This is a genomic window from Nocardiopsis synnemataformans (genome assembly GCF_965343085.1).
GTDB lineage: Bacteria > Actinomycetota > Actinomycetes > Streptosporangiales > Streptosporangiaceae > Nocardiopsis > Nocardiopsis alborubida.
Map to the genome: position 1 here is coordinate 171,757 of NZ_CBDRFA010000002.1, position 56,463 is coordinate 228,219.

At 72.6% G+C, this 56,463-nt stretch carries 50 protein-coding genes and 1 riboswitch (1 of these 51 only partly in view); of the genes, 18 read left to right on the top strand and 32 right to left on the bottom strand.

Annotated features, from left to right (window positions below; genetic code table 11):
* The 4 genes from yajC to ruvC form a co-directional block, all read right to left on the bottom strand.
* Positions 1-236, bottom strand: partial view of a preprotein translocase subunit YajC gene (gene yajC, locus ACSIH6_RS01815; RefSeq protein ID WP_435105863.1) — the 5' portion only. Its footprint begins 130 nt before the window's first position; 236 of the gene's 366 nt are visible here — the first part of the coding sequence; it begins with the start codon at positions 234-236; its stop codon lies beyond the left edge, outside the window.
* Positions 237-556: 320 nt separating this feature from the next.
* Positions 557-1,708: a Holliday junction branch migration DNA helicase RuvB gene (gene ruvB, locus ACSIH6_RS01820; RefSeq protein ID WP_435105865.1), complete on the bottom strand. Its 1,152-nt coding sequence runs from the start codon at positions 1,706-1,708 to the stop codon at positions 557-559.
* A 17-nt stretch (positions 1,709-1,725) separates the two neighbouring features.
* A complete protein-coding gene (gene ruvA / locus ACSIH6_RS01825; protein ID WP_435105867.1) occupies positions 1,726-2,346 on the bottom strand; it encodes a Holliday junction branch migration protein RuvA in 621 nt (206 codons plus the stop codon).
* Between the two features lie 50 nt (positions 2,347-2,396).
* Complete coding sequence (gene ruvC / locus ACSIH6_RS01830) at positions 2,397-2,945, bottom strand: crossover junction endodeoxyribonuclease RuvC (RefSeq protein ID WP_435105992.1); 549 nt, start codon at positions 2,943-2,945, stop codon at positions 2,397-2,399.
* A gap of 309 nt (positions 2,946-3,254) precedes the next feature.
* Here ruvC and ACSIH6_RS01835 point away from each other — a divergent pair, with 309 nt between their 5' ends.
* From ACSIH6_RS01835 to ACSIH6_RS01855, 5 genes are all read left to right on the top strand, one after another.
* Complete coding sequence (locus ACSIH6_RS01835; RefSeq protein WP_435105869.1) at positions 3,255-4,046, top strand: NUDIX hydrolase; 792 nt, start codon at positions 3,255-3,257, stop codon at positions 4,044-4,046.
* Positions 4,047-4,063: 17 nt separating this feature from the next.
* Positions 4,064-5,158, top strand: coding sequence for a molecular chaperone DnaJ (locus tag ACSIH6_RS01840; protein ID WP_435105871.1), 1,095 nt, complete (start codon positions 4,064-4,066; stop codon positions 5,156-5,158).
* Between the two features lie 81 nt (positions 5,159-5,239).
* Complete coding sequence (locus ACSIH6_RS01845) at positions 5,240-6,235, top strand: hypothetical protein (RefSeq protein ID WP_435105873.1); 996 nt, start codon at positions 5,240-5,242, stop codon at positions 6,233-6,235.
* Positions 6,232-7,809 (top strand): adenylosuccinate synthetase, encoded by a 1,578-nt coding sequence (locus tag ACSIH6_RS01850; protein ID WP_435105875.1) that lies wholly within the window; start codon positions 6,232-6,234, stop codon positions 7,807-7,809. Before ACSIH6_RS01845 ends, ACSIH6_RS01850 begins: the two co-directional genes overlap by 4 nt.
* A 130-nt stretch (positions 7,810-7,939) precedes the next feature.
* Complete coding sequence (locus tag ACSIH6_RS01855) at positions 7,940-8,365, top strand: PPOX class F420-dependent oxidoreductase (protein WP_435105877.1); 426 nt, start codon at positions 7,940-7,942, stop codon at positions 8,363-8,365.
* A 22-nt stretch (positions 8,366-8,387) separates the two neighbouring features.
* On the opposite strand, the gene ACSIH6_RS01860 is transcribed toward ACSIH6_RS01855, so the two are convergent.
* Positions 8,388-9,260 carry a LysR family transcriptional regulator gene (locus ACSIH6_RS01860; RefSeq protein WP_435105880.1) on the bottom strand — a complete coding sequence of 291 codons (873 nt, stop codon included), beginning with the start codon at positions 9,258-9,260 and terminating at the stop codon, positions 8,388-8,390.
* A gap of 84 nt (positions 9,261-9,344) precedes the next feature.
* On the opposite strand from ACSIH6_RS01860, the gene ACSIH6_RS01865 reads away from it, so the two are divergent.
* From ACSIH6_RS01865 to ACSIH6_RS01880, 4 genes are all read left to right on the top strand, one after another.
* On the top strand, positions 9,345-10,241 hold the full coding sequence (locus ACSIH6_RS01865) for an alpha/beta fold hydrolase (protein ID WP_435105882.1): 897 nt from the start codon (positions 9,345-9,347) through the stop codon (positions 10,239-10,241).
* A 210-nt stretch (positions 10,242-10,451) separates the two neighbouring features.
* Positions 10,452-11,510: a tartrate dehydrogenase gene (locus tag ACSIH6_RS01870; RefSeq protein ID WP_435105884.1), complete on the top strand. Its 1,059-nt coding sequence runs from the start codon at positions 10,452-10,454 to the stop codon at positions 11,508-11,510.
* A 142-nt stretch (positions 11,511-11,652) separates the two neighbouring features.
* Positions 11,653-12,915: an NAD(P)/FAD-dependent oxidoreductase gene (locus tag ACSIH6_RS01875; protein WP_435105886.1), complete on the top strand. Its 1,263-nt coding sequence runs from the start codon at positions 11,653-11,655 to the stop codon at positions 12,913-12,915.
* Between the two features lie 124 nt (positions 12,916-13,039).
* Positions 13,040-13,912 (top strand): alpha/beta fold hydrolase, encoded by an 873-nt coding sequence (locus tag ACSIH6_RS01880; RefSeq protein WP_435105889.1) that lies wholly within the window; start codon positions 13,040-13,042, stop codon positions 13,910-13,912.
* 157 nt (positions 13,913-14,069) lie between these two features.
* Here the strand turns inward: ACSIH6_RS01880 and ACSIH6_RS01885 are convergent, their stop codons facing one another.
* The gene (locus ACSIH6_RS01885) at positions 14,070-14,438 is read right to left on the bottom strand and encodes a hypothetical protein (RefSeq protein ID WP_435105891.1); all 369 of its coding nucleotides are present in this window, start codon (positions 14,436-14,438) and stop codon (positions 14,070-14,072) included.
* A gap of 224 nt (positions 14,439-14,662) precedes the next feature.
* Between ACSIH6_RS01885 and ACSIH6_RS01890 the strand changes: the two genes are divergently transcribed.
* Together ACSIH6_RS01890 and ACSIH6_RS01895 are read left to right on the top strand one after the other, a co-directional pair.
* A complete protein-coding gene (locus ACSIH6_RS01890) occupies positions 14,663-15,523 on the top strand; it encodes a helix-turn-helix domain-containing protein (protein WP_435105894.1) in 861 nt (286 codons plus the stop codon).
* Positions 15,516-15,725 (top strand): DUF397 domain-containing protein, encoded by a 210-nt coding sequence (locus tag ACSIH6_RS01895; protein ID WP_435105896.1) that lies wholly within the window; start codon positions 15,516-15,518, stop codon positions 15,723-15,725. Before ACSIH6_RS01890 ends, ACSIH6_RS01895 begins: the two co-directional genes overlap by 8 nt.
* Positions 15,726-15,788: 63 nt before the next feature.
* Here ACSIH6_RS01895 and ACSIH6_RS01900 read toward each other — a convergent pair whose 3' ends face one another.
* The 9 genes from ACSIH6_RS01900 to ACSIH6_RS01940 all read right to left on the bottom strand — a co-directional run bounded on the left by ACSIH6_RS01900 (position 15,789) and on the right by ACSIH6_RS01940 (position 24,619).
* On the bottom strand, positions 15,789-16,538 hold the full coding sequence (locus ACSIH6_RS01900) for a YebC/PmpR family DNA-binding transcriptional regulator (RefSeq protein WP_435105898.1): 750 nt from the start codon (positions 16,536-16,538) through the stop codon (positions 15,789-15,791).
* A 10-nt stretch (positions 16,539-16,548) separates the two neighbouring features.
* Positions 16,549-17,889: an RNA-guided endonuclease IscB gene (gene iscB / locus ACSIH6_RS01905; protein WP_435105900.1), complete on the bottom strand. Its 1,341-nt coding sequence runs from the start codon at positions 17,887-17,889 to the stop codon at positions 16,549-16,551.
* A gap of 333 nt (positions 17,890-18,222) precedes the next feature.
* Positions 18,223-18,834: a pyridoxal 5'-phosphate synthase glutaminase subunit PdxT gene (pdxT, locus tag ACSIH6_RS01910; RefSeq protein ID WP_435105902.1), complete on the bottom strand. Its 612-nt coding sequence runs from the start codon at positions 18,832-18,834 to the stop codon at positions 18,223-18,225.
* Between the two features lie 112 nt (positions 18,835-18,946).
* Positions 18,947-19,858 carry a pyridoxal 5'-phosphate synthase lyase subunit PdxS gene (gene pdxS, locus ACSIH6_RS01915; RefSeq protein ID WP_435105904.1) on the bottom strand — a complete coding sequence of 304 codons (912 nt, stop codon included), beginning with the start codon at positions 19,856-19,858 and terminating at the stop codon, positions 18,947-18,949.
* A 182-nt stretch (positions 19,859-20,040) separates the two neighbouring features.
* Complete coding sequence (locus ACSIH6_RS01920; protein ID WP_435105906.1) at positions 20,041-20,544, bottom strand: hypothetical protein; 504 nt, start codon at positions 20,542-20,544, stop codon at positions 20,041-20,043.
* Between the two features lie 271 nt (positions 20,545-20,815).
* Positions 20,816-22,015 carry a glycosyltransferase family 4 protein gene (locus ACSIH6_RS01925; RefSeq protein ID WP_435105908.1) on the bottom strand — a complete coding sequence of 400 codons (1,200 nt, stop codon included), beginning with the start codon at positions 22,013-22,015 and terminating at the stop codon, positions 20,816-20,818.
* Positions 22,012-23,079, bottom strand: a complete 1,068-nt coding sequence (locus ACSIH6_RS01930; protein WP_435105911.1) for a phosphatidylinositol mannoside acyltransferase — start codon at positions 23,077-23,079, stop codon at positions 22,012-22,014. The genes ACSIH6_RS01925 and ACSIH6_RS01930 overlap by 4 nt, the downstream gene beginning before the upstream one ends.
* A gap of 40 nt (positions 23,080-23,119) precedes the next feature.
* The gene (gene pgsA, locus ACSIH6_RS01935) at positions 23,120-23,749 is read right to left on the bottom strand and encodes a phosphatidylinositol phosphate synthase (RefSeq protein ID WP_435105994.1); all 630 of its coding nucleotides are present in this window, start codon (positions 23,747-23,749) and stop codon (positions 23,120-23,122) included.
* A 294-nt stretch (positions 23,750-24,043) separates the two neighbouring features.
* Positions 24,044-24,619 carry an HIT family protein gene (locus ACSIH6_RS01940; protein WP_435105913.1) on the bottom strand — a complete coding sequence of 192 codons (576 nt, stop codon included), beginning with the start codon at positions 24,617-24,619 and terminating at the stop codon, positions 24,044-24,046.
* A 473-nt stretch (positions 24,620-25,092) separates the two neighbouring features.
* Here ACSIH6_RS01940 and ACSIH6_RS01945 point away from each other — a divergent pair, with 473 nt between their 5' ends.
* Positions 25,093-25,548: a GNAT family N-acetyltransferase gene (locus ACSIH6_RS01945; protein ID WP_435105915.1), complete on the top strand. Its 456-nt coding sequence runs from the start codon at positions 25,093-25,095 to the stop codon at positions 25,546-25,548.
* A gap of 9 nt (positions 25,549-25,557) precedes the next feature.
* Here ACSIH6_RS01945 and ACSIH6_RS01950 read toward each other — a convergent pair whose 3' ends face one another.
* The 5 genes from ACSIH6_RS01950 to ACSIH6_RS01970 form a co-directional block, all read right to left on the bottom strand.
* On the bottom strand, positions 25,558-27,198 hold the full coding sequence (locus ACSIH6_RS01950) for a DUF885 domain-containing protein (RefSeq protein WP_435105996.1): 1,641 nt from the start codon (positions 27,196-27,198) through the stop codon (positions 25,558-25,560).
* Between the two features lie 121 nt (positions 27,199-27,319).
* Positions 27,320-27,913 (bottom strand): GTP-binding protein, encoded by a 594-nt coding sequence (locus tag ACSIH6_RS01955; RefSeq protein ID WP_017565656.1) that lies wholly within the window; start codon positions 27,911-27,913, stop codon positions 27,320-27,322.
* Positions 27,914-27,947: 34 nt separating this feature from the next.
* On the bottom strand, positions 27,948-28,364 hold the full coding sequence (locus tag ACSIH6_RS01960) for a DUF742 domain-containing protein (RefSeq protein WP_223839293.1): 417 nt from the start codon (positions 28,362-28,364) through the stop codon (positions 27,948-27,950).
* 98 nt (positions 28,365-28,462) lie between these two features.
* Entirely contained in the window at positions 28,463-28,864 is a 402-nt protein-coding gene (locus tag ACSIH6_RS01965) for a roadblock/LC7 domain-containing protein (RefSeq protein ID WP_017565654.1), read from the bottom strand.
* Between the two features lie 232 nt (positions 28,865-29,096).
* Positions 29,097-32,327: a sensor histidine kinase gene (locus ACSIH6_RS01970; RefSeq protein WP_435105918.1), complete on the bottom strand. Its 3,231-nt coding sequence runs from the start codon at positions 32,325-32,327 to the stop codon at positions 29,097-29,099.
* Positions 32,328-32,916: 589 nt separating this feature from the next.
* Between ACSIH6_RS01970 and ACSIH6_RS01975 the strand changes: the two genes are divergently transcribed.
* Entirely contained in the window at positions 32,917-34,227 is a 1,311-nt protein-coding gene (locus tag ACSIH6_RS01975) for a D-alanyl-D-alanine carboxypeptidase family protein (RefSeq protein WP_435105921.1), read from the top strand.
* A gap of 168 nt (positions 34,228-34,395) precedes the next feature.
* On the opposite strand, the gene ACSIH6_RS01980 is transcribed toward ACSIH6_RS01975, so the two are convergent.
* The 7 genes from ACSIH6_RS01980 to ACSIH6_RS02010 all read right to left on the bottom strand — a co-directional run bounded on the left by ACSIH6_RS01980 (position 34,396) and on the right by ACSIH6_RS02010 (position 41,012).
* The gene (locus ACSIH6_RS01980; RefSeq protein ID WP_435105923.1) at positions 34,396-35,061 is read right to left on the bottom strand and encodes a hypothetical protein; all 666 of its coding nucleotides are present in this window, start codon (positions 35,059-35,061) and stop codon (positions 34,396-34,398) included.
* A 43-nt stretch (positions 35,062-35,104) separates the two neighbouring features.
* Entirely contained in the window at positions 35,105-35,323 is a 219-nt protein-coding gene (locus ACSIH6_RS01985; RefSeq protein WP_017565651.1) for a hypothetical protein, read from the bottom strand.
* A gap of 144 nt (positions 35,324-35,467) precedes the next feature.
* Positions 35,468-36,502, bottom strand: a complete 1,035-nt coding sequence (locus ACSIH6_RS01990; RefSeq protein ID WP_435105925.1) for a LacI family DNA-binding transcriptional regulator — start codon at positions 36,500-36,502, stop codon at positions 35,468-35,470.
* Between the two features lie 250 nt (positions 36,503-36,752).
* Complete coding sequence (locus ACSIH6_RS01995) at positions 36,753-38,150, bottom strand: GH1 family beta-glucosidase (protein ID WP_435105928.1); 1,398 nt, start codon at positions 38,148-38,150, stop codon at positions 36,753-36,755.
* Between the two features lie 233 nt (positions 38,151-38,383).
* Positions 38,384-39,247: a MetQ/NlpA family ABC transporter substrate-binding protein gene (locus ACSIH6_RS02000; protein ID WP_435105930.1), complete on the bottom strand. Its 864-nt coding sequence runs from the start codon at positions 39,245-39,247 to the stop codon at positions 38,384-38,386.
* A 71-nt stretch (positions 39,248-39,318) separates the two neighbouring features.
* On the bottom strand, positions 39,319-40,059 hold the full coding sequence (locus ACSIH6_RS02005; RefSeq protein WP_435105932.1) for a methionine ABC transporter permease: 741 nt from the start codon (positions 40,057-40,059) through the stop codon (positions 39,319-39,321).
* A complete protein-coding gene (locus tag ACSIH6_RS02010; protein ID WP_435105998.1) occupies positions 40,056-41,012 on the bottom strand; it encodes a methionine ABC transporter ATP-binding protein in 957 nt (318 codons plus the stop codon). Before ACSIH6_RS02010 ends, ACSIH6_RS02005 begins: the two co-directional genes overlap by 4 nt.
* A gap of 657 nt (positions 41,013-41,669) precedes the next feature.
* On the opposite strand from ACSIH6_RS02010, the gene ACSIH6_RS02015 reads away from it, so the two are divergent.
* Together ACSIH6_RS02015 and ACSIH6_RS02020 are read left to right on the top strand one after the other, a co-directional pair.
* The gene (locus ACSIH6_RS02015) at positions 41,670-42,719 is read left to right on the top strand and encodes a coiled-coil domain-containing protein (protein WP_435105936.1); all 1,050 of its coding nucleotides are present in this window, start codon (positions 41,670-41,672) and stop codon (positions 42,717-42,719) included.
* 452 nt (positions 42,720-43,171) lie between these two features.
* The gene (locus tag ACSIH6_RS02020) at positions 43,172-44,188 is read left to right on the top strand and encodes a DUF3558 domain-containing protein (protein ID WP_435105938.1); all 1,017 of its coding nucleotides are present in this window, start codon (positions 43,172-43,174) and stop codon (positions 44,186-44,188) included.
* A 73-nt stretch (positions 44,189-44,261) separates the two neighbouring features.
* Here ACSIH6_RS02020 and metE read toward each other — a convergent pair whose 3' ends face one another.
* Positions 44,262-46,568, bottom strand: a complete 2,307-nt coding sequence (metE, locus tag ACSIH6_RS02025) for a 5-methyltetrahydropteroyltriglutamate--homocysteine S-methyltransferase (RefSeq protein WP_435105941.1) — start codon at positions 46,566-46,568, stop codon at positions 44,262-44,264.
* Between the two features lie 165 nt (positions 46,569-46,733).
* Positions 46,734-46,894: riboswitch (cobalamin riboswitch) on the bottom strand.
* Positions 46,895-47,164: 270 nt separating this feature from the next.
* On the opposite strand from metE, the gene ACSIH6_RS02030 reads away from it, so the two are divergent.
* Positions 47,165-48,745, top strand: a complete 1,581-nt coding sequence (locus tag ACSIH6_RS02030; protein WP_435106000.1) for a polysaccharide deacetylase family protein — start codon at positions 47,165-47,167, stop codon at positions 48,743-48,745.
* Positions 48,746-49,057: 312 nt separating this feature from the next.
* Positions 49,058-50,617: a polysaccharide deacetylase family protein gene (locus tag ACSIH6_RS02035; protein ID WP_435105943.1), complete on the top strand. Its 1,560-nt coding sequence runs from the start codon at positions 49,058-49,060 to the stop codon at positions 50,615-50,617.
* Positions 50,618-50,758: 141 nt separating this feature from the next.
* Here ACSIH6_RS02035 and ACSIH6_RS02040 read toward each other — a convergent pair whose 3' ends face one another.
* From ACSIH6_RS02040 to ACSIH6_RS02050, 3 genes are all read right to left on the bottom strand, one after another.
* Positions 50,759-51,928 (bottom strand): quinone-dependent dihydroorotate dehydrogenase, encoded by a 1,170-nt coding sequence (locus tag ACSIH6_RS02040; protein ID WP_435105945.1) that lies wholly within the window; start codon positions 51,926-51,928, stop codon positions 50,759-50,761.
* Positions 51,925-52,851, bottom strand: coding sequence for a proteasome assembly chaperone family protein (locus ACSIH6_RS02045; protein WP_435105947.1), 927 nt, complete (start codon positions 52,849-52,851; stop codon positions 51,925-51,927). The genes ACSIH6_RS02040 and ACSIH6_RS02045 overlap by 4 nt, the downstream gene beginning before the upstream one ends.
* 331 nt (positions 52,852-53,182) lie before the next feature.
* A complete protein-coding gene (locus tag ACSIH6_RS02050; RefSeq protein ID WP_435105949.1) occupies positions 53,183-54,934 on the bottom strand; it encodes an ABC-ATPase domain-containing protein in 1,752 nt (583 codons plus the stop codon).
* 164 nt (positions 54,935-55,098) lie between these two features.
* On the opposite strand from ACSIH6_RS02050, the gene ACSIH6_RS02055 reads away from it, so the two are divergent.
* Positions 55,099-55,239: a hypothetical protein gene (locus ACSIH6_RS02055; RefSeq protein ID WP_435105951.1), complete on the top strand. Its 141-nt coding sequence runs from the start codon at positions 55,099-55,101 to the stop codon at positions 55,237-55,239.
* Between the two features lie 403 nt (positions 55,240-55,642).
* Here ACSIH6_RS02055 and ACSIH6_RS02060 read toward each other — a convergent pair whose 3' ends face one another.
* Complete coding sequence (locus ACSIH6_RS02060) at positions 55,643-56,434, bottom strand: PhzF family phenazine biosynthesis protein (RefSeq protein WP_435105953.1); 792 nt, start codon at positions 56,432-56,434, stop codon at positions 55,643-55,645.
* Positions 56,435-56,463: the final 29 nt, after the last annotated feature.

Consider the following 56,463-nt stretch of genomic DNA (forward strand, 5'->3'; position numbering starts at 1 on the left):
AGCAGGACGTCCTGCTCGTGGATCTCGACGACGGTGGCGAAGATACCGGCCTTGGTCATCACCTCGACACCGGGGACCAGGGCGCTGTGCATCTGCGTCTCCTGCTGGCGGCGCTTCTGGGCCGGGCGCCAGAACAGCAGCCAGAACACCACGAGGATCAGCAGGAACGGGAACAGCATGCCGAGGAGTCCGCCCGTGGGCTCTCCTTCGGCAGCGAGGTGGTAAAGGCCCTGCACGGGGGCGTCCTTCCTGACGTTTCGTCGTGTGGCCGACGGCTGTCGGATCGGACACCGCGACGGCCACCTTCTTCGCATCGGCACGAACCGCGTGGTCCGGACCTGTCCGGCACGTACAACGCGCCAGAGGGCCAACTCGTTCCACCGGTGTCGAACGACACGTACGGAGTCTTGCCCCGTATCGGCTGTTTCGTCCCAGCTTACGTGGCGTGGGTCACCGGTATCCCACCGGATGAGATCGGAGTGTTAACGGTTCGTCCCCGATCCGCGCGGCCGGAACCCATTGTGCCCGGATCGGGGCCCGGTGTCAGACGCAACGGTCAGGGACTCGCCGTGCCGTTGTTACCTGGGGTGCCCGCGGGAGCGGAGTTGCCCGTGGTGCCGCCGCCGTTGGCCGCCGCAGCGCCGAAGGCCGCGTCCGGCGGCGGGGTGAGCCCCATGTGCGCCCAGGCCTGCGGGGTGGCCACCCGGCCGCGCGGGGTGCGGGCCAGGAAGCCGGAGCGGACCAGGAAGGGCTCGGCGACGGTCTCCACCGTCTCGGCCTCCTCCCCCACCGACACCGCCAGCGTGGACAGGCCGACCGGGCCGCCGCGGAACCGTCTCATGAGCACGTCGAGAATGGCGCGGTCCAGCCGGTCCATGCCCAGTTCGTCCACCTCGTAGAGTTCGAGGGCGGCGCGGGCGGTGGCCAGCGACAGCTGTCCGTCCCCGCGCACCTCGGCGTAGTCGCGCACGCGGCGCAGCAGCCGGTTGGCGATCCGGGGGGTGCCGCGCGAGCGTCCGGCGATCTCCACCGCGGCGTCCGCGTCCAGGGGCGCGCCGAGCAGGCCCGCCGAGCGCTGGAGGATCAGCTCCAGCTCCTCGGGGGTGTAGAAGTCCATGTGCGCGGTGAACCCGAAGCGGTCGCGCAGGGGCGCGGGCAGCATTCCCGCCCGGGTGGTGGCCCCGACCAGCGTGAACGGCGCGATGTCCAGCGGGATGGCGGTGGCACCGGGCCCCTTGCCGACCACGACGTCGACCCGGAAGTCCTCCATCGCGACGTAGAGCATCTCCTCGGCGGGACGGGCCATGCGGTGGATCTCGTCCAGGAAGAGCACCTCGCCCTCCTGGAGGGTGGAGAGCACGGCGGCCAGGTCCCCGGAGCGCTCGATGGCCGGGCCCGAGGTGATGCGCAGCGGGGCCCCCATCTCGGCGGCGATGATCATGGCCAGGGTGGTCTTGCCCAGGCCCGGGCCGCCGGACATCAGGATGTGGTCGGGCGCCCGGTTGCGCCGCTTGGCGCTGTGCAGCACCAGGGAGAGCTGCTCGCGCACGCGTTCCTGGCCGACGAACTCGTCCAGGGCGCGGGGGCGCAGGGCGCCCTCGATCTGGCGCTCGTCCGTGCCCGCGTCGGGCGAGACCGCGTCGCGCTCGTAGGGCGGGGGCCCGCCGGGGGCCGAGCCGCTGGGGTCTTCCTCGTGGAAGTCGTACACGGGGGTTCTCCCTGTTCCTAGGCGCGGCTGAGCCTGCGCAGGGCGCTGCGCAGCAGGACGGCGACGTCGTCGGTGTGCTCGGCCTCGGTCGCCACGGCGGAGGCGGCGGCCTCGGCGTCCTTGGCCGACCAGCCGAGGTTGACCAGGCCGGAGACCACCTGTCCGCGCCAGGCGCCGTGGGGTTCGCTCCCGGACGCGGCGGCCTCGGCCCCGGGCAGGGTGCCGTCGGTGAGCACGGGCGCGTCGAGCTTGCCCCGCAGTTCCAGGACGATGCGCTGGGCCCCCTTCTTGCCGACGCCGGGCACGCGGGTGAGGGCGGTGGTGTCCTCGGTGGACACGGCGTGGCGCAGGCTGGAGGGGCTGTGGACCGAGAGCATGGCCAGGGCCAGGCGGGGGCCGACCCCGGAGGCGGTCTGGAGCTGCTCGAACAGGTGCTTCTCGTCGTCGTCGGCGAACCCGAACAGGGTCAGGGACTCCTCGCGCACGACGAGGCTGGTGGCCACGGTCCCGGTCTCGCCCACGTGCAGGCGCGAGAGCGCGGAGGGCGTGCACTGCACGGTCATGCCGACCCCGCCGACGTCGATGACGGCGGTGCCCGCGCCGCGTGCGGCCACCCGGCCGGTGAGGAACGCGATCATCTGGTGTGGGCACCGGGGAGGGTGCCCCTCTCCTTCCTGGGGGCGGGGCGCTAGCGGCCGCGGGTGCGGCGGGCCAGTTCCACCTTGCGGGCGAAGTCCTGCTGGGCCTGGGCGACGCGGGCCTGGGCCCCGCCGCGCCAGATGTGGCAGATGGCCAGGGCGACGGCGTCGGCCGCGTCGGCGGGCTTGGGGGGCCCGTCGAGTCCGAGGATACGCGCCACCATGGTGCCGACCTGCGCCTTGTCGGCGCGGCCGTTGCCGGTGATGGCGGCCTTGGCCTCGCTGGGGGTGTGCATGGCCACGGGCAGGCCGCGGCGGGCGGCGCAGACCAGGGCGATGCCGCTGGCCTGGGCGGTGCCCATGACGGTGCTGAGGTTGTGCTGGGCGAAGACGCGCTCGACGGCGACGGCGTCGGGCTGGTAGCGGTCCAGCCACTCCTCGATGCCGCGCTCGATGCCCACGAGCCGGTGGGGCAGGTCGGTGTCGGAGCTGGTGCGCACGGCGTCGGCGCCGAGCAGGGTGAGCGGTCGGCCGATGGCGCCGTCGACGGCGGCGACACCGCACCGGGTCAGCCCGGGGTCGATCCCCAACACGCGCACGCGCCTCACCCTCATCTTCTCGAACGTCCGTTCGTACACATGCTAGCGGCGGGTACCGACCTGCGCCTCCGGACCGCCCGGGCGTGTCCACTCCCGAAGGCGCCGATCCGGACCGGAACCCGCCACGGCACGGCCGCGGACGTGGGCCACCCTGTCGCGAGCGTAGTCGTCCGACTGGGCGCGACCACACGGCTTCGACCCGCACCCCGTCTTCGCGTTCCGGAGGAAAGGGATGGACGGGACACCAAACGCGTGCTAAGTTGCTCTCAGTTCGAGAAATACTCAACTTGAGAACAACTGGAGGCGCACGTGGCCGACCCGCGGCACGAGGAGGGCGAGAGCCGGTTCCTCGCCGACTACGACCCGCACGCGTTCGCCCCGGCCGCGGTCACCGTCGACGTCGTCGCCCTCACCATCCGGTCGGGCGCGCCGCACGTACTGCTGACGCGGCGCGCCGCGCACCCCCAGCGCGGCTGGTGGGCGCTGCCGGGCGGGTTCGTCCGGGCCCAGGACGGACCGGACGGCCCCGCCGACCCCGACCTGCCCGACGCCGCCCTGCGCGTGCTCTCGGAGAAGACCCTGCTGCCCACCGAGCTGCACCTGGAGCAGCTGGGCACCTACGGCGCCCGGGACCGGGACCCGCGCATGCGCGTCTTCTCGGTCGCCTACGTCCTGCTGGCCCCCGACCTGCCCGACCCGCATACCGGCCGGGACATCGAGGAGGCCGCCTGGATCCCCTGGCGCGACCTCGGCCACGGCGACGGCGCCCGCGCCGGACTCGACCTGGCCTTCGACCACGGCCACGTCCTGGCCGACGCCGTCGAGCGCGCCCGCTCCAAGCTGGAGTACACCCCGCTGGCCACGGCCTTCCTGCCGCCCTCCTTCACCATCACGGCGCTGCGCGAGGTGTACGAGGCCGTGTGGGGCCAGTCCCTGCACGCGGCCAACTTCCACCGCAAGATCCTCGCCGCCCCCGGGTTCGTGGAGGACACCGGGGAACTCGCCGAACGCGGCGGCACGGGCGGCGGACGGCGCGCACGGCTCTACCGGGCGGGCGGCGCCGCCCTGCTGCACCCTCCCCTGCTGCGGAGCACGCAGTGACCCCCGAGAGGAGTCCGATGACGGCCACCGGCCCCGCCTTCGAGGACGCCGAACGCCAGGTCGCCCTGGCGGCCGATCCCGTGGAGCTGTTCGGCCCGCTGCCCGAGGGCGGCGGCGTGCCCCCGGCCGCCACGGCCCGCCACCGCGGGCTCGCCCGCGCGCTGCACCCCGACACGGCGCCGCCAGGAAGCGGCACCGTCCCCTTCGCCCGGCTCTCCGAACTGTGGGACCTGTACCGGGCGATGGCCGCGGGCGACCTGCGCTTCGACGACCTCACCCTGGCCACCGGCGCGCACGCCTACCGGGTCGGCCGGGAGCGGCTGGCCCGGGGCGACGTGGCCGACCTGTACCCGGTGCGCTACCGGGCCCCGGAGTGGCGCGGCGCGGTGCTCAAGCTGCCCCGCGCCCCGCGCGACAACGACCTGCTGGAGGCCGAGGCGACCGCGCTGCGCCGCGTCCGGGAGCACGGCCACGAGCGCTACCGGGCCTTCGTCCCCGAACTGGTGGAGTCCTTCAAGTACCGCGACGCCGCCACGGGCGTGGAGCGGCGGGCCAACGTCCTGGGGCGGCTGCGCGGCTTCCACACCCTGGCCGAGGTACGCCGCGCCCATCCCGACGGCGTCGACCCGCGCGACGCGGCGTGGATGTGGCGACGGCTGCTGGTCGCCGTCGGCAACGCCGCACGGGCGGGGGTGGTGCACGGCGCGGTCGTGCCCGAGCACGTGATGATCCACCCGGCCGAGCACGGCCTGGTCCTGGTCGACTGGTGCTACTCGGTGACGGCGCACGCCCCGCGCACCGCGCCGCACGTCCCGGCGATGGTGCCCGGCCGCGAGGACCTCTACCCGCCCGAGGTGGCCGCACGCCGCCCCGCGTTGGCCCAGACCGACATCCACATGGCGACCCGGTGCGTGGAGTACGTGACCGCGGGCCGCCTGCCCCGGCAGCTGCGGGCCTTCGCGCGCGGCTGCACCCTACCCGCTCCCGAACGGAGGCCCCACGACGAGTTCGCCCTGCTCGGCGAGCTCGACGAGGCGCTGGAGCGCCTCTACGGGCCGCGCCGATTCCGCCCCTTCGCCATGCCGGACCCGGCACCGGCCGCCGAAGCCTGACCCTCCCCCTCAAACCCCGCCTCCGACCCCATCAGCCACACCCGGCCCTCCCGGGCCATCTAACAACTTACGGAGAACCCCATGGGAAGCAGCAACTGGTCCACCGACGCCTACCACGCGCGTCAGGCCTACAACTCCTCCGTAGGCTCCAGCAGCTTCGGCTACACCGACGACGTGCTCGCCTCGACCCCGCGCAGTTCCTGGCGGGTCCACGACAGCCTCGACCCCCGCGGGGTGGGCGTGCGCGAGAGCCGCGACTCCGCCGAGCACCCCGAGTCGCTGGCCATCTCGGTGCTCTTCGACGTCACCGGGTCCATGCGCAACGTGCCGCGCGTGTTGCAGACCAAGCTGCCCGACCTGTTCGGCCTGCTGCTGCGCAAGGGGTACGTGCGGGACCCGCAGATCCTCTTCGGCGCGATCGGCGACGCCACGTGCGACCGGGCCCCGCTCCAGGTCGGCCAGTTCGAGTCCGGCAACGAACTGGAGGACGACCTGGGCAACATTCTGTTGGAGGGCGGCGGTGGCGGCCAGGTGACGGAGTCCTACGAGCTGGCCATGTACTTCATGGCCCGCCACACCTCCATGGACTGCCTGGAGAAGCGCGGGCGGCGCGGCCACCTCTTCGTCATCGGCGACGAGATGGCCTACGGGGCGGTCAAGGCGCGGGAGGTGCGCGAGGTAATCGGCGACGACGTCACCGAGGACATCCCGTTCCCGCGGATCCTGGCCGAGCTGCGGCGCAGCTTCGAGGTGTACTTCATCATGCCGACCGGCAGTGGGCACTTCCACAACGACAAGGTTCGCGGCTTCTGGGACACCCACCTGGGCCAGAACGTCATCTACCTGGACGACCTCGACGCGGTGTCGGAGACCATCGCGGTCACCGTCGGGCTCGCCGAGGAGACCATCGACCTGGAGAGGGGCCTGGCCGACCTGGCCGAGGCGGGCTCGGACGCGGGCGAGGCGGTGGGTCGGGCGCTGCGGACGCTGTCCGCGAGCCGAGGCCCCGTGGTCGTGGCCGACACCCCGGGCGGGCTCGGCGGCCCGGCCGACGCGGGCGGGGTGGACCGGCTGTGACCGGCGCGACCACCCCGTGGGCCGACGGGAACGCCGTCGTCGTCGACCTGGGGTTCGGTGACGCGGGCAAGGGCGTGACGGTCGACCTGCTGTGCGCGCGGCGGCGCTTCGGCGCCGTCGTGCGCGCCAACGGGGGCGCCCAGGCCGCGCACAACGTGGTGACCCCCGACGACCGCCACCACACGTTCGCCCAGTTCGGCGCGGGCACGCTGGCCCCCGGCGGCCCGGTGCCCACGCACCTGTCGCGGCTGATGGTGGTGGACCCCTTCGCCCTGGCCGCCGAGGCCGGGCACCTGGCCTCGCTCGGCGTGCCCGACCCGTTCGCGCTGGTCACCGTGGACCGCCGTGCGCTGATCAGCACGCCGTGGCACCGGGCGGCCAACCAGACGCGGGAGCGGGCGCGGGGCGAGGCCCGGCACGGCTCCTGCGGGATGGGGGTGGGCGAGGCCGTGGCCTACGCCCTGGCCCGCCCCGAGGACGCGCCGACCGCCGGCGACTGCGCGCGGCCGGACGTGCTGCGCCGCAAGCTGCGCCGCCTGGCCGACCACCTGCACGCGGTGCGCCGCGCTCTGGAGTCCCCGGTCCCCGCGGGAGCCGCACCGGGCGCCACGGACGCGGCAGCCATCGCGGGAAGTCCTCCGGACGCGACGGGTCCGGGGATCGCTGCGAAAACCGCGCCCGGCGCCACGAGCGCGGGAACCCGGTTCGGGGACACGGCGGCCGGGCCCGGGGCGGCGGCCTCCGGCGCGGCGACAGAACCCGGCGCGGCCCCGAACCTCCCCGCCGGGACCCGGTCCGAGCCCGACCCCGACGTCGAGGAGTGCGTCGAGGCCTACCTCGCCTTCGCGCGGCGGGTGCGGCTGGTGGACGAGGACCACCTGCCCCGGCTGCTCGCCCGCTCTCCCGTGGTGTTCGAGGGGGCGCAGGGAGTGCTGCTGGACGAGTGGCACGGCTTCCACCCATACACCACCTGGTCCACGACGACCACCGCGAACCCGCTCGCGCTCCTGGCCGAGGCCGGACGCCCCGGCGACGCCCGCCGTATCGGTGTGGTGCGCACCTACACCACCCGGCACGGCGCGGGCCCGCTCGTGGCCGAGGACCCGGAACTGGGCGCGGTGCTGACCGAGGCGCACAACGGCGCGCACCCGTGGCAGGGGGCGTTCCGGGTCGGGCACTTCGACGCGGTCGCGCACCGGTACGCGCTCGCCGCCACCGGCGGGGTGGACGCGCTGGTGGTCACGCACGCCGACGCCCCCGCACGGGCGGGCGGGAGGCTGCGCTGGTGCACGGGCTACACCGCGCCGGACGGATCCGCCCTGGAACCGGTTCCGGCACCGGCCCCGGCGCCCACCCGTCCGGGCGCCGCGCTGACGGGCGCGGCGATGGCGGACGCCGCGGTGCGCCTGGACCGGCAGGAACGGCTGGCCCGCGCCCTGCTGGCGGCGCGGCCCGTGCTCGCCCCCGCACCCGACTCCCCCGCCGAGGCCGTCGGCGAGGAGCTGGGGCTGGCCCTGGAGGCGGTGTTCTCGGGCCCGACCCGCGCCGACGCCCACGTCCCGTCGCGGGCCTGACCGCCCCTTCCCGACGGGACCGGTTCCGACGGGCGGCGGACACCCGTGTCGCACGGACCGTACCGACACGCGGGCGGCCCGGCGCCGTGTCCCCCTGGAGGGTTGGCGGCCCGCGCACTAGCGTGGAGCCGTGACTTCTCTCTCCGACCCCCGGGTCCGCGACTTCCTGCTCCAGGGCACCCGTACCGGGATGCTCGCCTACACCGCCTCGGACGGACGGCCGCTGGCGGCGCCGGTGTGGTTCGTCGTCGAGGACGGCGACATCGTCTTCAACACCGGGGCCTCCACCGCGAAGGGCCGGTCCATCGCGCGCGACCCCAGGGTGGCGCTCACCGTGGACCTGCCCGAGCCGCCGTACGCCTTCGTACAGGTGCAGGGCGAGGCCGTCGTCTCCGAGGACCCCGACGAGCTGGTGCGCACCGCGACCGCGATCGCCCGCCGGTACGTGGGGCCCGAGCGGGCCGAGGAGTTCGGGCGGCGCAACGGCGTCCCCGGCGAACTCGCGGTGCGGCTGCGCCCGGCCAGGGTGGTCTCCGCCTTCGACATGACCGGCTGAGCACCTGCCCGGCCGACCCCGCTCAGCCCACCGCGTGGGCCACGAACGCCTCCGCCGCCGCGGTGAGCGGTCCCCTCCTGCTGATCAGGGACACGTGCAGGTGGCCGGTGGGCTCCAGGTCCAGCACCAGCGCCCCGGCCCGCTCGGCCAGGTCCCGCCAGGCGTCGGTGACCACCGCGATCCCGGCCCCGCCCAGAACCAGCGGCAGGAGGGACACCCGGTGCTCGCTCTCCACGGCGACCCGGGCGTCCAGGCCGTCCGCGACCAGTTCGTCGACGAACCGGCGCATGCCCGAGCCGTGCTGCCCCACGATCAGGCGCTGGCCCTCCAGCCGCTCGGCGCGCACGGCCTCCCCCGCGGCGAAGGGCCCGTCGGGCGGGGCGAGCAGCACGAAGCTCTGGCACACCAGCGGATGGGCGCGCACCCCCGCTCCCGCGAACGGCCCGGAGGTGGCCACCACACCGAGCTCGCAGGCGCCGGTGCGCACCATCTCGACGGCGTCGCGCGTGGTCAGCGCGCTCCGGACCGACACCGACACCTCCGGGTGGCGCCGGGTGAAGCCCGCCACCAGGCCGGTCAGCGGCTCGATCGCCTGGGTGGGCAGCACGGCCACGTCCACCCGGCCTCCACGCAGCTCCCGGACCGACTCGACCGCCGAGCGGGCCAGGTCCAGGGCGCGCACCGCCTCGCGGGCGGGCTCGATCAGCGCGCGGCCCGCCTCGGTCAGCACCACGCGGCGGCCGATGCGGTGGAAGAGGTCGCTGCCCAGGTCGCGTTCCAGGGCCCGGACCGCCTGCGACAGGGACGGCTGGGACAGGTACAGGGCCGAGGCCGCACGGTTCACCCCGCCGTGGTCGACCACGGCCAGGAAGTACTCCAGCTGCCGGACGTCCACCGCTTCTCCTTATAGGCCGGTCCTATCAACGATATCGGCAACCGGTCTTGGACGCCCGCGCCCCCGGCCTGCTGGGATCCACCTATGAGCGACCTCCTTCCCTCCAGGTTTGCCCGCCGCACCGTGGACGCCGAGGGCGTGCGCGTCAACGTCCGCGTGGGCGGGGACGGCCCGCCGCTCCTGCTGCTGCACGGCTACCCGCAGACGCACCTGATCTGGCACCGCGTCGCACCGCTCCTGGCGGACCGGTTCACGGTGGTCATGACCGACCTGCGCGGCTACGGGGACAGCGACAAGCCCGCCTCCGACGAGCGGCACGCCCCCTACGCCAAGCGGGCCATGGCGCGGGACCAGTACCTCGTCATGCGCGAACTGGGTTTCGACTCCTTCGCCGTGGCGGGTCACGACCGCGGCGGCCGGGTCGGCCACCGCCTCGCCCTGGACCACCCGGAGGCGGTGACGGCGCTGTGCGCGCTGGACATCGTGCCGACCCGGTACGCCTTCGAGCACGCCGACGCCGAGTTCGCCCTCGGGTACCACCACTGGTTCTTCCTGGCTGCGGGCAACGGCATCCCCGAGCACCTCATCGGGCAGGACCCGGACTTCTGGGTCCGCACCCGGATGAACGCACGCCACCACGGCGGCGCCCCCTTCGCGCCCGCCGCCGTGGACGAGTACGTGCGCTGCTTCCGCGACCCGGCCGCCGTCCACGCCTCGTGCGAGGACTACCGGGCGGCGGCCTCCATCGACCTGGAGCACGACCGGGCCGACGCCGGGCGCCGCCTGGAGTGCCCGGTCCTGCTGCTGTGGGGACGGCACAGCTTCGTGGGCCGCCACTACGACGTGCCGGACGCCTGGAGCGGGTACGCCCGGGACGTGCGGGGCCACGCGCTGGACTGCGACCACTACGTGCCCGAGGAGGCGCCCGAGGCCACGGCACGGCACCTGCGCGCGTTCCTGGGCGGGGGTTCCGCGACCTGAGCACGGACCCCCGGTACTGGATTCGTTCCCCTCGTCCCGAACGCGGGGTTCGCGCTCCCTGAGTGCGTTCCCCGCGTCCCACCCGATACACCCGATGCGCCCGATGCACCCGCCCAGCGCCCCGCCCCTTCCCGGCCGGGCTCCGGGCCCTCCCCCCGTCGGCCCCGAACCTCCCCGAACGCCCCGAACATCCCTTGGAAGGACACCGCCATGAAGCACTACCGCGTCGCCACGATCCCCGGTGACGGCATCGGCAAGGAGGTCCTGCCTCCCGCCCGGGCCGTCCTGGACCGGATCGGCGCCCACCACGCGTTCTCCTTCTCCTACGACGAGTTCGACTGGTCCTGCGCGCGCTACCTGGCCGAGGGCGCCATGATGCCCGACGACGGCCTGGACCGGATCCGCCACCACGACGCCGTCCTGCTGGGCGCCGTGGGCTGGCCCGGCGTCCCCGACCACGTGTCGCTGTGGGGGCTGCTCATCCCCATCCGCCGCGGCTTCCACCAGTACGTCAACCTGCGGCCGATCAGCGTCCTGGAGGGGGTGCCCAGCCCGGTCGCGCGGGCGCTGCCCGGCGAGGTCGACTTCGTGGTCGTGCGCGAGAACAACGAGGGCGAGTACTCGCGCGTGGGCGGCCGGATCCACGAGGGCACCCCGTACGAGGCGGCCCTCCAGGAGTCGGTGTTCACCCGCAGGGGCGTGGAGCGGGTGCTCGACCACGCCTTCACCCTGGCCGGACGGCGCGGCGGGAGGCTGACCTCGGCCACCAAGTCCAACGGCATCGTGCACACCATGCCGTTCTGGGACGAACTGGTGGCCGAGCGCGCGGCGCACCACCCGGAGGTGGCCTGGGAGCAGGAGCACATCGACGCCCTGGCCGCCAAGATCGTCCTGGACCCGGCGCGGTTCGACGTCATCGTGGGCTCGAACCTGTTCGGCGACATCCTCAGCGACCTGGCCGCCGCCGTGGCGGGCGGTATCGGCGTGGCGCCGTCGGCCAACCTCAACCCCGAGCGCGAGTACCCGTCGATGTTCGAGCCCGTGCACGGTTCGGCGCCCGACATCGCGGGCAAGGGGCTGGCCAACCCGTTGGGGGCCATCTGGTCGGCGTCGATGATGCTCGACCACCTGGGCCACCCCGAGGCGGGCGCGCAGGTCATGGACGCGGTCCGCGCCGTACTGGCCTCCTCCCCCGTGCGCACGGCCGACCTGGGCGGCAGCGCGGGCACGGACGAGTTCACCGCCGAGGTGCTCTCCCGCCTGCCCTGACCCGGGCGCGGACCCCGCCACCCCCTTTGTCTGACGGACACAGGAAATCCACTTCTGCTTGTCGCTTCCCGACAAGGCCTTCACCTCGGAAAGCGAGCATGGTGGGAACCGACAGACGCGGTGAACAGGGGGAACCGGAGCGATGGCGGACGTGGGGCGTGTCGGCGGGGTCCAGCACGTGCTGGTCGTGGGCGCGGGGGTGGTCGGCCTGTCGACGGCCTGGTTCCTCCAGGAGCACGGCGTCCGCGTCACCGTCGTGGACCGGGACGGGGTCTGCTCCGGAGCCTCCTGGGGCAACGCCGGATGGCTCTCACCGGGCCTGGCCATCCCCCTCAACGAGCCGGGCGTGCTGCGCTACGGCCTGCGCTCCCTGCTCGACCGCGACGCGCCCCTGTCGGTCCCGCTGTCGCCCTCGCCGGACCTGTGGCTGTTCCTGGCCCGCTTCGCCGCGCACTGCCGCTGGGACTCGTGGGAGAGGGCCGTACGCGCCAACCTCGCCCTCAACACCGGGGCCCTGGACGCCTTCGACACCCTGGCCAAGGGCGGCGTGGAGACCACGGAGGCCTCCGGGCCCATCACCGCCCTCTTCCGCTCCCCGCGTTCGGCCGTCGCGCTCCTGCGCGAGCTGGACCGGATCGCGGCCTCGGGGCTGGACGTCGACCACGCCGCCCTCACCGGAGCGGCGGTCCGTGAGGTCCTCCCCCACGCCTCGGGGGCCGTGGGGGCGGCGGTGCGCCTGGACGGACAGCGCCACGTCGACCCCGGCACCCTCGTCCACAACCTGGCGGCCTCGGTGCGCGAGCGCGGCGGGCGGGTTCAGCGCACCGGGTTCGAGGCGGTCGGCGTCGGCCGGGAGGACGGCGCGGTCGTCACCGTCTCCGGCGACGGCGAACGGATCCGCTCCGACGCGGTCGCGGTGTGCACGGGCGCCTGGTTCGACCGGCTGGCCGCCCAACACGGCGTACGCGCCCGGGTCCGCGCCGGGCGGGGCTACTCCTTCACCGTCCCCACCGACGAGCCGGTGCCCGGCCCCGTCTACCTGCCGGAGGCCCGCGTGGCGTGCACCCCCTACCAGGGGGCGCTGCGGGTCGCGGGGACCATGGAGTTCCGGGGCCCCGACGACGCGCTCGACCCGCGACGGGTCGAGGCCATCGAGCGCTCGGCCAGCCCCTACCTCAAGGGGGTGCGCTGGCAGGAGCGCACCGACACCTGGGTGGGGCCCAGGCCGGTCACCTCCGACGGTGTGCCCCTGGTGGGGGCCACCCGCACCCCCGGCGTCTACGTCGCGGGCGGCCACGGCATGTGGGGGCTCACGCACGGCCCGGTCACCGGTGGCCTCCTGGCCGAGCAGATCGCGACCGGCGTCCGCCCGCGCGCGCTGGAGGCGCTCGACCCGCTGCGCTGAGACCCCCTGCTTCCGGCACCGGTGTCCCCGAGGGGGCACCGGTCCTCCCGTGCGCGGGAAACACCCGCGCCCTTTCCGACGTCCCCGTTCCCACCGGGACGTCCCCGCCCTGAGAAGGTGAACGATGTCCACGCTGTCCCTCACCCGGGTCTACCGGTCCGACGCCGGTGAGATCGCGGTGCGCTCCTGGTGCGAGCGGACACTGGGCGGGGCCCGTGACCTGCGCTCGCCGGGGGCGGTGACCGCCGCCGGACGCGCGACCCGGGTGCACGTCCTGCCGGGCGGGCCGGGGACTCCCGTCCTGCTGCTGTCCGGAGCCCTCCTCGGGTCGGCGAACCTGGTCGCGACCGCGCGGGTGCTCCGCGCCGACCGGACCGTGCTCCTGGCCGACCTGCCCGGACACCCGGGCACGAGCGACTCCCGGCGCCCCCTGCCCGGACGGGCGGACGCCTACGGCGCCTGGCTGGACGCGCTGTTACCCCAGGTCACCTCCGAACCGGTGATCCTTCTCGGGCACTCGACGGGTGCCGCGGCCGCCCTGGCGGCGATGCCCTCCCCGCTGGTGGCGGGGCTCGTGCTGGTCGGTCCGGCGGGCCTGGCCGCCCCCGTCATGGACGGCGAGAGGCTGCGCGCCACGTTCTCCTGGCGGCTCTCACCGGGCGAGCGGACCAGCTCGCGACTCCTGGGCCTGCTCAGCGGGCCCGTCGCCGCGGGCAGCACCACCCACCCGCTCACGGAGTGGGCGACCCTGGTCGGACGCCACTGCCGCCCCAGCCCGGTGCCAGGCATACTGCGGGGCGAGGACTTCCGGGACTGGTCGGGCACACCCGTCACGGTGGCCACCGGAGCCCACGACCGCGTCTTCACCCCCGCGCTGCTGCGCGGTGCGGTGCGCAGGCTGCTGGGCACCGACGTGCGCACGATCGCGAGCGCGGGCCACCTCGCACTCCACGAGGCGCCCGCGCGCGTTCGCGACCTGCTGCGGGAGGTCGCCTGACCGGAGGATCAGCCGATCTCGGCCAGAACCGGCCAGAACCGGCTGCGATGGCCCTGACCAACGGAACACATGCTTCCGGGCCCGCCGCCCAGCACACCGGTGCCCCTCCGTCCCGGCCGGATGGAGGGGCACCGGTGTGCTGGGCGGCGCGGAATCCTCACCCGTGTGCGCCCCGGGGTTCCGTATCCAGCACGCGTACCAGGAAACCGGCCAGTGCCAGGGCCTTGGTGCCCGCGTCGAGTTCGCCGTCACCGCTGACGCTCCACTCGACGCTGCGGTCCTCCTGGACGTCGACCTCCAGCGTCAGCCGCCCGCCCGGCCTCCGGGCTTCGAGGTGGGCGGGGTCGTCCACGTCGGGACCCTCCACCTCCATCCCGACGGCGCGCAGGAGCGAGGCGACGGTGTCCACGTAGCGGTCGAGCTGCTCCTCGCTGAACAGTTCGGGGACCTCGTCGTCCACAGAGGTGTCGACGTCGTCCCAGCCGTAGGGGACAATCGGGGCAGGGAGTACGTGGGCTTCGTTCATGCGGGGTTCCTCTCCTGAAGGCACCGCCTGGGGCGTTACCGAGCGCCAACTTGATGTACGCCCCAGGCGGTGGTCTTACGGCCGAGGCGGTCACGTTCGCGCCCCGGTTTTCTGATTCCCCGTGAGCTACCTCTCACCTTCTGTTATCATCACAGAAAGCGAGGACACATACAAGGGCGAAGACGAATTCGCGTGAGAAGATCTCTAACAGGCAGGAGAGTGCCATGGCGACCGATCGAGGCGTAACCTTGCGTGCGCAGTGGCTCGGACAGATCCTCAGGGAGATGCGCGAAAGGAAGGGGCTCGCGCTCAGGGAGGTGGCCGAGTACCTCCAGCGCAACCTCGCTACCGTCGGACGCTGTGAACAGGGCATCTACCCCATCCGTCGTGTGGACGCCGCCGCGATGATGGACCTCTATGGAGTCAACGACAAGAAGCAGCGTGAAGCCGTCCTGGAGTTGGCGGGCGAGGTCTGGAAGACAGGGTGGTGGGAGCAGTACTCGGGGGACAACGTCTGGAGTTCCACGATCGACCGCGCCTGGTTGGAGAACCGCTCTCACGAGATGCGCGCCTTCGCCACGGTCACTGTCCCGGGGCTGCTCCAAACCGAGGAGTACGCTCGTGCTCTGATGCTCGTCGCCAACCGAGGCTCCACGAAGCGGGAGATCGAACGCTGGGTCAACCTGCGAATGGACCGACAGCGGGTTCTTGAACGCGCTGAACCCCTGCACCTGTCGGTGGTCATCGACGAGGCAGTCCTACGGCGTCAGGTGGGCGGCCCCAAGGTGATGGCCGAACAGTTGAGACATCTGTCTTCCATGGCGGCCTCCGCGAACATCGACATCCGTGTGCTGCCGTTCACTGCGGGAGCACACGCCAGTCCGGACGGTCCCTTCACCCTCCTCAAGATGACCGATCCCTTTCCAGAGGTCGCTCACGTCGAGAGCCCTGCCGGTTCCATCTACCTGGAAACCGAGTCGGTGGACCAACTGGTCGACACCTACGATTGGCTACACGGGTACAGCCTCAACGACGGGGACACAGCCGAGTTCCTCGTGGCTTTGGAGAGGACCTTCGATGAGTGAGACTAAGGCGGCTTTCGCCCTTCCGGTCGCCTGGCACATCAGCACCTACAGCGCCGAGGGCAGTGGGCAGTGTGTCGAAGCAGGCCCCTTCACCGACGGGTCCGCGGCCTACGCGGTACGCGACTCCGTCAACCGCGACCACGGACACCTCGCCTTCGACACCGCTGAATGGGCGGCGTTCGTGGGCGGCGTCACCGGCTAGAACCCCGAAACGCCTGTGGCCGCGGCCCCGAGAGGCGCGGCCACAGGCGTCGGTTCCGAAGGGTCAGCCGATCTCCGCCATGACCTCGTCGGGGATGTCGGCGTTGGTGAAGACGTTCTGCACGTCGTCGGAGTCCTCCAGCGCGTCCACCACCCGCATGACCTTCTTGGCGGTCTCGGCGTCGACCGGGACCTCCATGGTCGGCAGGAAGCTGGACTCTGCGGAGTCGTACTCGATGCCCGCCTCCTGGAGCGCGGTGCGCACGGCGACCAGGTCGGTGGCCTCGCAGACGATCTCGTAGACGTCGCCCAGGTCCTCGACCTCCTCGGCACCGGCGTCCAGCACCGCCAGGGTCACGTCGTCCTCGGTGGTGCCCTCCTTGGACACGATGACGACGCCCTTGCGGTTGAAGAGGTAGGACACCGAACCGGCGTCGGCCATGTTGCCGCCGTTGCGGGTCACGGCCACGCGCACCTCGGAGGCGGCGCGGTTGCGGTTGTCGGTCAGGCACTCCACCAGCATGGCGACGCCACCGGCGGCGTAGCCCTCGTACATGATGGTCTGCCACTCGGCGCCGCCCGCCTCCTCACCGGAGCCGCGCTTGCGTGCGCGCTCGATGTTGTCGAGCGGTACGGAGCTCTTGCGCGCCTTCTGGATGGCGTCGTAGAGCGTCGGGTTCCCGTCGGGGTCCCCACCACCGGTACGCGCGGCCACCTCGATGTTCTTGATCAGCTTGGCGAAGAGCTTGCCGCGCTTGGCATCGATGACGGCTTTCTTGTGCTTGGTGGTGGCCCACTTGGAGTGGCCGCTCATGAATGTCCTTTCACCTGATTCTTGACTGTGGAAGCATCGGCCTTCGGACCGGGGTGGAAATCCCCGTCTCCTTCATGACTGTGTAGGCATAGCCGTCAGCCCGCTGCAGAAGACGAACGTACCTGCGACTGATACCAGCCTGTCGCCCGTAAGCAGTGCTGATGTCGAAGCTGCCTTGGGCCCGGACCAGGACACGACCTGTGTGGGTACCCTGCCGTTTACCAAAGGGAACAACAGCACGGACAAGATCGCCAGTGGTAAAGCCGAAGTACCGCTTGGTCCGGGAACGTCGTAGCCGAGGAAACCCGTACCTGTCCGGAGTGGTCCTGGCGTAGGTACCGCGCCCGGTGCAGCCGACAGCCAGGACCATGCTGACGGTTTCGGTGATCGTCTCAAGCTTGCCAACGGCGAGGGCGTCCAGAGTATGGGACTTGGGCAACTGATTGCGGGTGCGATTCCACTTCGTCCTGCCACCCGACGCGACATGAACCGGCAGGCGCTCTTCGAGGGCCCGCCACAGTGCCCACCGGGTGGCGTTCACCGCCGCGGCGTCGCGCAGGGGTGCCTTGGCACGGGCCCTGATCCATGACAGGGTCTTCGGCTCCTTCACGAACTCCTCGATGGGGCGACTGTTCTTGTCCTGGTTACAGGACACACAGGCCACCACCAGGTTGGCCACTCGATCGGAGCCACCCTTGGAACGGGGGTGAACATGGTCGATGTTCAACGGCACACCGATCACTCCGCAGTAGACACAAGCGCGGTTGAACTTGGACAGTAGATACTCGCGAACCTCGAACCCGTGCAATGTGCCCTGCTGGTACTCGACTCCCTCCAACGGTCGTCCCACCGCAAGGGAGTGGGTGTCGAACGCCACCCGCTCCAGGTGCACCGCCCGTACCGGCACCCAACGCCGCAACCGCTCCATCCATGACACGGTGGCGTCCACACGATGCCGCAGCGAGGGAGCCAACCATCCTTTCGACCGGGCGCGATTGTTGAAGCGGGGCGCACGGTAGCGCAGGTTTCTGGAACGGCGCCCCCGGCGGTAGTTGGAGCGCTGCAGCATCTTCTTACGGATGTTCGGGCCACGATGGTCCAGCCGGATGCCGTACCGTCCCCGCCGTTGGCCGCCTTGTTCAGTGAATACGGCAATACCTGTGTGCTGGGATCCGGGGTCAATACCAACCTCTACCCCATTCACCTGCGATTCGGGGGCGGCCCGGTCCTTCAACCGGATAACAAAGGGAGCGTAACGGTGTACAACCGCCCGGCCCTTGTCCAAGAGCTTGCGTGCCCGGGCCGGAGGGCAGGGCTGCAAGGGCGTGCCGTACTTGTCGATGACGAACACGTACGGCTGGATGGTATGGGCCTCACGGCCCTTCTCCCCGACCCGTGAGGGTACGGGGGTGACGCCGGAACCGCCAGGTGAAGCGGTATCGGTCTCCCCTCGACCATGTTCCGTACCGGGTACCACACGCAGAGTGTGGTCTCCGCGCCCCGTTTCGTTCCCGATCCGAGGATTGTCTGCTGACGCGGATTCCAGAGCGGGCCGCTGAGGAAGCACGGTCCGGTGGGTCTTCCGTCCTGCACGAAACGTAGCCATCAAGGTCACCTCCCTGTAGGCGACGGCTGGGTCTGGTAACGGCGGCTTTCAATCCGAGTGGCTAAAAGTCCGGCCCTTTCAGGACCGAGCTCCCGTTACGAGGTCGACGAAGAGGCGGTGGACGCGCGTGTCGCCGGTCAGTTCGGGATGGAAGGACGTGGCCATCAGGCCGCCCTGCCGTACGGCGACGATCCTACCGGCCTCGTCGGGACCGGGGACTGCGCCGAGCACCTCGACCCCGGGCCCGACCGACTCCACCCAGGGCGCGCGGATGAACACCGCGTCGAAGGGGTCGCCCCCCAGGCCGTCGATGTCCACGGCGGCCTCGAAGGACTCGGTCTGGCGCCCGAACGCGTTGCGGCGCACCGTCATGTCGATCCCGCCGACGGTCTGCTGGTCGGCGGTCCCGCCCAGGATGCGGTCGGCGAGCATGATCATCCCGGCGCACGTGCCGTAGGCGGGCATCCCCGCGGCGATCCGCTTGCGCAGCGGTTCCATCAGGCCGTAGCGGACGGCCAGCTTGGACATGGTGGTGGATTCCCCACCGGGGACGACCAGCCCGTCCAGGGTGTCGAGCTGGTCGGGGGAGAGCACCTTGACGGTGTGCGCGTCCAGGGCCTGGAGCGCGCGCAGGTGTTCGGCGACGTCGCCCTGGAGGGCGAGGACGCCGATGGTGGGTCTGGCGGTCAAGTACGGCCTCACTCGTGGACGTAGGCTCGTGTTCTCCTGCAAGCGGGCGGCGGGGCCGGTCGCGGCCCCGCCGCCCGCGCGACGGCCGCGGCGGGCGCCCGTCAGGCGGCGGCTACCAGCCGCGACCGGCGTAGCGCTGGGAGTCGGACAGGTCTTCCAGGTTGATGCCGACCATGGCTTCGCCCAGACCGCGGGACACGCGCGCGATGACCGCGGGGTCCTCGTAGTGCAGGGTGGCCTGCACGATGGCGTCGGCGCGCCTGGCCGGGTCACCGGACTTGAAGATGCCCGAGCCCACGAACACGCTCTCGGCGCCGAGCTGGCGCATGAGCGCGGCGTCGGCCGGGGTGGCCACGCCTCCGGCGGAGAACAGCGGGACCGGGAGCTTGCCCAGCGCCGCCACCTCCTTGACGACCTCGTAGGGGGCGCGCAGCTCCTTGGCGGCGCCGAACAGCTCGGCCTCGTCCAGGGTGCCCAGGCGCCGGATCTCGCCGCGGATGGAGCGCATGTGGCGGGTGGCCTCGACGACGTTGCCGGTACCGGCCTCGCCCTTGGAGCGGATCATCGCCGCGCCCTCGGCGATGCGGCGCAGCGCCTCGCCCAGGTTGGTCGCCCCGCACACGAACGGGACGGTGAAGGCCCACTTGTCGATGTGGTAGGCCTCGTCGGCCGGGGTGAGGACCTCGGACTCGTCGATGAAGTCGACGCCGAGCGACTCCAGGACCTGGGCCTCGACGAAGTGGCCGATGCGGACCTTGGCCATGACCGGAATGGAGACGGCCTCGACGATGCCGTCGATCATGTCGGGGTCGGACATGCGGGCGACGCCGCCGTCCCTGCGGATGTCGGCGGGGACGCGCTCCAGCGCCATGACCGCGACGGCACCGGCGTCCTCGGCGATCCTGGCCTGCTCGGGCGTGACGACGTCCATGATGACGCCGTTCTTGAGCTGCTCGGCCATGCCGCGCTTGACACGCTCGGTACCGACGGCGTTGTCGGAGGTGTTCGATGCGTTGTTGGCCACGGTGGTGGACTCCCGTTGTCTCGGTTCTGCTGAGGGCTGCCTTCGGGCAGCGGAGTCGGCGGCCCCACGCGGCGGTACGCGGACACCGTCGGCGCCGCGCACCCTGGTCGACCAGCCCCTCATCCTACTTCCACCCCCTTTCGAGGGTTTTGGCCAGATCGGTGTTTTCCCGAGTCCCGTCTCTACGGGGTGTCGGGTCCGACGGGCAGGAGCAGGATGCGCGGCGGCTGGTCGTCGATCTCGAAGAAGTCCGGCAGGGGCGCCGTGCCCGCCAGGCGGAACGTCCGGACGAGCCGGGAACGGCGGGCGCGGCGGGTGTCGGAGACCGCGCCGTTGTAGAACGTGCGGGCCATGTGGACGCCCTTGGCGGCGGCCTCCACCTCGGTCAGGTGGGGCCGCAGCAGTTCGGAACGCTCGGCGGGCCCCGGAGATTCCAGTGCGGCGCGCAGCGTGCGCGAGAGCGCGCTCTCGGCCAGCTCGCGTTGCCGGTCGCGCGCCTCGCGTGCGGCCGCTGCGGCCCCGGGCAGGGCGCGCGTGGCGTCGGTGCCGTCGGCGGCGGCCAGCGCGGACGCGGCGGCCAGGCGCCGCTCCAGAGCGGCCTCCAGGGCCGCGCGGGCGGTGTCGACCCGGTGGTGCAGGCGGTGCAGGCGGGTGGCCCGCCACGAGAGGTAGAAGCCGAACAGCACCAGGGCCAGGAGGATGCCGACGACGGTGGCGGCGAAGAGGACGTCCTCGGTCAGGGCCGCTCACCCCGTTCCGCGAGGGCGGGGGCGGGTGTGCGCGGAACCGGCAGGGGCGTCCGGAGGGCGTTGTCCGGAAGGGACGTCCGGAGGGCAATGCCCGGGACGGGCGTCCGGAAGGCGATGCCCGAGACGGATGTCCGGAAGGCAGTGCCCGGAAGGGACGCGGCCAGGCGCGGCGCGCCCCCGGCGGACGCGTCCGCTCCGGCGACCGCGGTCACGTCGTCCCCCGGCGCAGCAGGGCGGTGGCCCGGGGTCCGTCGTCCGGGCACACCCCCGCGGAGCGGCCGTCCCCGTCCCACAGCAGGACGGTCTGGTAGACGTGGGCGACGTCGGCGGCCACGGTGTCCCAGTCGTAGGCGCGCACCGCGCGGCGGGCGGCGCGCGAGAGCTCGGCGCGCCGCCCGGGTGCGTCCAGCAGCGCACCGGCGCGTTCGGCCAGGTGGGCGGGGTCGCCCGCGGCGAACAGTTCCCCGGCGGCGCCACCGTCCAGGACCGCGGCGAAGGCGGGGATGTCGCTGGCCGCGATGGCCGCGCCGGAGGCCATCGCCTCGGTCAGCACGATGCCGAAGCTCTCCCCGCCCAGGTTGGGCGCGCAGAACACGTCGGCGGAGTGGTAGGCGCGCGCCTTGTCAGCGTCGTCCAGGCGCCCCAGCAGCACGACGCGTTCGCGCAGGTGCCCGGGGACGGTCTCCATGGCCGCCGAGGCGTCGCCGGGCCCGGCCACCATCAGGCGCAGGCCGGGGCGCTCGGGGGCCATGAGCACGAAGGACTCCAGCAGGACGCCCAGCCCCTTGCGGGGTTCGTCCAGGCGCCCCAGGAAACCGATCGAGCCGCCCTCGCCCGGCCAGCCGGGCAGGGGTTCGGCGTGCGCGAACCTGCGCACCGCCACCCCGTTGGGGATGAGCACGGCGTCCCCGCCCAGGTGTTCGACCAGGGTGCGCCGGGCGGCCTCGGACACGGCGATGCGGCCGTTGATCTTCTCCATCGCCGAACGCAGCGCCGGGGAGCTCACCGCCATCGCCCGCGACCGGGGGTTGGCGGTGTGGAAGGTGGCCACCACGGGACCGTCGGCCGCCCAGCACGCCAGCAGCGAGACGCTCGGCGCGGACGGCTCGTGGATGTGCAGGACGTCGAACTCCCCCTCGGCGATCCACCGGCGCACCCGCGAGGCGGCCCTGGGACCGAAGGTGAGCCGGGCCACCGAGCCGTTGTAGGGCACCGGGACCGGTCTTCCGGCGGGAACGAGGTAGTCGGGCAGGGCGCCGGTGTCCGCGTCACCCACCGGCGCCAGTACCGACACCTCGTGCCCCATGCCGGTGAGCGCCTCGGCGAGGTCGCCGACGTGCTGCTGCACCCCGCCTGGGACGTCCCAGGCGTAGGGGCAGACCAGGCCGACCCGCATGCCCACGGTCACCCGTTCCGTTCGTCTCGTCCGGGGGTCCTCTCCCCGCTGCCTTGGGGGGCCCCTACCCCGTTCGCCGCGGGGAACCCGCCCTCCACGGCCGGTACGGTGCCACCGTCCGGTCCGCCCGGTGCTGTGCCGTCACCCGTCCCCTCAGGCACGGCGGTCTCCGCGGTCCCCCCACGCACGGCGCGCTCGTGGTCGGCGCTGAACACCGGCTGGAGCATGTGCCAGTCCTCGGGGTGCTCGGCGATCGCCCCCTCGAAGACGCGGACCAGCTCCTGGGTCGTGGCCTGGACCCGCTCGGCGCGGGTGGTTCCCCCGGCGACGGGGATCTCGTCGTGGACCCGGATGTTCCAGTACGGGCCGTCGTACCACAGCGAGACCGGCATCAGGGCGGCGCCTGTGTTGAGGGCCAGCGCGGCGGGCCCCGCGGGCACGCGCGCACGCTCCCCGAAGAAGTCCACCTCCAGGCCGGTGCCGCTGATGTCGCGGTCGGCGAGCAGGCACACCAGGCCGCCCTCGCGCAGCCGCCGGGCCAGGGTGCCCACGGTGCCCGAGCCTCCGGTCAGCGGCAGCACCTCCATGCCCAGGGACTCGCGGTAGGCGGTGAAGCGCTGGAACAGGCTCTCGGGGCGCAGCCGCTGGGCGACGGTGGTCAGCGGGGTGCCCCTCAGGGCGATCCAGGCTCCGGCGTGGTCCCAGTTGCCCATGTGGGGCAGGGCGGCGACCACGCCGCGGCCCGACCGGACGTGCTTCTCCAGTACCTCGATCCCGGTGGCGCGGGTCCGGCCCAGGACGTACTCCTCGCTCATCGCGGGGAGGCGGAACATCTCGTAGTAGTAGCGCATGTAGGAGCGCATGCCCGCACGGGAGAGCGCGCGCAGCTGGGCGTCGGTGGCCCCGGGTCCGACCAGGCGCCTCAGGTTGCGCTCCAGGCCGCGTGTGCTCTCGTCGTGGGTGCGCCAGGAGCGGTCGGCCAGGCGTTGGAACACCGCCCGCCCCGCGCGCTCGGGCGTGCGGCGGATCATCGTCCACCCCGCCGTGTAGGCCAGGTCGGCCGTGCGTTCGTCCACGTCGTGTCCCCGTTCCCCCGTCTCCCTGTTTCCCGTGTGCTCAGGCTCCGCTGTTGGCGTCGCCGGTTCCCGCGGCGCCCTCGACGTAGTCGGGGTCGTTGAGGCGGGCGCGGGTCTCCACCAGGCGCTGGAGGACGGTGAGCAGGCTCATCGCGGCCAACAACCACAGGCCGCCCGCGAGGATGTAGGGCACGTCCAGGCCGCCGAGGCCCACGGCGACGAGGATGACCACCAGGCGCTCGGTGCGCTCGGCGACGCCGACGTCGCAGTTGACGCCCAGTCCCTCGGCGCGGGCCTTGATGTACGACACCATGAAGCCGCTGACCAGGCAGAAGAGGGTGAGTCCGGCGAGCAGGGGGTCGTCACCCTCACCGATGAACCACCACAGGAGCCCGGAGAGGATGGCGGCGTCGGCGACCCGGTCGAGGCTGGAGTCGAGGAAGGCGCCGAACGCGCTGGCGCTGTCACGGGCCCTGGCCACGGCCCCGTCGAGCATGTCGAAGAGCACGAAGACGGTGACGACGACCGACCCGGCGTACAGCTGTCCCTGCGGATAGAAGTACAGGGCGCTGACGACGACGCCGAGGGCGCCGACGATGGTGACGATGTTCGGTGTGAGGCCGAGGCGGGCCAGGCTCCGGCCGAGCGGAGTGGTGACCCGGGAGATCATGGGGCGAAGGATTCTCAGCATGTCTTCTTGGAATCGTAGGGCGGGAAGGGTCGCGGGGGTGGGAACCGCACCGGCGGGGACGGCTCGGGATGGGGACCGAACCGGCGGAGACGGCTCGGGATGGGGACCGAACCAGCGGAGACGGCTCGGGGGTCGGGTTGTGTGGGCTCAGGTGGGCTCAGGTGAGTTTGTGTGGGTTCGGGCGGCTCGGGTGGGCTCAGGTGGGTTTGGGTGGACTCGTGGAGGGACGGGGCGGCGTCCGGGGGCGTGTCGTGTGCTCCCGTAGGACGCGCCCTAGTCTCTGGGCCAGTGCGCGGCGACCTTGGCCCGGGTCTGCTCCAGCATCTCGGGCAGCACCTTGGTCCGGCCGATCACGGGCATGAAGTTGGCGTCGCCGCCCCAGCGGGGAACGATGTGCTGGTGCAGGTGGGCCGCGATCCCGGCACCGGCCGCGCCGCCGAGGTTCATGCCGACGTTGAAGCCCTGCGGCCCGTAGGCGGCGCCCAGCGCCCGGATGCCCGCCTGGGTGAGGGCGGCCACCTCGGCAGTCTCGTCCTCGTCCAGGGCGGTGTAGTCGGACACGTGGCGGTAGGGGCAGATCAGCAGGTGGCCGCTGTTGTAGGGGTAGAGGTTGAGGACCACGTAGGCCGACTTACCCCGGGCGACCACGAGGCCTTCAGGGTCGGACAGTCCGGGGGCGCGGCAGAAGGGACACCCGTCCTCGGGGCGCGAGCCGCTGGGCTTGCCCTCGCCTTTGATGTAGGCCATGCGGTGTGGCGTCCACAGCCGCTCCCAGCCGTCGGGGCTCCCCGTGCCCGTGCCGGGAGGGTCCATCGGAACGTCTCCGTGCTCGTTGTCGGCACCGCGCATGGCTCGTCCGTTTCCGTCGCCTGTCCGTACTCTCTCGCGTCTCCAGCATAGAAGCGCGATGGCGACCGCGGGTCGAACCCGCCCGGCCTGTGGACAACTCCGCGGGAACCGGTCGCGCCTGCCACGGCCGCCGGTGTGCCAACGCGCGGAGAGCGGCCGGAGTGCCCATCCGTCCGGGTGTCCGGGTGTCCGACCCAAGAGGTGAGGGTTGAGCCCTTCGACCGTGACCCGCCCCGACGGGTGACGGGTGAGAGGTCAGGGACCCTGGGAACGGCTACCCCGGGGAGGTGGAGGTGGAGCGTCCAGCGCACCGCCAGCCACACGGTTCGTGGTCGTCCGTCAGCCGGGTGCCTACGGGTGCGTGGTCGGGGGTGTGCTGACCGTCCTACGTCAACCCCGCTGCGTCCAGCACCGGCCCGGGCTCTACGGGTGCCCGGCGGGGGTTTCCTGGACGCTTTGTAGGATCGGCGCCTGTGAGCACACTCCGTCCCGCCGTTCCAGCGGACCTCGAAGCCCTCACCGTCTTCCTGCGCGGGGTCGACCTGACCCTGAGCGGACTCGACTCGCCGTCGGTGCGCCTGTGGATCGAACGGGACGCCGACGGGTCCGTCGCCGCCACGACCGGCTTCGAGCTCAGCGCCGACGGCCGCGACGCCCTCATCCGCAGCGTGGCCGTCCGGGAGGACCGGCGCCGTGCGGGCGCCGGGTCCGTGCTGGCCCGCCACGCGATCAGCCGGGCGGCCGGGTTGGGCGCGCGGCGGGCCTGGCTGTTCAGCCGCCGTTCGGGGCCCTTCTGGCGGGGGCTCGGCTTCGAGGAGGCCGACCGCCGCGAGCTGGCCCGCAGGCTCCCCGACACGCACCAGGTGCGCCTGTTCGTGGAAACGGGACAGCTGGACCGCGAGGTTGCCTGGCGGCGCCGGCTGCCCTAAGGCGGTTTCCTACGGCTCCAGCAGGGTGCGCAGGTGGCGCGGGGGCGGGCTGCCGTGGGCGAGCATCGCGTCGTGGCGCTCGCGCTCGGTGAGCCCGGTTCGGGCCAGGTCGCTCGCGATGTCGGAGACCTCGGTGTAGCCCACGTAGTAGGTGGACAGCTGGGCGCTGGTGAGCTGGGCGCGGCGCCACTTGCCGACGGCCTCGCCCTCCTCCTGGTGTCCGCGCTGGGTCATCAGGGAGATCGCTTCGGCCTCGGTGAGGTCTCCGGTGTGCAGGCGCACGTCCAGGATCGCGTTGATGATCATCCGCAGGCGCATCTTGAGCTGCACCAGGCGCAGGGCCAGGTCCTCGCGCCGGTCGCCGGACCAGCCGTGGCGGGCCAGCACCTCCTCGGCGTAGACCGCCCAGCCCTCCACGAAGGTGCCGCTCCACAGGACCCGGCCCACCCGGGTGCCGCCCTCGTGGCGGGCGGCGTGGGCGAGCTGGAGCGCGTGCCCCGGCACGGCCTCGTGGGCCATCAGGTTGCGCAGCATGCCCGCGTTGTACTCGCGGAAGAACGACTCCCGGCGCTCGGCGGGCCAGTCCTCGGGCGGCGGGGCCACCGCGACCAGGGTCGCCTGCTCCCCGGCCCGCGGGGCGAGGGGGCCGGGGGGCTCGCAGTAGGCCACCGACACCCCGCGGCGGGCCTCGGGCATCGGGACGATCCGGACGGGGTCGTCGTGGACCGTGACGACGTCCAGCGCGCGCACCCGCTCGTTCAGGTGCAGGAGGGCGTCGGCGCAGGCGGGGCGGACGGTGTCGGCGTCGGTGGCGCCCCGTGCGGCCAGCTCGGCGAGCGCCTCGGCCACCCCCTCGCGGCGGCGCGTCCCGCCCAGGTACTCGGCCGCCGTCTCGGCGATCGCCTCCTCCGTGGCGAGCAGGTCGCTCTCGGCACGCACCAGCAGCGCCTCGGGCGAGAGTTCGGAGTCGAGGGTGTACCAGAGCTGGGCGGCGAAGTCGCGCTCCCCCAGGCGGGGGTCGGCGGTGGCGGTCTCCAGCCGGTCCCGCAGCCAGGCCGCGTGCTCCTCCACGGCCGCCAGGGCGGCCTCGCGGGCCGGTTCCAGATTGGAGGGCGCTCCCGCGGCCAGGGCGGGCACGTCGGAGGCGAGCATGGCACGGGCCCCGGCCGCCTGGGCCAGGGCCGTCTCCACATGCACGCGGGGCATGCCGGAGCCCTCCGACAGGCGCGAGCGGGCGGTGGCGAGGTAGTCGGGCAGGGCCGCGCAGCGCGCGGCGAGCGCCGACAGGCGTTCGGGGAGGGGAAGGACCTCGCGCTCCACGAGAGCGTGCAGGACCTCGCCCGGCGAGTACAGCAGCGGGTCCCACGTGTGCGGGCGCAGTTCCGCGGTGTGCCACAGGTCGGCGCTGACGCGGGTCCGCAGCACCTCCAGGTCGACCCGGTCGCCGACGGGGACGAGGTCGGGGTCGATCTCGTCCAGGGAGCCGAGGGCGTCGGTGAGCACGGAGACGCGGCGCACGTCGGCCTCGGCGGAGTGGTCGGACAGGCGGGAGGCGCCACGGGTGTCGCCCAGTTCCAGCGCCCACTCGGGGGCGTCGTGGAGCAGGGAGTCGAGCACGCGCTCGGCCACCTCGCGGAACCGCCTGGTCATCGCCTCTGGGTCGGGCTGGGAGGAAGAGCTCATGGCGCCATGATGCCAGCACGGACGCCCGGTTCCCGTCCGACGGGAACCGGGCCGTGCTCTGTGCGGGACCCCGGCCCGGGTGGCCCTCCTAGCGCCAGGAGTTCTGGCCGCCCGTGGAAGTGGGCTGTCCGGCCGCGCCCTCGGGGTCCCCCACCGTGATGGCGTGCTCGACGAGGGTGATGAGCGTCGACTTGGTGGAGGCCTTGTCACGGGCGTCCACCTGGACGATCGGGATCTCCGGGCTGAGCGTCAGCGCGTCCCGGACCTCGTCGGCCGCGTGGGGGTAGTAGCCGTCGAACCCGTTGATCCCCACGATGAAGGGCAGACGCGCCTCCTCGAAGTAGTCGATCGCGGGGAAGCAGTCCGCCAGGCGGCGGGTGTCCACCAGCACGACGGCGCCGATGGCGCCCTTGACCAGGTCGTCCCACATGAACCAGAACCGGTGCTGTCCGGGGGTGCCGAACAGGTACAGGATCAGGTCGGAGTCGAGGGAGACGCGGCCGAAGTCCATCGCCACGGTGGTGGTCTGCTTGTCCGGCGTCTTTGCGAGGTCGTCCACCCCGACGCTGGCGCTGGTCATGACCGCCTCGGTGGTCAGCGGCACGATCTCGGAGACGGAGCCAACGAATGTCGTCTTCCCGACACCGAAGCCCCCGGCGACGACGATCTTGACCGACGTCATCGCGTTCCCCCCAGCACCGCCTTCCTCGGCTGGGCTAGAGCTTGCGAAGTCCACTGAGCACCCTTTCAAGCAGGTTGGTGTTGGGACGGGCGTCGTTGTTGAGCGAGGACCTGATCTGGACCAGTCCCTGCTCGGACATGTCCGCCACAAGCACCCGCGCCACACCGAGCGGCATCCGCAACAGCGCGGAGATCTCCGCCACGGAACGCCATTCCCGGCACAGGTCGCTGATCGCCTGCCATTCGGGCGTCAGCGTCCCAGACTCGTTGCGGGCCGCCGCGGTGGCCGAGATCAGGGCTTCCAGGGGAAGCTGCGACTTCGGCTTGGTGCGGCCCTTGGTCACCGCGTAGGGACGGACCAGAGAACTGGGCGCGCTCCCCGCAGCGGATCGTTGGTCGTACGGTTGTTGGATTGGTCGGGGAACATCTCCGCCGCCCGGAACCGCCGGCATTCCCCCCGTGGGGGGACCGCTCGGCTGTTGTCCGAACCACGAGGCGCTCCCGGCATCTCTACTGTGAGGTGCCACCACTTCCTCCTGTCGGTGGTGGTTCAGTGGATTCCCGAGGTGCGCGCCGTTGGTGTCAGCGCCCGCCCCGCCCGCTCGACGAGCAGGGTCATCTCGTACGCGACCAGACCCAGGTCGCTCTCAGCCGACGCCAGGACCGCGAGGCAGGAGCCGTCACTGATGGCCATGATGAGCATCAGCCCCCGCTCCATCTCCACGACGGTCTGGGCGACCGCTCCACCCTCGAACACCCGGGCAGCACCCTGCGTCAGGCTCGACAGGCCGGAGGCGATGGCCGCCAGCTGGTCGGCCCGGTCCGTGGGGAAGCCCGCCGACGAGGCCAACGGAAGGCCGTCAGAGGAGACGACGATCGCGTGGGCGACATCGGGGACACGGTCGGCAAAGTCAGTGATCAACCAGTTGAGTTCATTCACCTGTCGACTCATCTGATCTCCTGTCCAGTTTCGCCGGCTGGTCTCTGGGCACTGCTACCGCCGGCACGGCATGTGACAGCACTGCCTCTACGAACTGCCCGGCCCCTCCCGTGGGGGTGGCCGGGAGTCTGGTGTTCTGCTCTCGTCAAGCTGTGGGTAAGACGCGTCCGAGAAGCTCGGTAGATGCTATTGCATCCAGCCCCTGGGATTAAGGGGGACCCCGTCCCGCCGGGTTCCACTGAGGTCACCTCTCCGCCGGGCCTTCCCCGAGCCGGTCCCTGCCCTCGCGGACGCCCTTCTGGAAGCCCGAGAAGCGGTTGCGGACGCGGTCCGCGCTGCGTGCGGGCATCTGCTTGAAGTTCTCCGGCTTGGGCGCCGTCCCCGGAACAAGGTTTGCCTTGGGAACGCGTTTTGGCAAGCCCGAGGTGGTCAGCCCGTCCGCCTGGGGCTCCGCGGCGGTGCGCGCGGCCTTCCAGCCGCGGTCGGCCGCGGAGGTCCACCCTTGGTCGGAGCGGGTCCCCTGGGCGGGACGGGACGCCTGGTCGGTGCTGGCCGGGGAGCGCTGCTCCTGGGCCGCCGGGACCTGCTGGATCGGGCCGGTCTCGGTCGTGTCCACCGTGGGGCCGCCGCTGCGGCGCTTGAACCAGTTGGACTCGATCGCGTCGAAGATCGGCAGCGAGTCGCTCTCCTCACCCGACGGGGTGGGCGGCACGACGGTGTTGTTCGGCCCCTGGGCGCCACCGTAGCGGCGGGAGAGGTAGGCGGTCGAGCCGTACCCCTCGCGGGAGTCGATGCCCCCGGAGCGCCAGTTTCCGCCGTCCTGGGACGAGGGGACCGCCGGGAAGGTCTCGGTGTTGTCGTCGCGCTCCCTGGCGGCGGGACGCTCGTGGGCGCCGGTGTCGCGGCCTCCGAAGGCGTGGCCCGCGCCGTTGTCGGAGGAGGCTCCGGTGTGGCCGCCCGACTGCGCGCCGGTGTTGCCGAACGCGTCGTAGGACTCGTTCGCCGTGGGGCGGAACGCACCGGTGTCGGTGGCGGGGCGGCGGAACTCGCCCGTGTCACCGGTGGGGCGGCGGAAGGACCCCGTGTCGGAGGGCCTGCTGAAGGACCCGGTGTCCGACGAGCGGCCCACGGAGCCGCCGCCGAAGGAGTCTCCGCGGGGGCTCGGGTCGAAGAAGTTGCGTCCGCCGCTCTCGGGCTGCGGGCGCTGGGGCTCGTCGTCCTCGGAGGCGTCGTAGGGGTCGACGACGGGTCGGCCGTTGGCGCCGCCGGAGGAGGCGCCGGTGGTCCCGGCTCCCCTGGTGGTGTCCCACACCGAACCGGTGCTGGTGTTGCCCCACAGGTCCTGCCCGCTGGGCGGGTGCTCCTCGGGGTGGGATCCGGTGGGCTGGCGCCTGGGCAGGCCGCCCAGGTCGCCCGGGACGCTGCCGCTCTCCTGGGTCTGCCAGGGGTCGTTCGGCTCGACGGGCGCCGGGGTGGAGGCGAAGGCCGCCTCGGCGTCGGCGTAGGTGTTGGGCGCGCCCGAGGTGAGCTCGGGACGGCTGTCCGCGCCGCCCAGGGCGTGCTGGCCCTCGACCGGGGTGATCAGCAGGTCCGGCGGGAAGATGACGTGCGCGGTGGTTCCGCCGCCGTGCGCCTCCTCCAGGCGCAGCCTGACGCCGTGGCGGTGGGCCAGGCGCGAGACCACGAACAGGCCCATGCGGCGCGAGACCGCGACGTCGATGACCGGCGGGGCGGCCAGGCGGGCGTTGATCCCCGCCATGTCCTCCGGCGCCATGCCGATGCCGCTGTCGGTGACGTCGACCTGGACGCCGCCGTTGTCGAGGGTCTTGGCGCTGACCAGGACCTCGGTGTCGTGCGGAGAGAACGAGGTGGCGTTCTCCACCAGCTCGGCGACCAGGTGGATGACGTCGTTGACGGGGCGGCCGAGCACCGAGATGTGGGAGGGGGCGCGCACGTTGACGCGCTCGTACTGCTCGACCTCGGAGACGGCGCCGCGCAGGACGTCGACCAGCGGGACGGGCTGGGCCCACTTGCGGGTGTTGTCCTGGCCGGACAGGACCAGCAGGTTCTCGTTGTTGCGGCGCATGCGCGTGGCGAGGTGGTCCAGCTGGAACAGGTCGGAGAGGCGGTCGGCGTCCTGCTCGGACTGCTCCAGGCCGTCGATGAGGCGCAGCTGCCGTTCCACCAGGGTCTGGCTGCGGCGGGACAGGTTGACGAACATCGCGTTGACGTTGCTGCGCAGCGCGGCCTCGTCGGAGGCCAGGGTGAGCGCGACGCGGTGGACGTCGTCGAAGGCGCGGGCCACCTCGCCGATCTCGTCGTGGGTGTCGACCTCGATCGGGGTGACCTTGACGTTCTCGGGGACCGTCCCGGCCTCCTGCATCCGGTTGATCGCGTCGGGCAGGTCGCGCTCGGCGACCCGGCGCGCGCCGTCCTCCAGGGAGCGCAGGGGACGCACCAGGGAGCGGACCACGAGGGAGGTGAGGACGAAGACCGCCAGGAGCACGGCCGCGACGACGAGGAGGTCGACCAGGGCGCGGCCCATGGCCTCGTCGCGCAGGGTGTTGGCATCGGCGGCGATGCCCTGGGCGATGCCCTCCTCGACCGTCTGGAGGCGTCCCAGGGCCACGTCGGCGATCTCGCGGTAGTCCTCGGGGCCGTCGTTGGCGGTCACACCGGTGAGGTCGTCGCCGCGGTCGGCGCGGTACATCACGCGCATGCGCATCGTGGAGACCTGGCTGACCTCCAGACCGGTGAAGTTGTCGTCGAAGATCTGCCGCTGCTCCTCGGAGGCGGCCTGGACGAAGTTGGAGATCTCGCTCTCGTAGCGGGCGCGCGCGGAGTCGATGGCCTCGGCGATACCGCCGGTCATCGTGTTGCGGGCCAGGGAGTGGCCCATCAGCGCGGTCTCGTAGGAGAGCTGGTCCCGGGCGGTGGACAGCGCGGTCAGCGTGCGCACGCTCTCGCGCAGGTCGGTGTCGCCGGTCTCGTCCGCCATCGTCTGGTTGAACTCGGCCAGCGAGCGGGTGATCGTGCGGTACTTGGTGACCACCGGCAGGACGGTGATACGGGTCTCGTCGACCTCGGTGCGCAGGGCGTCCACCGTGGAGAGCTGGCTGCGCATGCTGGACAGGCGGCTCGCGGCGGTCTCGGTGTCCACCTCGCCCATGTCGTCCAGGCGTGCGGTGAGGGTCTGCTGGAGGTCGCGGGAGGCGTCGCGCTCCTCCTCCATTCGCTGGCGCAGCTCGTCCGAGCGCCGCGCGGGGTCGGCGTTGTCGGAGATGTAGACCGCGCTGGCGCTGCGCTCGTGGCCCAGCTGGTTGGCCAGCTCCACGATGAGAACGCCGACCTCGGCGCGGTCCTGGATGTGCGCGTGGGTGACGGTGGAGGCCGCCGCCTCGTAGACCCGCAGGCCGCCGAGCGCCAGGGCCACCGCGGTGGGGATGACGATGAGGGCCACCAGTCGGGAGCGCACCCGCCAGTTACGTGGCCGCCACCAGTCGGCTCTGCGCTTGGGCGTGGCATCGGCATGTTCGGCCTGCGCTGCCTCGCTCTGCGCGCCGGCCCCGTTTTTCGTCGCTCGTGTCGACACGGACCCTCGCAACCTTTCGTGTCACCGCTTCGAGCGGCTGATTGGACCCCAGGGGTCGACCGCTCCAACCGAAGGCTCTTCGGGGAAATCGGCACAGACCACGAGGTCCACCGAGCCGGAAGCGGCGGGAATGTGGGGAGATGTGAAGACTGTCCGCTGGACTCGCCTGGGATGAGAGGAGCCGCGCACCCGAAGACCTCCGTAGGTGCGCGTGCGGTGGATAGCGTACCAATGGGCGCGAAGGACTCGCTTCGGCGGTTTGACGGCGATCGGCGGGATCTTCTTCCCCTGACCGGTACATAATGCCTGTCATTCTCGGCATTATGGCCGATGTGCCAGGTCAGGGATAGCGTCCGAAACCATCCTGGGACTGAGGTAACTTTTTGGACACACCGCCAGCTTCCCCACCAACACCCCACTGACATGACATCGTGACAAGACGGTAGACGCAGGTCCCGGGGAGGAAGCGGAAATGCGTACCTCGTCATGTCCTGGATCACACACGCTCGGTGACAACGCGAAAGCGAAGGGTTCCATCCGCAGGAAAACCCGCGGACCCTCCGTACGCGCCTTTTCGGTCAGTACCGCGCTTCCGGCCGGCCTCGCGGTACTGCTCTGCCTCTCCACCGCCGCGCCCGGGGCCGCCTCCGACGGCGGCGACTCGGCGGGGACCGCGCTGGGGAACGTGCGGGTGGAACTGGCCGCGCTGCGCGCGGGCATGGAGACGCTGCGCCAGGAGGCGTCGGAGAAGATCGAGCACTACGAGGCCGAGCGCGAACGCCTCACCGAGCTGACCGAACGCAGCCGCGAGGCGGAGGAGCGCGCGGGGGAGGCCGACGAGCGCGGCGAGACGGCCCGCCTGGCCGCCGCCCGCCAGGCCGCCACCGCCTACAAGGGCGGCGGGCTGGGCATGGTCAACGCCTGGGCCGGGCCCGAGGGGCCCACCGGGATGCTCGAACGGGGCGCCTACCTGGCCCTGCTCGGTTCGCACCGGGAGGCCGACGTGGGCCGCGCCGAGGCCGCGCGGGTGGCCACCGACACCCTCGCCGGGATCGCCGAGACCGCGCGGACGGAGCAGGCCGAGGCGGTCGGGGACGCCAGGAGCGCCCGGGAGGACGCGGTGGAGGCCGTGGCCGACCAGGAGTCGGCACTGGAGGACCTGCTGGAGGAGCAGACCCGGCTGGAGGCCCGGCTGGCGGAGGTGCGCGACGCCGAGGCCGCGGAGAGGCGGCGCGAGGAGGCGCTGCGCGACGCGCGGGCCGCGAACTCCTCCGGGGGATCGGCGGAGGACGAAAAAGACAACAATGGCCATTGGCACAATGTCGAAAAGGACGGCGGGGAGGGGATTCCCATCGCGGAAAGCGCCGACCACGGGTGCACCGGGGGCGTCGCGGCCGCCCACGCCAACGGGCGGATCCCGGAGTCGGTGCTGTGCCCCCTGCCCCAGCCCGGCGAGCGGCTGCGCTCCGACGCGGCCGAGGCCTTCATCGAACTCGACGGCGACTACCGCGAGGCGTTCGGACGGCCGATGTGCGTGGCCGACTCCTACCGGCCCTACCACGAGCAGGTGCGCCTGTTCCAGGAGATGGTGCCCGGCATGGCCGCCCGGCCCGGGACGAGCCAGCACGGCCTGGGCCTGGCCGTGGACCTGTGCGGCGGCGTGAACAGCCTCGGCACCGCCGAGCACCAGTGGATGCTGGCCCACGCGCCCGCCCACGGCTGGCACAACCCGCCCTGGGCCCGCGGCGGCTTCGAACCCTGGCACTGGGAGTTCACGCCGTAGGGCCGTGACCACGAAGGTTCGCCGCGTCCCCCTCCGCCGTGATCTTGTGCTCATAGCGAGGTTCGAGCGCCGACATCGGCTATAAGTACAAGATCATCGCAGGTCAGAGCCCTCATGACACACCAGCAACGTTTCTGGCCAGTCCACCAGGGAGCGCGGCGGTCGCGGTCAGACCTGGGAGCCGACACGGACCTCGAAGGTACCCAGGACGTCGGCGTCCACGAAAAGCTCGTCGTCGGTCTCCAGCGGCGGGGTCGCCACCGGCAGCAGCGCGCGCACCCGCCCCGAGCCCGACACCAGCCACTCGTGCGCCGGGTCCACCAGGCCGCGGCCCAGCTCCCCCTCCTCCACCGAGGCGCTCACGCCCAGCGGCTCCCCCGGCACCTCGTCGGCGGTGGTCAGCACCGGTCCCAGGGTCAGCTGCACCGGCTGCCCCGCGCCGTCCAGCCACAGGCAGGCGGGCGTGTAGGCGCTCACCGGCGCCCCTCCCCCGGCGACGGCGGCCACGCCCACGCGGGCCGAACGCGCCCGGGGCGGCACGGCGTCGTCCGAGCCCCGCACCAGCTCCGGGGGGACCTGCCAGACCTCGTCGCCCGCCCGGACCGACACCGGCTCCGCAGGGACCAGCGGGGCGCACATGCGCGCCTCCGGCTCGACGATGATCTCGATCGGCTCGGCGACGGCGCGTTCGTGGGCCCCGGCCAGGACGTCACCGCCCGCCTCCAGCAGGTCGGCGAGGCGGACGGGGTCGGGGCTGCCCAGCACGTCGCCGTCGTCCAGGGCTCCGACGCGCTCGCTGCCGCCGCTCGGCGACAGATAGGTCACCCAGCGCATGTGCTTCTCCTTGTCCACCGCGGAAGGGGCGGCGTGCCCCCGCTCAGAGGGCGGCGGTGGGGCTGTGCTCCTTGCCCGTGCCCGCACACCCGCGGCAGGGCTCGTCGACGCGGAGCCAGACGATCACCCCGCTGCCGTCGCGGTGCGGCCGCTCGGGCCGCCACCAGCCCGTGCCGGAGCAGAACCGGCAGTCGACGCCGTCCTGCTCACACCATCCGCACGAGGAAATCGCACACCGGCTGTGTGTCGGTTCCCGCTCCATGCGCTCCCACCGTCTCCCGCGAAATCGCGACCAGCCTCGCACAGTCACCGCGCCGCGTCCACCCGGGAGGGCGTGAACGGGCGGGTCAGAGCGCTGCGGGGCGGTACGTGCGCGGGTCCCGGCGACGCCGGGACGCCCCGCGGCTCAGCCGGTCTCGCGGACGACCAGGTGGGTGCCGAGCATGACGGTCTCGGCCTCCGTCGTGCGCGGGATCGCCACGTCCACCAGGAGCCGCGCCATCTCCTGTCCCATCTGCACCGTGGGCTGGTGGATGGTGGTCAGCGGCGGGTCGCTGTGCTGGGCCATGACGGTGTCGTCGTAGCCCACCAGGGCCACGTCCCCGGGCACGCTCAGGCCGCGTGCGCGCAGCACCCGCAGTCCGCCGAGCGCCATCATGTCGGAGGCCGCGAACACCGCGTCGGGCTCCAGCCCGGTGTCCAGGAGCCGCTCCATCGCCTCGGCTCCCCCCTCCACGCTGAAGTCGCCCTGTACGACGAGCCTGTCGTCGACCTCCAGCCCTGCGGCGGCCATGACCTCGCGGTAGCCGCGCAGGCGCTCCACACCGGCGTTCATGTCCAGGGGGCCGGTGATGGCGGCCACCCGTCGGCATCCGCGCTCTAGGAGGTGGCGGATGGCCATCCGTGCCCCGCCGATGTTGTCGATGTCGACGCAGTAGGGCGCGGGCTGTTCGGGTGAGTGCGGGCGACCGCCGTGGACGACCGGCACCCCGGCCTCGTCCAGACGGGCCGAGAGCGGGTTGTCGCTGTGCAGGGAGATCAGCAGCGCCCCGTCCACGTGGAAGCCGCTGAGGTAGTCGCCCACGCGCTTGTGCTCGGCCTCGGTCCGGGCCGTGGTGAGCATGAGCTGGAGGTCGCGCTCGTGCAGGACCGAGCTCACACCGCGGATGATGTCGGCGAAGAAGGGGTCGGAGAACAGCCGGTCCCGGGGCTCGGAGACGACCAGCGCGATCGTGTCGGTGCGCCTGGTGACCAGGGTGCGCGCGGCCTGGTTCGGGCTGTAGCCGAGTTCGGCGATCGCGGCGTGCACGGCCTCCCGGGTGCGGGGACTCACCTGCGCGGACCCGTTGATCACCCGCGAGACGGTCCCTCGTCCGACCCCGGCGCGCTGCGCCACCATCTCCAGGGTCGGACGCTTCCGACCACCACCGATCTTGGCCACTTCGAGGCTCCCTCTGGGATCGTGTCCCGCCGCCCCGGGGCTGCTTCCCCGGGGCGGCGGCGTGTGCGACGGGCATCCACGGTCATACCCGCCCGGAACGACTGTGTGGGGTGCCCTTGGGGACACCCCACGATCCTTCCGCGGTTCGCCGGACCGCCGCCGCGTGCGCGGTGGCGGTCCGGCGCGATGCGGGACGTGCTCGGCGGACGCCTACCCCGCAACGCGACGGGCAGCGTACGCCGGACGCGTCCTAACGCTCGGGGAACTGCCCCGTCTTGGCCAGTTCGGCGTACCAGTGACCGCTGTCCTTGATGGTCCTGCACTGCGTCTCGTAGTCGACGTGCACGATGCCGAACCGGCGGGAGTATCCCCACGCCCACTCGAAATTATCCAGGAGCGACCAGGCGAAGTAACCGCGCAGGGGCACTCCGGCCAGGACGGCCTCCTTGGCCGCCCTCAGGTGGCCCTCGTAGTAGTCGATCCGGTCGGTGTCGTTGACCTCGCCGTTCTCGGTGACGGTGTCCTCGAAGGCGCACCCGTTCTCGGTGACGTAGAGGTCGATGCCACCGCTCTCCCCGGCCAGGCGGGCGAGCACGTCGTACAGGCCGGTGGGGTCGATCTCCCAGCCCATGTGCGTGACGGGCAGCCCCTGTGAGACGTGCACCTCCTCGGGCTCGGCACCGAGCCAGGCGCCGCCCTCACCGCTGACCAGCGCCGGGTCCAGGCCCTTGGCGGAGGCGGCGACGAACTCGGGCGAGTAGTAGTTGACGCCCAGGAAGTCCATGGGGGCGGAGGTGATGTCCAGGTCGCCGTCCTGGATGAAGGAGAAGTCGCTGACGTCGGCGAGGTCCTCCCTGACGTCCGCGGGGTAGCGGCCCTTGAGCAGGGGGTCGGTGAAGATGCGGTTGCGCACGCCGTCGGCGCGACGGGCGGCGCGGGCGTCCGCGGCGCTGGGGCCGTGGGGCCGGACGACCGCCTGGTTGTGGGCGAGGCCGACCCGGGCGGGGTGCCCGGTGGAGCGGATCGCCTCGACCGCCAGGCCGTGGCCCAGCAGCAGGTGGTGGGCGGCGGCCAGGGCCGCGGCCGGGTCCTTGTGGCCCGGCGCGTGGTGGCCGTTCTCGTAGCCGAGGAACGCCGAGCACCAGGGCTCGTTGATGGTCATCCAGTTGCTGACGCGGTCACCGAGGGCCTCGGCGACGACCTGGGCGTAGTCGCGGAAGCGGTAGGCGGTGTCGCGGTGGGGCCAACCTCCCGCGTCCTCCAGCGGCTGGGGCAGGTCCCAGTGGTAGAGGGTCGCCCAGGGCTGGATCCCGGCCCCCAGGAGGGTGTCCACCAGGCGGTCGTAGAAGTCGATCCCGGCCTGGTTCACGGCGCCGGTGCCCTCGGGGATGATCCGCGGCCAGGCGACGGAGAAGCGGTACGCGCCCAGGTTGAGCTGGCTCATGAGCGCGACGTCGTCGGCGTAGCGGTGGTAGTGGTCGTCGGCGGGGTCGCCGGTGTCTCCGCCCAGGACCTTGCCGGGTGTCTCGGCGAAGGTGTCCCAGATGCTGCGGCCTCGGCCGTCGGCGGTCGTGGCGCCTTCGATCTGGAACGAGGCGGTGGCCGCCCCCCAGAGGAAGCCCTCAGGGAAATCGTTGCGGTTGTTCACTGCTGGTGTACGCACCTTCCATGACGAGGGGACATCGTTTGGGAGCGCTCCCATAAAAGAAACAGAGAAGTACCTTGATGTCAATCAACAGCCTTCGCACCGCAATCCAAACGTTACGGGAAAGCGGTGGTGGCGACGGTTCCGGGGCGCCCCGTAACCGGCTCCGCACCGTGTCGCGGCGGCCGCGCGGCGGGATCCCGCGGCGCGGCCCGCACGGCCGCCCGACGCCACCCTCAGGTGCCCTCACCGCCGACGGGGACCACGACGCCCTGCCAGCGCTCCTCCATGAACGCGCGCACCTCGTCGCTGTGCAGGAGTTCGTCGAGCCGGACGATCTCCTCGTCGCCGATGTCGTGCGTGGGCACCACCAGCCCGTTGGCGTAGGGGTTGTCCTCGGTCTCCTCCCAGGCCAGCACGTTGGCGGTGGAGACCAGGTCGGCCTCCAGGGCGTAGTTGCCGTTGACGACCGCCGCGTCCAGGTCCTGGAGCGAGCGCGGCAGCTGGGCCGCCTCCACCGGCGTGATCGTGACGTCGAGCGGGTTGTCCTCGACGTCGTCGACCGAGGGCGCCTCGTCGCCCGTGTCGGCCAGGGTGATGACGCCCTCGGTGTCGAGCAGGTCCAGGGCCCGGCCCATGTTGGAGGTGTCGTTGGGCACGCCGATCTGCGCGCCCTCGGGCAGGTCCGCCAGGTCGGTCAGCTCCTGGGAGTAGACGCCGAAGGCCTCCAGGTGCACGTCCGTCACGTAGCTCAGGTCCGCGTCCGGGTTGCCCTGGAGGTACTCCTCCAGGAACGGCCGCGTCTGGTAGTAGTTGGCGTGCAGTTCGCCCTCGGCCAGCGCCGCGTTGGGCTGGTTGTAGTCGGTGTACACGGACACGTCCAGGGCCAGGCCCGCGTCGGCCGCCAGGTTCTCGTCGACGAACTCCAGGATCTCGGCGTGCGGCGTCGGTGTGGCGCCGATCCTCAGGACGGTCACGTCCTCCCCGCCGGTCTCCTCCTGGGCCCGCTCGCTGGGGCTGCCGCAGGCCGCCAGCAGCACCGCCGCCGTCGCCGCGGCAGCGGTGCCCCGCGCCGCGCGCCTCCTCGTGTCTCCGGTCATCGCCGTCTCCCTCCGTGCCGTCAGGACAACTCGTGGGGGGGAGGGGGTTGGTCTGTGTGTACCCGGTCGCGTCAGCGCCGCGCCAGGCGGCGCACCAGCAGGTCGCCCAGGCTCTGCGCGATCTGCACGATGACGATGAGCAGGATGACGGTGGCCCACAGGTAGTGATCGTTGAAGCGCTGGTAGCCCTCACGGATGGCCAGGTCGCCCAGGCCGCCGCCGCCGATGGCGCCGGCCATCGCCGAGTAGGAGATGAGGGTGACCACGGTCATCACCAGGCCCGCGATGAGTCCGGGCATGGCCTCGGGCAGCATCACCTTGCCCACGATGGTGACGCGGCGGGTGCCCATGGCGTGCGCGGCCTCGACGACCCCGCGGTCCACCTCGCGCAGGGAGGTCTCCACCAGGCGGGCGAAGAAGGGGATCGCGCCGATGCTCAGGGGCACGATCGCGGCCGTGGGGCCCAGGGTGGTGCCCACCAGGAGGCGGGTCAGGGCGAGCACCGCCACCATCAGGACGATGAACGGCAGCGAGCGGCCGATGTTGACGACGGCGCTGAGCACGGCGCGCACGGCGGGGGCGGGGATGAGCCCGCCCCGGTCGGTAGCCACCAGCAGCACGCCCAGCGGCAGGCCGAACAGGACGCTGACGACGGTGGCCCACCACACCATGTAGACGGTGTCCAGGGTGCCCAGCCACAGGTCGGGCCACATCGCGGGCCAGGCCTGGACGAACGCGACGACGGCGTCCCAGGGACCGGTTGCCCCGGCAGCGGCGGCGAGGTGGAGGACGTCGGCGGGGTTGGTGCTCACTTGCGGGCCTCCTCGACCAGCAGGCCGTGCTCGGACAGGTAGGCGAGCGCCTGGTCGCGGCGGTCGCCGCGCAGGTCCACGCTCAGGCGGCCCACGGACTGCCCGGCGACCTCCTCCACGCCGCCGCCCAGGATGTTGACGTCCACGTCGAAGCGGCGGGTGAGCTCGGACATGAGCGGCTCGTCGAAGGAGCGCGGGTAGGTGACGTAGACCGTGTCGGGTCCGCCGTGCGCGGGCAGCGGGAAGAGCGAGCGCGCCAGCAGCGAACCGGGGGTGCCGATGAGGTCGAGCACCCGGCCCGACTCCAGGAACGCGCCGTTCTCCATGATCGCCGCGGAGTCGCAGATCCGCTTGATCACGTCCATCTCGTGGGTGATCAGCAGGATGGTCAGGCCCAGCTCGTCGCGCAGGCGGCGCAGCAGGGCGAGGATGGCGTCGGTGGTGGCCGGGTCGAGCGCGGAGGTGGCCTCGTCGCTGAGCAGCACCTTGGGGTCGGAGGCCAGCGCGCGGGCGATGCCCACCCGCTGCTTCTGACCGCCGGAGAGCTGGGAGGGGTAGGCGCGCGCCTTGTCCCCCAGGCCCACGAGTTCGAGGAGTTCGCCCACGCGCCTCCTGCGGCGGGCGCGGTCGACGCCGGAGACCTCCATGGGGAAGGCCACGTTGCCCGCGACGGTGCGCGAGGACAGCAGGGCGAAGTGCTGGTGCACCATGCCGATGCGGCGGCGGGCCACTCGCAGCCGCGCGCCGCGCAGCGCGGTGAGCTCCTCGCCGACGACCCGGACCGTGCCGGCGTCGGGGCGCTCCAGGAGGTTGACCGAGCGCAACAGGGTGCTCTTGCCCGCGCCGCTCTGGCCCACGACACCGAAGATCTCGCCGGGCTCGACGTGCAGGTCGACCCCGTCCAGGGCGGTCACCCGGTGCTTCTTCAACCTGTAGGCCTTGTGGAGGCCCACTGCGTCAATCACGGTGTTCCCATCGACGTCTGGCGGTGGTGTGGCGCCCGGCGGGGATCCGGCACGGGCCCGTCGCCCGCGTTCGAGCGTACGGAGCGCCCCGCGGGCGCGGGCGACGGCGCGCCGGTGGTCGGGCGGGCGCCGACAGCGGTGGCGCGCCCGCGCGGGGCGGCTGGTTCGGGGACGCGCCGCCCCGGCGGCGGTCTCCCCTACTCCCCGGTGTCCGGGGGCTGCGGGCGGGTCCACGGGACCGGGCGGACACGACAGCGTCCGCCGGGCAGCGGCAGACACCGCTCGGCGGTGTCCGACCGCGTGGGCGCGGTGGTCGCTGGGTCGTGCGCGGGAGCCTTCACGTTTCCTACTCAACCACGGGGAAAAGGGTCGGTTCACCGGATTTCGCTGTTCGGACCGGGTTACATCCACCACATCGGGGCTCCCGCGGCACGGTGTATTCGTCCCGTCCCTCCCGAATCCCCGCGCGAGTGCCTACACTCATGACGGTCCCGTTACTCCCGCCCCCGGCCCCCGGGCGTGCGCGAGAGGCCAGGGCCGGAGGCCGCTCCCGCGGCTGTCGGCCCCGCTTGGGAAACGACGAGAAACAGCGCCCGCTCCGCTCCCGTGCCCGGGGGCCGCGCGGGCCCGAGGAGCGACCACACCGTGCAGCCCGACGATCTGAGCCGAGTGGACGATTTCGCCGACTTCTGGGCTCCCGACCCTCCCGAACTCAGCTGGCCGGACCGCGCCCGGGCCCTGGCGGGGCTCCTTCCCGCCGCCGCGCGCCCGGGCCGCGCGCGTGTGGCGGCGCTGGCGGTGGCCGTGCTGGGGAGCTTCCTGTTCGCGCCCCAGAGCACGGTCTCGGCGGCGCCGGTGCCCGGTGAGCCGGAGGACATGGGCTCCCTCCAGGACCGCGCGGAGGCCCTGAGCGAGGAGTTCAACGGCGAGCTGCGCGACATGGAGGGCGTCATCCAGGAGGCCGAGCGCGCCGAGGAGCGGGCCCAGAGCACCCGCGAGGACGTGGACGCCGCACGCGAGCAGGTGCGCGCCCTGGCGGTGGCCACCTACACCAGCAGCGGGATCGACCTGTCGATGTCGCTGTTCGTCGAGGCCGAGCCCGACGAGGTCATCGACCGCGCGGTGGTGATCAACTACCTGTCCACCAGCAACCAGGACAAGATCGACCAGCTCAGCCAGGCCCTGGAGCGCGACGAGACCGCGCAGGAGAACGCCGAGGAGCAGCTGGCCGCGGCCGAGGAGGACCTGGACGAGCTGGAGGGGCGCCGCGAGGAGGTCCAGGAGATGATCGCGGACCACCCCGTGCAGCCGATGGGCGGCCCGCTCAACATCACCCCGCGCACCGAGCAGATGCGTGAGCTGATCATCGAGGAGTTCGGCGAGGGTACCGAGTACGGCGGTGTGGGCTGCTACCGGGCGGTCGGCGGCTGGGTCGTCGGCGAGCACCCCAAGGGCCGCGCCTGCGACTTCATGGTGGACCCCAACGGCAACACCCCCATCCCCGAGCAGGTCGACCGCGGCTACGCGATCGCCGAGTGGGCCAGGGAGAACGCCGACCGCCTGGGCATCATGTACATCATCTACCGGCAGCAGATCTGGGACATCCGCCGGGGCGACGAGGGCTGGCGCGACATGGCCGACCGCGGCAGCATCACCGAGAACCACTTCGACCACGTGCACATCTCGATGTTCTGATCCGGCGGCGCCCGCGGCGGACGCCCCATTACCCCGCGCGGGACGCGACCGCGCGGGGAACGGCGTCACGATTGCGTCACATGCGGGATGAGTTCCTGCACAACCGACACGAAACAGTGACGATTCACCCTGCTACCCCCGGTCTGACCTGCCCAGGGGACACCACTCGCGGCTAGGATGCACACGTCCCGGCCCGGGCCGAAGGACGTCTTCGGCCTCATCCGACCGCCGCCCCCGGTGGTCGGTCCCCCGGTCCACCGCAACCTCCACACGGAGGCGGGGAACGCCCGCCCACTCCCCCGCCCTCGCCCGCGGGACGGCAGTGGCGACAGGTGCGCCTCCCCCACACGGTCACCGTGTCCCTTCCGGGGTCGCACGGGAAGCCGTGAGAACCCAACGGCGCACACACGCGTCCCAGACAACACGGTCATCACACACGGGCGAGGGGAGCCATGAGCGAAAACGGACCATACAACCAGCCGCCGCAGAACCCATACGGCGGTGGGGACAACAGTGGGAGCCAACCGCCCTACGGCCCGCCCCACGGCGCCCCCTACGGCGACCCCGGCACCGGTGGGCAGCCGCCCTACGGCGGCCCCGCGGGTTTCCCCGGCCCCCAGGAGCAGCAGATGTACGGGGGCGGCCAGCCGCCCTACGGCGGCGGTCCCGGCGGCCCCGGATACCCCCCTCCGCCCCCGCAGCAGCCCCAGGGCGGCGGCAGCAAGGCGGGCCTGTGGGTGGTGATCGGCGGCGGCGCCGTGATCATCGTCCTGGTCATCGCGGTCGTGGTCGTGCTCTTCACCAACGACGGCGGACAGCAGACCGTGGCGCCCGAGCCCGAGCCCTCCCCGAGCGCGGAGGCGACCACCGGCGGCGAGGAGACGACCGAGCCCACCACCGACGCGGCCCCCGCGGGCGAGCCCCCCTACGCGGTGCCCGCCGAGCCCTGCGACGCCTTCACCGACCAGGTGCTCTCCGACTTCCTGATCCAGGACGAGGGCGACAAGTACGTCCAGGACAACAACTCCTACTGCGAGAGCCTGGAAGGGGCTGCCCCGGAGGGCAACCCGTCCGAGAGCTACGCGATGTTCGAGATCAGCTACCAGGTCCCCTACTCCGCCGCCGACTCCGTCGAGGCCGCCACCACCGACTTCCAGTCCGGGGTGCAGGAGCTCAGGGGTGAGGGTGACTACAACACCTTCTACGACTCCGCGAACGTGGAGGAGGACAAGGAGGTGGACCTCGGCGACGAGGCCCACTACGTCCTCACCAAGTACGACTTCCTGGGCGAGGACATCCCCGAGGCCACGCTGCTGATCCGCACCGCCAACCTCAACATCCGGGTCCAGTACCAGATGCACCCGCCCTTCACCGAGGGCGCCTCCGCCGAGGACCTGGTCATGCCCGACAACGTCGAGGAGCTCATGCTCAACGCCGGCGCCGAGGCGCTGGCTCTGGTCGGCAGCTGAGACGGCTGACCGGACACGGTGTGAGGGGCCGCGGCGTTCGCCGCGGCCCCTCACGCGTGTCAGTCCCCGGTGGTCAGGCGCCCGGCAGGTCGGCGCGCACCCGGCGGGCCGCCTCGACCATGTTGCGCAGGGCCTGCTCGGCCTCGGCGTAGCCGCGCGTCTTGAGGCCGCAGTCGGGGTTCACCCACAGGTTCTGGGCGTCGACGTGCGCGACCGCCAGGCGCAGCGCCCCCTCGATCTCCTCCACCGAGGGCACCCGCGGGGAGTGGATGTCGTACACGCCCGGGCCGATCCCGCGCCTGTAGCCCCGGCCGCCCAGGTCCCGCACCAGCTCCATGCGCGAGCGGGCCGCCTCCACGCTGGTGACGTCGGCGTCCAGCGCCTCGATGCCGCCGACGATCAGCCCGAACTCCGAGTAGCACATGTGCGTGTGGACGGTCGTGGACGGCGACACCCCCGACGTGGCCAGGCGGAAGGAACCCACCGCCCAGTCCAGGTACCGCTCCCGGTGCTCCGAGCGCAGCGGCAGCAGTTCGCGCAGGGCCGCCTCGTCCACCTGGATGTGGCGGATCCCGGCGCGCTCCAGGTCGGCGACCTCGTCGCGCAGCGCGAGGCCCACCTGGCGGGCGGTCTCGCCGAGCGGCTGGTCGGTGCGCACGAACGACCAGGCGAGCATGGTGACCGGACCGGTCAGCATTCCCTTGACCGGCTTGTCGGTGCGCGACTGGGCGTAGGTGGTCCACTCCACCGTCATCGGTGTGGGGCGCGAGACGTCGCCGAACAGGATCGGCGGGCGCACGCACCGCGAACCGTAGGACTGCACCCACCCGTTCCGGGTGGTGGCGTAGCCCTCCAGCTGCTCGGCGAAGTACTGGACCATGTCGTTGCGCTCGGGCTCGCCGTGCACGAGCACGTCCAGGCCGATCTCCTCCTGGAGCGCGATCACGCGGTCGATCTCCTCGCGCAGGACGGCCTTGTAGGCGTCCTCGGCCAGTTCGCCCCCGCGGTGGGCGGCGCGGGCGCGGCGCAGCTCGGCGGTCTGGGGGAAGGACCCGATGGTGGTCGTGGTGAGCGGGGTGTCGGTGGGCCTTCCCCGCTCCTGCGGGCGCTCGTAGGCGTCCGGGCCCAGGGCGTCGAGCCGGGCGCGTACGCGCGCGTCGGTGAAGGCGGGGGGACGGACGCCGCCCTGTCCGGTGTACTCGGCCTCGGCCCCCTCGGACAGCGCACGGCCGAGCAGGGCCGTCTCCTGGGCCTTCTGCCTGGCGAAGGCCAGGGCCCCGCGCAGCTCGGGGGCCAGGGAGGTCTCGGCGTCCAGGTCCAGGGGCACGTGCAGTAGGGAGCAGGAGGTGCTCACGGTGAGCTCGTCGGTGAGGGCCAGCAGGGTGCCGAGCGTGGCCACGGCGGCCGGGACGTCGGTGCGCCAGACGTTGCGGCCCTCCACCACGCCCGCGACCAGGCGGGTGGCACCCAGACCGGAGACCCGCACCAGGTCGTCCACGCCCTCGTCGTCGGTGACCAGGTCCAGGCCGACCGCCTCGACCGCGGAGTCCTTGAGGACGCGCAGGGCGGCGGAGCCGATGGAGCCGAAGTAGGTGGACACCAGCAGGGAGGGGCGGTCGGCGACCGCCCCCAGGCGCTGGTAGGCGCGCTCCAGGTGGCCGACGGCGGCGCGGCCCTCGTCGGTGGCCAGGATCGGCTCGTCCAGCTGGACCTCGGTGGCACCCGCGGCCCGCAGGTCGCCGAGCAGCTGGGCGTAGGCGTCCAGGAGCTGGTCGAGCAGCTGGACGGGCTCCCAGCCCTCGGGGGCGCCGTCGGCGGGCTTGGCCAGCATCAGGAAGGTGAGCGGGCCGACCAGGACCGGGCGGGTGTGGAAACCCGCCTCGGCGGCCTCGCGGAACTCGGCGACGGGCTTGTCGCCCACCAGGCGGGGTCGGGTGCCGGGCGAGAGTTCGGGGACCAGGTAGTGGTAGTTCGTGTCGAACCACTTGGTCATCTCCAGCGGCGGAGCGTCCTGCTCGCCGCGGGCGAGCGCGAAGTAGCGGCGCAGCTCCTCCTCGCGGTCCGGCGCGGCGGCGGGCGGGGCGAAGCGGGAGGGGACCAGGTCGAACAGGACCGCGGTGTCCAGCACGTGGTCGTAGTAGGAGAACGTGTTGGAGGGGATGTCGTCGACACCGGCCTCGCGCAGCTGGGCGTAGACGCCCAGGCGCAGCTCGGCGGCGACCGCGTCCAGTTCACGGGCGGTGGTGCGGCCCCTCCAGTGGGACTCGCAGGCGCGCTTGAGCTCGCGGTCGGGGCCGATGCGCGGGTAGCCGTGCACGCTGGAGCGCACGGAGGGGCGGGGCCCGCCCGGGGCCGCGGACGGCGTGGGGGTCGTGGTCATGAGCTTCTCTCCCTCGTCGAAAGCCGGGTACCGGCCGCGAGGGGGAGGAGAGGGGTGGGCACGCCGACGGGCGCGCCTCGGGCGCGCACTGGACCTGCCACCGCCTCCGGCCCTCCCTCGGGGCGCGGGACCACCGGCGCCGCGGGTGCGCCGCCGGGTGGAGGCAGGTCTTCGGACTCGGGGGCGCGGGCGGTGCGGACACCGCTCCTCCTAATGGCCGCCGCTTCCCGGTTTCCGGTCTTCGCGACCGGCACTACCAGTGCTCATGGCGACGTTCGTTCCCCCATACCGCTGCGGGGCAGTCCCGGACTCACACCGGGTTCCCTCTTGCGACATGGTTCCGCCCCGTCCGGGCCGGGCCCGCGAGGTGGATCATGTACCTTCCACGGCTGCAAGTATAGGGAGGGCCCCTTCGCCCCTGTACCCGGCGTGCGGCCCCATGCGCCCGACCCGGACGGTGAGAACCCCCGGCCCACGGTCGGCGTCACACACGAAGTCAAGCGTTGCGCGGGTGAGCCTCCCCTCTGCTCCCCGCGGACGTTCGTCTGAGCGATGAACGTGGAGATTCCCTCGTGAATAAGCAGTCCCGCCTCGCCATGGCACCGGACCACCCCCTGATCACGGTCGTGGTAGCCCTGGCGGTCCTGGCGGGCATGGTGTTGTTGGCCACCCGCTCCTCCGGCGAGTCCGAGCCCCCGGAGCAGACGCACGGAGCGCCGGTCTCCGAGAGCGAACCGCCGCCCCCGGCCTCCGGCGACCCCGGCGGGCTGACCGAGGTGGACGCGGCCGCCGTGGCGGGCGTGGAGGAGGCCGAGCTGCCCTACGACGGGGATGTCTCCGTCACGGTGACCTACCCGGTGGTCCCCAACGCCGAGCCGCTGGCCGACTTCCTGGAGCGTGAGCTGACCGACGAGGTGCACGCCTTCGAGGCGGCCAACCCCGGCGCGGTCTCCTTCGAGGCGGAGTGGAACCTGACCGCGGCGCGCGACGGCCTGCTCGGGGTCCGCATGACCCGGGTCGAGACCGACTCCGAGGGGTCCCGGGAGGGGTACACCACCTACTGGTACGACACCGCGACCGCGGCGCACCACCCCTCCGCTGCCCTGGTCGGCGGCCAGGAACAGCTGGAGGAGCTCAACGGCCTGGTGCGCGGCGCCGTCGGGAACGGGGACGGCGGGGAGGGCTCGGCCGACCCCGACGTCATCCACCCGATCAGTTCCCTGTACGACTCGGTGGGCTTCAACCCCGACGGAGACCTGGTCGTGGAGTTCGACGCCGGGCAGGTCGCCCCGGCGGAGGAGGGCCGCACGCGCGCGGTGGTCGACGCCGGTGAGGCCGAGGGCCTGCTGTCCGAGCTGGGCCTGCGCGTGCGCGACGCCGCGACCGTGGGCGTCGAGGACTTCTCCATCGCCGCCCCGCCCCAGGCCGACAAGGACGGCCAGGAGGACGGACCCGTGCCCGGACAGGTGTCCGCGGTGGACTCCGACGTCGACTGCTCCGACCCCGACACCAAGTGCGTGGCGCTGACCTACGACGACGGCCCCGGCGGGCGCACCCCCGAACTGCTGGACGCCCTCGCCGAGTACGACGCGCGGGCCACGTTCTTCGTCACCGGCAACCCCGTCATGGAGCACCCGCACACGGTGCGGCGCGCCTACGCCGAGGGGCACGAGATCGCCAACCACACCCTGAACCACCCCGACCTGGCCGGTCTGGGCGCGGGAGGGGTGCGCTCGGACCTGGACGTCGTGCAGGCGCTGGTGTACCGCGAGACGGGCTACAGCATGGACCTCATGCGCCCGCCCTACGGCTCGACCGACGAGGGCGTGGCCTCGGTGACCGCGGACATGGGCCTGGCCCAGATCCTGTGGAGCGTGGACACCCTCGACTGGAAGGACCGCAAGGCCTCGGTGATCCACGACCGGGCGGTGGAGGGCGCTTCGGACGGGGCGATCATCCTCATGCACGACATCCACGGCACCACCGTCGACGCCTCCCGCACGATCATCCGGGAGCTGGACGAGCACGGGTACACCATGGTCACGGTGTCCCAGCTGCTCGGGACCACGACCCCCGGCGAGACCTACGTCGACGGGGTCCCCGACGCCCCGGAGGAGAGCGCCGAGCCCTCCGAGGGGGCCGGGGAGCACGGTGAGGAAGACGAGCAGGCTCCCTAGGGAGACCCGAGAGGCTTCCGAGGAGTCCTGAGGGCGCGGCGTCACGGCGCGGTGAGCGGCCCGGGAGAGGATGTCCCCGGGAGAGGGCTTCGGGGCCGCGACCGGTGGGACCCACGGTGCGCGGAGCCGTGTGAGGGCACCGGGTGACGTGGGAAGGGCGCCCCGCGGGGGCGTTCCCGGTCTCCGGCGCGTCCCCCGTCCTGTGGCGGTGACCACATGTGGTCACCGTCACGGGACGGGGGACGGCGTCCCCTATGTTGCTCCCAGCAGCAGCCGTGTTGGCCACCCGCTGAGGGATGAGGGAGTCCGGTGTTGTCGTCGACTCGAGTCCACCCGAACGAGGCCGCCCCGCGCCCCGGGGCCGGGGGGAACCGGCCGTGGGAGCGCAGAGCCCGGTGGCCCGGGGCGGCGCTGGTCGCGCTGGTCCTGCCCCTGGCCGCGTGCAGCACCGAGGGGGTCGCCTCGGGGGGTGGGGAGGACCCGGAGCTGATCACGGTGGTGGTGGAGGAGCCGGGGGACGGGGTCACCGAGTGGCGCGGGGACGCCTCCGACTTCGAGGACCACCCGTACAGGCCCGAGGGGCTCGCGATCGACGTCGCCTACCCGGTGTTCGCCGGGGCGGACGCCTTCGCCGAGGAACTGGCCGCCCAGGTGGACCAGGAGGTGCGGGACTACCGGGGCGCCAGCCGGGACCCGGTGAGCCTGGGCGTCGACTGGGAGGTGGTCGCCGCCGGGAACGGGGTGCTGGGTGTGCGCCTGGTACGCACCGAGGAGGACTTCCACGGGCTGCGCCAGGGGTACGGGACGTACTGGTACGACGCGTCCACCGGCCACACCGCCTACTCCACGGAGCTGCTGACCGACGACGCGGCACTCCGGGAGCTCAACGGGATCGTCCGCGCCTCGTTCGCCGAGGAGGAGGCCGTGGACGCACGGGGCCTGCACCCGGTGATGCGCACCTACGACTCGATGGGGTTCAACGCCGACGGGGACCTGGTGGTGGAGTTCGACGACGGGCACCTGTCCCCGATCGTGGAGGGCCACCCCCCGTCCTCGGAGCCGGGGAGGATGGTCGCGGTGGTGCCCGCCGAGGAGGCCGCGCCCCTGCTGTCCGACCTGGGCGAGCGTGCGCGGGAGGCCTCCATGGCGGAGGAGCCCGTGCTGACCGTGGAGGCGCCCGCCAGCGAGTCCCCGACCGAGCCGCGGGTGCCGGGGGTGGTCTCGGCGGGAGCCCCGGACCTGGACTGCGCCGAGGCCAAGTGCATCGCGCTGACCTTCGACGACGGACCGGTCGCGACGACTCCGGCACTGCTGGACCTGCTGGCGGAGGAGGAGGTGGCGGCCACCTTCTTCCTCAACGGCAACCCGGCGCTGACCCGGCCCAGCGTGATCCGGCGCACCTACGCCGAGGGTCACGAGATCGGCAGCCACAACCATCTGCACGAGCACATGCCCGAGGCCTTCGAGGGGGAGGAACTGGCCCACCAGGTGGCCGCGGTGAGCGCGATGGTGCGCCGCCAGACGGGACACACCGTGGAACTGTTCCGGCCGCCGTTCGGCGACAGCTCGCCGGAGGTTCTGGAGGAGATCGGCCGTCAGGGCATGGCCGAGATCCTGTGGAGCCAGGACAGCGAGGACTGGACCGACATGAGCCGCGACGAGGTCGTGGAGAGCGTGGTGGACGGGGCCCGGCCCGGAGGTGTGGTGCTGCTGCACGACCCCCTGGAGCCGACCCTGGCCGCGGTCCCCGAGATCATCGAGCGGCTGCGGGCGGACGGGTACGAGTTCGCGACCGTCAGCCAGGTCTACGACGGCCCGGAGGCCGGGAAGAGCTATCCGCCCGAGGGGTTGTCCGCGCCCGCCGGTTCCTGAGGCCCGCGGGCGGGTGGGGCACGCGCGTCGGCGGCCGGTGGGGAGCGTCCCACCGGCCGCCGCGTCCGTGGAGCGGCGTCGCGCCCCGCCCGTCGCGGCGGGCCCGGCTGTTGGTGGCGGGCCTGGCTGTTGGTGGCGGGCTCAGCCCTGGGCGGTGGCCGCTGCGGGATCGGCACCCCGCCCGGCACCGGCTGCCGGGGCGACCGGCGCGGGGACGTCGGCCCCGACGACCTCGTTGATGGAGCGGTGGCCGGAGGCCCGCACCAGTCGGGCGAGGCCGCGGTTGATGCGACGGGGCCAGAGGGGACCGCCGTAGATGAGACCGGTGTAGCCCTGCACGAGGCTGGCCCCCGCGCGGATGCGGAACCAGGCGTCCAGGGGCGTCTCGATGCCGCCGACGGCGATCAGGGTCACCCGGTCGCCCACTCGGGCGCGCAGGCGGCGCAGCACCTCCAGGGAGCGCCGTTTGAGGGGGGCGCCGGACAGGCCGCCCGCACCGGCGGCCTCCACCTGCGCCGCGGGGGTGGTCAGGCCCTCGCGGGAGATGGTGGTGTTGGTGGCGATGATGCCGTCGAGCCCCTCGGCCAGGGCGAGGTCGGCGACGGCGTCGACGTCCTCGTCGGCCAGGTCGGGGGCGATCTTCACCAGGAGGGGCAGGTCCGGGCGACCGGCCTCGGCCAGGGCCTCGCGCACGGCGGCCAGGAGCGGGCGCAGCTGCTCCACGCCCTGGAGGTTGCGCAGCCCGGGGGTGTTGGGCGAGCTGACGTTGACCACCAGGTAGTCGGCGTAGCGGGCCAGGCGCCGGGCGCTGAGGGCGTAGTCGGCGGGGGCCTCCTCCTCGGGCGTCACCTTGGTCTTGCCGATGTTGACGCCGAGCACGGGACGGCGCCCGCCGCGCCGGTGGTGGAGGCGTTCGGCGACCAGGGCCGACCCCTCGTTGTTGAAGCCCATCCGGTTGACGATCGCGCGGTCGGCCACCAGCCGGGACAGGCGCGGTCGGGGGTTGCCCGGCTGGGGCTGGGCGGTGACGGTGCCGACCTCCACGAAGCCGAAGCCGAGCGCGGCCAGCCCGGAGGGGCTCTCCGCGTTCTTGTCGAAACCGGCCGCGAGCCCCAGCGGACCGGGGAACTCCTGCCCGAGGGCGTGCACGGTCAGCTCCGGCTCACGCGGACCGAACACACCGTTCATGGCGGAGGCCACGGCGGGCAGGGCGGTCACGCCGCGCAGCGCGGCGAAGCTGAGCTTGTGGACCTTCTCCGCGTCCATGTGGCGCAGGACCGAGCGGAAGAGCATCTGGTAGAACACGGTCATCCGTTTCCCTCGCCCTCGCGCTCGGCGAGGAAGCGTTCGAGTTCGGCGCCGAGCTCGTCGGCGGTGGGCAGCTGGGCGTCGTCCTCGGCCAGCGGGAGCGTGGGACGTTCCTGGGGGTCGGTCCGCGAGGACATGATGTCGTCGTACTGGCGCTCCAGGTTGGCCACGACCCGCTGGATCTCCTCGGAGGCCATGACCTGCTCCGCGATGTCGACGTCGGTCGCCGCGGCGACCTCCTCCATCTCCGTGGTGGGCAGGGCCAGGCCGGTGGCCCCGGCCACGTACTCGGCGGCGGCGATGGCCGCGCGCGGGTACTGGGCCTGGGCCAGGTAGCTGGGCACGTGGACGGCGTAGCCCACGAAGTCGTGGCCTCCCTCGCCCAGCCGGTACTCCAGCAGCGAGATGGCGCTGCCGGGCACCTCGACGCGGCCGATCCACGGGGTGTGCCCCTCGACCAGCTCGGGGCGGGTGGAGTGCGGGGTGACCGTGACCGGCCGGGTGTGCGGGACCGCCATGGGGATGCCGTGGACGCTGACGGACAGCGTGACGGAGAAGTGGTCGACGAGGCGGCCCACGGCGGCGACGAAGGCCTCCCACTCGCGGTCCGGCTCCGGGCCGTGCAGGACCAGGAAGGGGGCGCCCTCGTCGTCGTACATCCGGTACAGGGCGAGCTTGGGAGCCTCGTAGGCGGTCCAGGTGTTCTCGACGAAGGTCATCGTCGGGCGGCGCGAGCGGTAGTCCACGAGGCGGTCGGCGTCGAAGGTCGCGACCTCCTCCGCGGTGAACCGCTCGAACAGCGACGTGATCATCTGGCGCCCGGCGTGTCCGGCGTCCACGAAGCCGTCCAGACAGACCAGCATCGCCAGTCCGGCGACATCCTCGAAGCCTGGGTGGAGTTCGTACAGATCTGCGGAATCGCGCACCGGGTTCTCGTCTCCAAAACTGGTCGGGATCACAGGGTCGCGCTCACGCGGCGGTCAGGCGCCGGGGTACGGCCGGGGAGGCCCGATTCGCACCGCCTGGGAGGCTGTGCCCTGCTTCTCCACAATACCGACCTACCAGCCCAGCGGCTGAGCCGTGCGAGGACGTTCACGTCCCACGACACCACCGCTACCGGCCGGTGGAAGGAACCCCGACCGGCTGAGCCGTGCGAGGACGCTCACCCCACACCCCTACCAACTCCGGCCGGTGGAGGGAGCTTCCTGCAACCGGGGCATGAGAGGACCACCACACCCCGGCCCCCGGCCCGGTGGCTCAGTGCAGGTCGGCCACCAGCAGCGAGCGCAACCGGTTGAGGACGGCGGCGACCTCGAACCGGCGCGGCAGGACGTAGTCACCGCCGAAGTCGGCTCCGAGCAGGGTGACGCCCCTTCTGTCCAGGGCCTCCTCCAGGGAGTCGAGCGCCTCGGCGAGGGTGCGGCTGCCGTCCAGATGGCGTCCGGCGACCAGCTCGCGCAGGGCCAGCCCGGCACCGGTGATCTGTCCGGGGTCGACGAACTGCTCCACCGCGCGCACGTCGACGTCGTGGTCGCCGAACACCAGCACGTCCATGTCGCGGCGCTTGATCCGGCCCCGGCCCCGCGAGGTGCTGTCGTCCACGGAGGCGGGGTCGACCACACGGGGGCGCGGCAGGGCGAAGTCCGCGTCCACGCGCTCGTGGGCGAGTTCGCGCGCCCGCTCGGTGACGTCGTGCGGGTGGTAGGCGTCGAGCATGATGACGTGGTCGGCGACGTCGAAGTAGTCGCCGCTGCCGCCCATGACCAGGACCGTGGACACCCCGTGGTCGCGGCGCAGGGGCCGGACGAGGTCGATGAAGGGGACCAGGGGCTCCCGGTCGCCGTGCACGAGGGCCTGCATGCGCTCGTCGCGGATCATCAGGTTGGTGGCGGTGGAGTCCTCGTCCACCAGCAGGGTGCGCGCCCCCGCCTCGACGGCCTCGCAGATGTTGGCCGCCTGCGAGGTGGACCCGGAGGCGTTCTCGGTGCGGAAGTCGCTCGTGTCGGCGCCGGTGGGCAGGTTGCGCACGAAGGGGCTCACGTCCACGCGTTCGACCCTGCGGCCCTCCTCCGCGCGGATCTTGACGGCGTCGTCCCTGGTCACCACCAGTTCGCGCCCGTCGCCGGGAACGTGGTCGTAGACGCCGCGCTCCAAGGCGTGCAGCAGGGTGGACTTGCCGTGGAAGCCGCCGCCGACGATGAGGGTGATGCCCTCGGGGACGCCCATGCCGCTCACCGTGCCCCGGTGCGGCAGGTCGACGCTGACCCGCAGGCCCTCGGGAGAGGTGAAGGGCACGGCGCCGCCGGTCATGGGTTCGTCGCTGACACCGCTGCGCCGGGGCAGTACGGCGCCGTCCGCGACGAAGGCCACCAGACCCCTCTCCCCCAGCTGGGAGCGCAGGGCGACCGTGTCGGCGACGGTGTCGGCGAAGGCCGCGGCCTCCTCGGTGTCGATCTCCTCCCAGTCCAGGTCGTCCACCAGGCCGGGCAGCGTACGACACAGCTCCCGCTCGGCGGTGCGGCCGTCGATGCGGCGACCGTGTCCGGGCAGGTCGATGCCGACGCGCAGGTCGATGCCGCCGTCGGTGAGCTGGCAGGAGGAGCGTTCGATCACCTCCTGTCCGCCTGTGTCGATCTTGAGCAGCGATCCGCGCAGGAGTCGGCGTGCGCGCCGCCCCAGGTAGTCGGCGGTGGCGCGGCGGCGCACCGGGTCGCCCCAGGCGCTCTTGGGGATGCCTGCGTCCGGGATGAGCACGCGCACCCGCGAGGGCGGCGCGAAGGGGTCGGCCTGGACCCGCTGCACGGTCAGGGTGAAGTCGCCGAAGTCCCAGTCGCCCTTGAGGGACTTGTAGCGGCCGTAGGAGGCGCCGTCCATGCGCAGGAGCTCCTCGGAGAGCCGGGCCTCGTCGCGGACGCCGCGGACCGGCTCGGGCTCGGGTTTGCGCCCGCCGCCGCGGCCTCCACCGCCGCCGTACCGGCGCCCCTGGCCGTCCCCGTACCGTCCCGTCATCGCTCTGTCCCCCAGACGTCGTTTCCTCTGCTCCGGCCAGGTTAGGCGTTTGGCGGATCCGCCGCAGAGGGCCTGTGGACAACCGCGTCCGCCCTGCTCGGAGCCCTGGTCACCCCCCGTCTCCCCGGGCCCGCTCGTCGGAGAACGCGCCCCGCCCGTCCTCGGTGCTCGCGCTGGCGGACCTGCCCGACCTTCTGGCCGGGGTCCGGGCGGACCTGCTCGGATTCCTCGCCCGCGTGGAGCGCGCGGCCGGAGCCCCGGTCGCCGCCCGCCTGGACGAGGATCTGGGAATCAGCGCGCCCTGAATCCCGCGGTCCCGCCCGGGCGGGCGGCGCCCCGGCGCGAACGCCCCGTCCGACAGCGGACGCGGGGAGCGCCGATGGGACGGCTCCGCCGACAGTCCCGGAAACGGTGGCCGTCCGCCGGAGAGGACCGGCCCCGCAGGGGCGGCGGGGCCGGTCTTCCGGGGGGTGCGCCGCGGCCCCCCGATACCAAGGGGGTGTGCCGGAGGGACCGCGGCGGGCACCTCCCCGGGAGGGGTGGGGAGGTGCCTCGGACCAGTTCTACCGGAACTCGGGACCCCGTGAGGGGGAAACCCGGATTCCTCCCTCCCCGCGTTCGCGTTCGGCGTCCGCCGGGCCCGCCGCACACCGCGGCCCGCACGGTCGGCTCGGCGCTCCGGGGCGGCCCGCGGGGCCCGGTCGGAACCTAGAGGTACAGCGTGCCGGTGGCCACGGTGACCGCCTCGCCACCGATCAGCACGCGCCCGTCGCGCTCCTCCACCAGCAGGTCGCCGCCGCGCGCGGAGGCCTGGTGCGCGCTCAGCGCGCTGCGGCCCAGGCGGTCGGCCCAGAACGGGGTGAGCACGGTGTGCGCCCTGCCGGTGACCGGGTCCTCGGGAACGCCGAGGTTGGGGCCGAAGACACGGGAGACGAAGTCGGGGCCCTCGTCGGCCCGGGCGGTGACGATGACCAGGTGGTACGGCATCCGCCCCAGCGCGGCGATGTCGGGCAGCAGCCCGCGCACGGCGTCCTCGTCGGCGAGCTCGACCAGCAGGTCCTCTCCTCCGAGGCCCAGCCCGGTCCACAGGGGGCGCGAGCCCAGGGCCTCGGCCAGCCCCTCGGGCTCCTCGACCGGCTTGGGCCACGCGGCGGGGAAGTCCATCCACAGCCGCCCGTCCCGCTCGGTGACGGTGAGGACGCCGCTGTGGGTGGTGAAGCGGTAGGGGCCGGGAACGCCGAGTTCGGACAGGGTGTGCGCGGTGGCCAGGGTGGCGTGCCCGCACAGGTCGACCTCGACGGTGGGGGTGAACCAGCGCAGTTCGTAGTCGGCCCCGGACTCGTGCACGGGCCGGACGAAGGCGGTCTCGGACAGGTTGAACTCGGCGGCCACACCCTGGGCCCAGTCGTCGGAGTAGGTCTCGTCCAGGACCAGGACGGCGGCGGGGTTCCCGGCCAGGGGCCGGTCGGTGAAGGCGTCGACCACGCGGTACTCAGGCATGGGGCCAGCCTAGGAGCCTCCCCGGCGCC

What these genes read in the sequence shown, in the direction of transcription:
- ruvA (WP_435105867.1), bottom strand. Translation starts at nt 2,346, where the DNA reads ATGATCGCGTTCCTCACCGGCCGGGTGGCCGCACGCGGCGCGGGCACC.
- ACSIH6_RS01840 (WP_435105871.1), top strand. Translation starts at nt 4,064, where the DNA reads ATGACGGCCACCGGCCCCGCCTTCGAGGACGCCGAACGCCAGGTCGCC.
- ACSIH6_RS01845 (WP_435105873.1), top strand. Translation starts at nt 5,240, where the DNA reads ATGGGAAGCAGCAACTGGTCCACCGACGCCTACCACGCGCGTCAGGCC.
- ACSIH6_RS01865 (WP_435105882.1), top strand. Translation starts at nt 9,345, where the DNA reads ATGAGCGACCTCCTTCCCTCCAGGTTTGCCCGCCGCACCGTGGACGCC.
- ACSIH6_RS01870 (WP_435105884.1), top strand. Translation starts at nt 10,452, where the DNA reads ATGAAGCACTACCGCGTCGCCACGATCCCCGGTGACGGCATCGGCAAG.
- ACSIH6_RS01875 (WP_435105886.1), top strand. Translation starts at nt 11,653, where the DNA reads ATGGCGGACGTGGGGCGTGTCGGCGGGGTCCAGCACGTGCTGGTCGTG.
- ACSIH6_RS01880 (WP_435105889.1), top strand. Translation starts at nt 13,040, where the DNA reads ATGTCCACGCTGTCCCTCACCCGGGTCTACCGGTCCGACGCCGGTGAG.
- ACSIH6_RS01885 (WP_435105891.1), bottom strand. Translation starts at nt 14,438, where the DNA reads ATGAACGAAGCCCACGTACTCCCTGCCCCGATTGTCCCCTACGGCTGG.
- ACSIH6_RS01890 (WP_435105894.1), top strand. Translation starts at nt 14,663, where the DNA reads ATGGCGACCGATCGAGGCGTAACCTTGCGTGCGCAGTGGCTCGGACAG.
- ACSIH6_RS01895 (WP_435105896.1), top strand. Translation starts at nt 15,516, where the DNA reads ATGAGTGAGACTAAGGCGGCTTTCGCCCTTCCGGTCGCCTGGCACATC.
- ACSIH6_RS01900 (WP_435105898.1), bottom strand. Translation starts at nt 16,538, where the DNA reads ATGAGCGGCCACTCCAAGTGGGCCACCACCAAGCACAAGAAAGCCGTC.
- pgsA (WP_435105994.1), bottom strand. Translation starts at nt 23,749, where the DNA reads ATGATCTCCCGGGTCACCACTCCGCTCGGCCGGAGCCTGGCCCGCCTC.
- ACSIH6_RS01940 (WP_435105913.1), bottom strand. Translation starts at nt 24,619, where the DNA reads ATGCGCGGTGCCGACAACGAGCACGGAGACGTTCCGATGGACCCTCCC.
- ACSIH6_RS01950 (WP_435105996.1), bottom strand. Translation starts at nt 27,198, where the DNA reads ATGACCAGGCGGTTCCGCGAGGTGGCCGAGCGCGTGCTCGACTCCCTG.
- ACSIH6_RS01955 (WP_017565656.1), bottom strand. Translation starts at nt 27,913, where the DNA reads ATGACGTCGGTCAAGATCGTCGTCGCCGGGGGCTTCGGTGTCGGGAAG.
- ACSIH6_RS01960 (WP_223839293.1), bottom strand. Translation starts at nt 28,364, where the DNA reads ATGCCGGCGGTTCCGGGCGGCGGAGATGTTCCCCGACCAATCCAACAA.
- ACSIH6_RS01965 (WP_017565654.1), bottom strand. Translation starts at nt 28,864, where the DNA reads ATGAGTCGACAGGTGAATGAACTCAACTGGTTGATCACTGACTTTGCC.
- ACSIH6_RS01975 (WP_435105921.1), top strand. Translation starts at nt 32,917, where the DNA reads ATGCGTACCTCGTCATGTCCTGGATCACACACGCTCGGTGACAACGCG.
- ACSIH6_RS01980 (WP_435105923.1), bottom strand. Translation starts at nt 35,061, where the DNA reads ATGCGCTGGGTGACCTATCTGTCGCCGAGCGGCGGCAGCGAGCGCGTC.
- ACSIH6_RS01985 (WP_017565651.1), bottom strand. Translation starts at nt 35,323, where the DNA reads ATGGAGCGGGAACCGACACACAGCCGGTGTGCGATTTCCTCGTGCGGA.
- ACSIH6_RS02000 (WP_435105930.1), bottom strand. Translation starts at nt 39,247, where the DNA reads ATGACCGGAGACACGAGGAGGCGCGCGGCGCGGGGCACCGCTGCCGCG.
- ACSIH6_RS02020 (WP_435105938.1), top strand. Translation starts at nt 43,172, where the DNA reads ATGAGCGAAAACGGACCATACAACCAGCCGCCGCAGAACCCATACGGC.
- metE (WP_435105941.1), bottom strand. Translation starts at nt 46,568, where the DNA reads ATGACCACGACCCCCACGCCGTCCGCGGCCCCGGGCGGGCCCCGCCCC.
- ACSIH6_RS02030 (WP_435106000.1), top strand. Translation starts at nt 47,165, where the DNA reads ATGGCACCGGACCACCCCCTGATCACGGTCGTGGTAGCCCTGGCGGTC.
- ACSIH6_RS02040 (WP_435105945.1), bottom strand. Translation starts at nt 51,928, where the DNA reads ATGACCGTGTTCTACCAGATGCTCTTCCGCTCGGTCCTGCGCCACATG.
- ACSIH6_RS02050 (WP_435105949.1), bottom strand. Translation starts at nt 54,934, where the DNA reads ATGACGGGACGGTACGGGGACGGCCAGGGGCGCCGGTACGGCGGCGGT.
- ACSIH6_RS02060 (WP_435105953.1), bottom strand. Translation starts at nt 56,434, where the DNA reads ATGCCTGAGTACCGCGTGGTCGACGCCTTCACCGACCGGCCCCTGGCC.